The following is a 57,253-nucleotide window of genomic DNA, read 5'->3' as shown; positions in this document are numbered from 1 at the left end:
CCGTCATCGAGCAGCCCGTAGAGGCCCGTCTCGTCGCCGCCGCGCCGCGGATGCCGAGCATTCCCGCCACGCTCCACTACGACCGCAGCGACCCCTTCGCCGTCCGTATGACCTTCCCCGCCCCGGCCACGCTGGAGGGCGTCGAGGTCTGCTGGACCTTCGCCCGCGAACTGCTCGTCACCGGCATGGAGGACTCGGTCGGCTACGGGGACGTACGGGTCCGCCCGTACGGCTACGACCGGCTGGTCCTGGAGTTCCACGCCCCCGAGGGCACGGCCGTGGTGCATGTCCACGCCGACGAGGTACGCCGTTTCCTGGAGCGTTCGATGGACCTGGTGCCGCTCGGTCTGGAACACCACCAGGTCGACCTGGACCACGACCTGGCCGAGCTGATGCGCGACGCCTGCTGAGGGTGCCGGTCCAGACCCGGTTGCCGGTCGGTGATTAATTGCGTTGACACCCTTCCGGCCCCTCCGTACGTTGTTACACGGTCCTGTTGCCGTCGATTGGAGAAGGACGTTGCTCGTCTGAGGTCCTGAGACACCGCGTCACACACCCCGCCGTATCCCGGCGTCCCTGTGTGCGTAGCGTGCGACCTCGGCGTACGAGCCGTCCCTTCGGCAGCGGGCTTTCTCTTGCCCTCGTCGTGTGTCGCCCTCGCGGTGTTTCGAACGCGTCGCCCCTGGCCGCTTCCCGCACCCGCGAGGTTCCTCATGTCTACTCCCCTTTCCCTCACCTGCACCTCCCTCTCCTTCGCCTGGCCCGACGGCACCCCCGTCTTCGAGGATCTGCAGATCGCGTTCGGCCCCGGCCGGACCGGGCTCGTCGGCGTCAACGGATCAGGGAAATCAACCCTGTTGAAGCTGGTCGCCGGTGAACTGACCCCGTCCGAAGGCACCGTTCGGGTGGCGGGCGAGGTCGGCTACCTCCCGCAGAACGTCACGCTCGACACCGGCCTGCGGGTCGACGAGGCGCTCGGTATCGCCACCGCCCGCGCCGCGCTGCACGCCATCGAGGCGGGCGACGTGGCCGAGGAGCACTTCGCGGCGGTCGGCGACGACTGGGACGTCGAGGAGCGCGCCCTCGCGACCCTCGGCCAACTCGGCCTGGGCCACGTCGACCTGGACCGCACCATCGGCGAGGTCTCCGGCGGCGAGTCGGTGCTGCTGCGACTGGCGGCGCTGCTGCTGCGCCGCCCCGACGTCCTCCTCCTGGACGAGCCGACCAACAACCTCGACCTGTACGCGCGGCGTCGGCTGTACGACGCGGTCGAGGCGTGGTCCGGGGTGATGGTCGTGGTCAGCCACGACCGTGAACTCCTGGACCTGGTCGACCAGATCGCCGATCTGCACTCCGGCGAGGTCACCTGGTACGGCGGCAACTTCTCGGCGTACGAGGAGGCGCTCGCCACCGAACAGGAGGCGGCCGAACGGATGGTGCGGGTCGCCGAGTCCGATCTGAAGAAGCAGAAGCGTGAACTGGTGGACGCTCAGGTGAAGTTGGCCCGGCGCAAGCGGTTCGGGCAGAAGATGCAGGAGCAGAAGCGGGTTCCGAAGATCGTCGCGCACGCACGCAAGCGGGCCGCCCAGGAGTCCGCCGGCAAACATCGCATCCTGCACGAGGAGCGGCTCGCCGGTGCGAAGGAGCGCCTCGACGAGGCGGTGGAGGCCGTACGGGACGAGGACGAGATCCGCGTCGAGCTGCCGTACACGGCCGTGCCGCCGGGCCGCGGCGTCCTCACCCTGCTGGACCTGGAGCTGAAGTACGGCGCCCGGGTCAACGGCGGCTTCGACCTGCGTGGCCCGGAGCGCGTCGCGTTGATCGGCCGCAACGGTTCGGGCAAGACGACGCTGTTGCGGACGATCGCGGGCGAGTTGGAGCCGCTGAGCGGTGAGACGAAGGCACATGTGCCGTTGCGGTTCCTGCCGCAGCGGCTCGATGTCCTCGACGACGAGCTGACGGTCGCCGAGAACGTCGCCCGGTTCGCGCCCGACGCCACCAACAACCGGATCCGGGCGCGCCTGGCCCGCTTCCTGTTCCGGGGCGCCCGGGCCGACCAACAGGCGGCCACGCTCTCCGGCGGGGAACGCTTCCGGGCCGCCCTCGCCGCCCTGATGCTCGCCGAGCCCGCCCCGCAGCTGCTGATGCTGGACGAGCCGACGAACAACCTCGACCTGGCGAGCGTGCGGCAACTGACGACCGCCCTGGAGGGGTACGAGGGCGCGCTGATCGTGGCCAGCCACGACCTGCCGTTCCTGGAGTCGATCGGAATCACCCGCTGGCTGCTGATGGAGGAGGGAGAGCTGCGGGCGACCACCCCGGAGGAGATCGCGGCGGCCGAGTCACGACTCGCCTAGGAGCGCGCATAGGGCCGCTTTAACTCGATCGTGTGATGGTCGGCTTCCTGGCTTGCGTCGCCCTGGGCCGTCCGGGTTAACGTCATCGCGCGATCTGGGACACCGGATATGGCGCCAGCGTGCGGGGCCCCGCTCCACCAGAGAGATGGTCCGGGGCCTCCCCGTCGCCACTGGCCGTACCCACCTGGCCAGGTCGCACAGGGAACCGACCTCCCGGGATCGGACCACGCACAGGATGCGTGTCGCTGCCTCGGGGTTGAGTACGCCGGGGACCAGCTCGCCCAAGACCGTTCGGGGCGCGCGGCTGAGCCAGGCTCACTCCTGCCCAGTCTTCAGGAACGGTTTTGTCCTCGTGGGCCGGGACTGCATGATGGCGGACCGGCGTCGCTTCATCGGGCGCCGGAAAACCGTCGTTCGATTCGGAGTCACCCACGTGCCCAGCAAGAAGGCCCTCGTCCGCCGCCCCAGCCCCCGCCTGGCCGAAGGCCTCGTCACGCACGTCGAACGCACGGAGGTGGACGTCGACCTCGCGGTCGAACAGTGGGAGGCGTACGGCGAGGCCCTGCGCGACCACGGCTGGGAGACGATCGAGGTGGACCCGGCCGACGACTGCCCGGACTCGGTGTTCGTCGAGGACACCGTCGTCATGTACAAGAACGTGGCGCTGATCGCGCGCCCCGGCGCCGAGTCCCGGCGGGACGAGACCGAGGGGATCGAGGAGGCCGTGGCCGCGCTCGGCTGCTCGGTGAACTGGGTCTGGGACCCGGGCACACTGGAGGGCGGCGACGTCCTGAAGGTCGGCGACACCGTGTTCGTCGGGCGGGGCGGACGCACCAATGCGGCCGGGGTCCAGCAGCTGCGGGCCGCGTTCGAGCCGCTCGGGGCGCGGGTGGTCTCCGCGCCGGTGAGCAAGGTGCTGCATCTGAAGTCGGCGGTCACGGCGCTGCCCGACGGCACGGTCGTCGGGCACATCCCGAAGATGGACACCCCGTCGCTGTTCGGGCGCTTCCTGCCGGTGCCGGAGGAGGCCGGGGCGCATGTGGTGCTCCTCGGCGGCCACAAACTGCTGATGGCGGCGAGCGCGCCGAAGACGGCCGAGCTGTACGCCGACCTCGGCTACGAGCCCGTCGTGGTCGACATCAGCGAGTTCGAGAAGCTCGAGGGCTGTGTGACATGCCTCTCGGTGCGGCTGCGTGGACTGTACGCCTGACGGGTGATCGCTTCACCCCTTCGGCCCCGGGACCTGCGGGTCCTCGGGGCCTTCGGCATGCCCGGGGATCATGGGCGGGGACCCCGCTGATCAGGGATCTTTACAGCGCACTTAACCTACGGCATCGTAACCTACGGATTCGTAGCCTACGATGCCGTAGGTTCAGGTCGCCCGTCCGCGGCGGCGCCGCATGTCCCGTCCCCGCACGTCCCCCTGGAGCCTCTGTGTCGATCACTTCTCCCCATCTCGGCAGCCCGTCCGGCGAATGGACCGACGCGCGGCTGCTGTACGCGCTGGAGGAAGTCGTCGAGAAGGAACTCAACCGGCATCTGAAGGTCACCAAGGACTGGATGCCGCACGAGTACGTGCCGTGGAGCGACGGCCGCAACTTCCCCGGTTTCTTCGAGGACGGCGAGGCGTGGGAGAAGGGGCAGTCGAAGGTCAGCGAGGTCGGCCGGATCGCCCTCGTGGTGAACCTCCTCACCGAGGACAACCTGCCCAGCTACCACCACGAGATCGCCACCCTCTTCGGCCGTGACGGCGCCTGGGGCACCTGGGTGCACCGCTGGACCGCGGAGGAGGGCCGGCACGGCATCGTGATGCGCGACTACCTGCTCGCCTCGCGCGCGGTGGACCCGGACAAGCTCGAAGAGTTCCGTATGGCGCACATGAGCGAGGGCTTCGAGTCGGACAACCGGCACTCGATGCTCCACACGGTCGCGTACGTCGCCTTCCAGGAGCTGGCCACCCGTGTCTCGCACCGCAACACCGGCCACCACTCCGGTGACCCCGTGTGCGACCGGATGCTGGCGCGCATCGCGACCGACGAAAACCTGCACATGATCTTCTACCGGAACCTGCTGAAGGCCGCGTTCGAATTCGCCCCGGACCTCACCATGCAGGCCGTCCGGGACGTCGTCGTCGGCTTCCGTATGCCCGGCCACGGCATGCCCGGCTTCGAGCGGGCCGCCGCGCAGATGGCCATCGGCGAGGTCTACAACATGCGCATCCACCACGACGACGTCCTCGCGCCCGTCATCCGCTTCCTGAAGATCATGGAGATCGACGGCCTCGGCCCCGAGGGCATGAAGGCCCAGGAGGAACTCGGCCTCTACATGGGCGGTCTCGACGCGGAGGCCCGCAAGTTCGACGAGAAGCTCGCGGCACGCAAGGCACGAATGGCGGCGCGCGCGGGAGCGTGACGACGGCAGGTGCGTGACGACCGCGGGCGCGTGACGACCGCGGGGACCGTGACGACCGCAGGCGCGTGACGCCCACGCACGCCGGTGCGTGGGCGCCGGTGCAGTGCGGGTGCAGGTGGCGCGGGTTCCTGCGGCGCGGGGTGCCTGCGGCGCCGGGGTTCCTGCGGCGCAGGGGGGTGGGGCGGCTGGATTCGAACCAGCGTGTTCCGGTTTTGGAGACCGGCGCGTCTGCCTCTGCGCTACGCCCCACCCTTGGCCGTGAGCCTAGCCGCTGCCCTCACCACTCCGCCTCCCGGTAGTCCTTGAGGAACACGCCCGACAGCGGGTCGCCCGCCTCGCCGCGCACGATCGGGTCGTAGACGCGGGCCGCGCCGTCGATGATGTCGAGCGGGGTGCGGAACCCGGCGCCGGCCATCCGGCGCTTCTTGGGCGCGGGGTTCTCGTCGGTGATCCAGCCGGTGTCGACGGCGCACATGTGGACGCCCTGCTCGGCGAGTTCGGCGGCGCTGGTGCGGGTGAGCATGTTGAGGGCGGCCTTGGCCATGTTGGTGTGCGGATGCCCGGCCGTCTTGTTCCGCACCGCGAAACGGCCCTCGACGGCGGTCACGTTGACCACGTAGCGCCGGGGGCGCGGGGCGGCGAGCAGCAGCGGCAGCAGGCGGTCGCAGAGGAGAGCCGGGGCGAGGGAGTTGACCAGCTGGGTCTCCAGGACCTCCGCCGGGTCGAGTTCGCCGAGCCGCGCCGACCAGGAGTTCTCCGGGGAGGGGTCGGGCAGCAGCCCGGCCTCGTCGGCCTCGCGCAGCGCGACGGGCAGTGTGGCGGCCCCGGCGCCCAGCATCCGCATCGGTGTGAACCCCGGTGCCTGCCGCGCCCCTTCGGGCAGCGCGTCGTACTCTCCGGCGGCCAGCAGCGCGTACGACTCCGGCGGCCGCCGTATCGTCTGGGCCGCGTTGTTGACCAGGATGTCCAGCGGCTCGCCTTCCTGCCGCAACTGCTCGCACAGGCCCAGTACTTGGCGTGGGTCCCGCAGGTCGACGGCGACGACGGTCAGCCGGTCGAGCCACTTCGCGCTGCCCGGCTCGGCGCGGAAGCGGCGCACGGTGTCGTGCGGGAAGCGGCTGGTGACAAGCAGTTCGGCGCCGTCGCGCAGCATCATCAGCGCCAGCTGGAAACCGATCTTCACCCGGCCGCCGGTGAGCAGCACGCGGCGCCCGCTCAGATCGGTGCCGAGGGCGCGGCGTGCGGTGTTGTCGGCGGCGCAGTCCGGGCACAGCCGGTGGTAGAACGCGTCGACCTGTCGATAGAGCGACTTGCAGACGTAGCAGTGACGGGATTTCAGGAGGCGTCCCCCGCCGCCCGCCGCCCGCTCCGACAGCGGGGCGTCCTCGCGCCGGTCCAGGGCTCCGGTGGCCGTCGCGGCCAACACGGCGGCGTCCGCGGCGGACTTCCGGGCGCTGTGCGCCTTGCGGCGCCGCTTCCAGCCGTCGCGCGCGAAGGACGCGGCGACCCGCTCGGTCCGTAGCCGCACGGGGTCGTCCACGGGCAGCGCCCGCAGTCTGCCGACCGTACGGTGGAAGGCCGCCAGCTCCTCCTCGGTGATCCCAGCGCTCTCGCCCATGCCTGCCCCCCGCTCGATCCGTCGAGCACGGTTCGGACGACCGGGTGGGTACCAGCATGTGCGGCCTGGCCGAGGCGGTGCGCCTGCCTCCGCGTCGCCTCCGAACCGCGCCCCCGGATCCTATGCGACCGCTCTGGGCGGGGCCCATCGAATATCAAGAGGGGTCAGCCGTTGTCGGTGCGCCGCAGGCGCAGTCTCTCCTTCTCGGAGAGTCCGCCCCAGACGCCGAACCGTTCGTCGTTGGACAGCGCGTACTCGAGACAGGCGGTGCGCATCTCGCACATACCGCAGATGCGCTTCGCCTCACGCACCGAGCTGCCGGGCTCGGGAAAGAAGAAGTCGGCCCCCGTCTGCGCACACAGCGCCCGCTCCTGCCAGGCACGGTCGATCGGGGTGATCGTTTCGTTGAGCATGCACAGCATCGTGCCGGGCGCCGAAAAACGTTCGATCAACGCGCCATCAACACAACGCCTCGTGTGGCCCTACCGGGGAGCGGAGCCGATCGGTGATCCGCGCCCGATGGGGCACTAGTACGTCGGCTTCGTGGAGGAGGTCGGCTCCGATGTCACCGCAGCCAGCGCCCAGGCCGGCGGCGGCCTTTCGGGGAACCACGGCGAACCGTTCGCGGCGCGTCCGTCCGTTGCGTGGGCGATCGCGCGTGCGCGGTGCCAGACTCGGCGGTACGGACGACGGGCCATCTCGGACCTCCTCAGAGGAGCACAGCCATGCTCACCACCCGCTATGTCACCGGCTCCCCGAACTGGATCGACCTCGGCACTCCCGACATCGAGGGAGCCGCCTCCTTCTACCACCATCTCTTCGGCTGGCAGTTCGAGTCGGCCGGCCCCGAGATGGGCGGCTACGGCTTCTTCCGGCTCGACGGCCGTACCGCCGCGGCCGGTATGCAGAACCCCCCGGAGCAGGGCCCGCCGTCCTGGAACATCTACTTCCGGACGCCGGACGCCGACGCCACGGCGAAGGCGGTCGAGCAGGCCCACGGCACCGTGCTGATGCGGCCGATGGACGTGGCGGACGAGGGTCGGATGGCGATCCTCGCCGACCGGGCGGGGGTGCCCTTCGGCGTGTGGCAGCCCGCCCGCGTCACCGGGCTCGACGTCGTCATGGCCCCGGGCTCGCTGTGCTGGCTGGAGCTCTACACGCCGGATCTGCCCGCCGCGGCCGGGTTCTTCAACTCCGTGTTCGGCTGGGAGACTTCCGCGATCGACATCGCGGGCTCCACCTACACCTGTGTGAACCCGGCGGGCACCGAACCTCGGTCGATGTTCGCCGGCATCGTGCCCCTCGACGAAGACCCCGGCGAGGCGGACTCGGGGCCGTACTGGCTGCCGTACTTCGAGGTCCCGGACACGGACGCCGCGGTCAGCAGGGCGCTGGAGCGCGGCGGCGTCCTCCGGTCGCCAGCCACCGACCTCCCGGGGGCGGGCCGTTTCGCCAAGCTCACCGACCCGTACGGCGCCCGGTTCGCGGTGATCAGGAGCGAGCAGCCGCAGGGTTAGGGCATCTCCGCTCCCCGGCGGCATGTCGGGCGAGGTTCCATGGGGGTACAAGCGCGACCCCTCATGCGCAAGCGCGCCCCCAGCGGCGGAGCGCGCCCGCGATGTGGAAGGCCGTCGGCGGTTCCGCCGACTTCCAATCACCTCCTGAACCCATCCCAGTTCTTGAGAGCGCTCTCAGTCATAAGTCTTGACGGCTCAACTTCCCCTGGCAACAGTGGGGGAACCACAGCAGGGGCCCCGTCCGCTGTGCCTCCACTCCCCCACGTCCAGGAGGCCATCGTGATCTCCCGCCGTACGTTCCTGTCCACGGCCGCCGCCGCGGTCGGCGCCACCGCCGTCGGGGGTGCCCTCGGCGCGCCCGCCCAGGCCGCGCCCGCGACCTGCCAACTCGCCCTTCGGAACGCCTCGTTGCCGGGCACGGTCCGGGCGTACGTCACCGGGCACGAGCAGTCGACGGGTGCCTGGGTGCTGCTGCGGGCCGACGGGAGCGTGTACCGGCCGACCTCGCCCTCGGCGCCCCAGACGCCCCTGCCGGTCGACTGTGCGATCCCGCTCGGCGCGGCGGGCTCGGCGCCCAAGGTACTGACGCTGCCTCAGATGTTCGGCGCCCGTGTCTACTTCGTGCGCGACACCACTCTGGAGTTCTTCCTCAACCCGGGCCCCGCCCTGGTCGAGCCCGCGTTCGCGACACCCGCCGACGCCAACTACGGCAAGACGTGGTCGTTCTGCGAGTTCACGTTCAATCCGACGCAGCTGTTCGCCAACATCAGCTATGTCGACCTGGTGACGGCCCTGCCGATCGGGCTGACGCTGGAGGGTGACAGCACCCACACGGTCGCCCCGCTGCCGAACGGGGCGGTGGACCGGATCGCCGCGGACCTGGTGGCGCAGTCGGCGCGGGACGGCCAGCCCTGGGACCGGCTCGTCATCCGGGGCGGCGACGGCCGGGTGCTGCGGGTCATCTCACCGCAGAACCTGATGGCCCCGTACTTCGACCGGCCGGACCAGATGCCGTTCCGCGCCTACTGGAACTCCTACGTCGACCAGGTGTGGGAGAGGTACCGGTCGACGGACCTGAGGATCGACCTCCAGGGCGGCCGGGGCGTCCTCGCCGGGCGGGTGTCCGGGGACACCCTCACCTTCGCCGGCGGCCACTCCTTCGCCAAGCCGGCCTCGAAGGACATCTTCACCTGCAACCACGGCCCGTTCGCCAACAACCCGGGCGACCCCGACGACAAGAAGGCCCTCCTCGCCCGGCTCGCGGCGGGCTTCAACCGCTCGATCATGCTCACCCACCCCACACAGCCGAACGGCGCGACGGCGGCCGACTACTACCGGGGGACGGTGACGAACCACTGGTCACGCGTGGTGCACGCCAACTCGCCCATCGGATACGCCTTCCCGTACGACGACGTACGGCCCGACGGGCAGCCCGACGTGTCGGGCGCGGCCCACGACGGCAATCCGCGCCGGTTCACGGTGACGGTGGGCGCCTGAGCGCTCAGCCGGTGACGCCGCCCCTCACGGGGCACGGCCGCGGCTCCTACGCGGAGGCGCGCCGTACCAGGGTGGTCGGCAGGACCACACTGGACGGCGTGCCGACCAGACTCTGGCCGCCCCGGCCGTCCGGCTCGCCCGGCTCGCCGGGGGTCCGCCGTTCGAGGCCCCGGAGCAGGAGCCTGGCCATCAACCGGCCCATCTCCTCTATGTCCTGACGGACCGTCGTCAACGGCGGATCGGACTGCTCGGCCACCGGCAGCATGTCGTCGAAGCCCACCACGGCGACGTCCTCGGGAACCCGTCGCCCGAACTCCCGCAGCACGCGCAGCGCGCCGGACGCGGACACGTCGTTGGCGGCGAACACCGCGTCCACCTCGGGGCAGCGGCCGAGCAGTTCCCGCATCGCCCGCTCCCCACCGGCGGGGGTGAAGTCGCCCTCCACGATCAGCCGGGGGTCGGCGTCCACCATGACGTCCCGGAACCCGTCGAGCCGGTCCACGGCGGAGGTCTGGTCGAGGGGCCCGGTGATGTGGGCGATCCGGGTGCGGCCGAGACCGACGAGATGGCGTACGGCGTCCCGCGCGCCGCCCCGGTTGTCGCTGTCGACGTACACGGTGGCCGTGTCGCCGCGCGCGCCGTCGGCCCAGCCGGGACGGCCGCCGAACACGGTGGGGACGCCCGCGCCCCGGATCAGCGCGGGCAGTTGGTCGTCGAGGTGCAGCGAGAACACGAGCGCCCCGTCGACGTGTCCGCCCGCGAGATACCGTCCCACCCGGGCGTAGTCCTCGGGTCCTTCGGTGAGCAGCAGCACGAGCTGCGAGTCGTGCGTGGTCAACTCCTTGCTGATGCCCCGGAGTTGCAGGGCGAAGAAGGGATCGGCGAAGACCCTGGTCTCCGGCTCGGCGATCACCACGGCCACGGCGTCGTGCCGTCGGGTGACGAGGCTGCGGGCCGCCTGGTTGGGCACGTACCCGAGCTCCTCGACCGCCTTCCGCACCCGCTCGACCAGGGGCTCCCGCACGCCCTCGCCGCCGTTGACGACCCGCGACACCGTCGCCCTGGACACCCCGGCCCGCGCGGCCACGGCCTCCAACGTGGGACGCGACGCTGTCTCGGTCACTACGAAACACTCCTCCGGGCCGGCTCCGCCCAGGATAGCCCTGGGAAAGAGCCCGCTGAGAGCGCTCCCGACCCTCGGCCACCGGTCGTCGCCCACTACGCGGCGGATCTCCACACCGGCCGAGCGGGTGCGGCCCGGTCAGCCTTCCCCTCGGTGAGTCTCAGTGGGCGTGGGACGCCTCGGACCCCCCGGACGCCTCCGACGCCCCCGACGCCTCCGAGTCGCGGCGCTCGTGCGGCTCGTGCGGCTCGTACCCCGGGATCGTCCCGTCCGTCCTGCGCACCAGGAAGAGGCCCACCATGCCCATGTCGGAGTGGCTCTGGACGTGGCAGTGGTACATCCAGGCGCCCGCGCCCACCCCTTCGCCCGCGACGACCTGGAAGCCGAAGGAGTCGGCGGGGCCGACGATCTTGTTGTCGACGACCTGGCTGGGGTCGTCGGGGCCGGTGAGCATGCCGGTGCGGTTGTCGGCCCAGCGGTGACCGTGCAGGTGGAAGGTGTGGTAGTACTCCCCGTGCGTGAGGACGACCCACTCGACGCGATCGCCCACCGTGGCGTCGAAGTTGGGGCCGGAGTGCGCGGGTTTGTTGTTGATGAGCAGGTCGTTGAAGACGACGGTGACGGTCTTGTCGGGCAGGACGTCACCCTTGCGGCGGACGATGACGGGGCCGTAGAGGCCCTTGCGGACGCCGACCGTGCCGTGTTCGGTGCCGACGACATGGTCGTGGTAGTGCCAGTAACCGGCGCTGCCCGCACGCCAGGTGCCGTCCTTGCGGACGCCGGGGGCGTGGGTGCGCCAGGTGTAGGTGCGGGTGCCGCCGGGTTCGACGTGGCTCTTGTTCTGTCGGGTGCCGTCGCTGGAGATCTCGTAGTCCAGGCCGTGGACGTGCAGGCTCGCCGCCACGTCCATCGTGTTCTCGAACTCGATGTGCAGGGTGTCGCCCTCGTTGAGTTCGATCAGGGGGCCCGGTATCGAGGCCTTGCCCTTCTCGAAGCCGTAGCCCATCTGCCCGTCGGGCAGCTTCTCGGCGTACATCTTGAGGTGTCGGACCACACCGCCCGCCGGGGCCGTCCTCACCTGCGTGGCGGCGCTCGCGGACCCGGAGGTGCCGACGGTCTCGATGGCCACGGACAACGATGTCGCGGCGGCCGCGCCACCCAGCAGCATCCGCCGGTTGAACCCTCGTCTGTCCATCCCGTCCATGCGGAACTCCCCACGCCGATACGGATCTTGCGGAGACGCAGCTGTGATCAACCTGTGAGACGGTAGCGGCCGCGCGACTGTTTATCCACACCCAGGACAAAGTTCAGACCATTCCGGTCATAGCTATTGGCGAGTCGCGTCAAAGCGGGCTAGCTTCCTTGGCGCTGTTGCTGTGACCGAGGAGGTGCCCATGTACTTACGAGGGTTGAGCGACGCGAAGAGACGGGCCTGGGCGGCCACCCTGACCGCCTCGGTCGTCACCGCCGGACTCCTGTCGGGCCCCGCGGCCCAGGCGCGACCGGCGCCGGAACCACCGCTGACAACGATGTCGATCACGTCACCCCCGGGCGGCTCGGGCCCTCGGGTGCTGATCTTCCACGGCTCCGCCGCGGCCGGGGACGAGTCCCCCGTCGTGAACGCCGGGATCGAGGCGATCGAACGGATCGGCCTGTCGGGGCCGGCCGCCGAGCGGTTCGGGGTCGTGGCCACCGACGACGCGTCCGTCTTCACCGACGAGGCCCGGCTGAGCGGGTTCAACGCCGTCGTCTTCCTGACCGGCGGCGGTGACGTCCTGGATCCGGAGCAGGAGGCGGGCCTGGAGAGCTATATGGAGGCGGGCGGCGGTTTCGTCGGCGTCCACGACGCGGCCCGCGCCGAGCCGTACTCGGACTGGTTCACCGGACTGATCGGCGCCCGGCCGGCCCCGTCGAGCCCGACCACCGTGCAGCGGGCGACCGTCGAGGTCGGTGACCGGCGACACCCGGCCACCAAGGACCTGCCGACGCAGTGGAAGCGGCCCGACAAGTGGCTCAACTGGACGAAGAACCCGTCGGGCTCCGTGCACACCGTGGCCCGGGTGCGGGAGTCGACGTACCAGCCGGGCACCGGCGCCAACGGCTGGGACCACCCGGTGAGTTGGTGCCGGGACTACGACGGCGGACGCTCCTTCTACACGGGCATGGGCGGGACGGTCTCCGCGTACGACGAGACCGACTTCCGTACGCATCTGCGCGGCGCCCTGCTCTGGACCTCCCGCCTCGCGCAGGCCGACTGCAAGGCGACCATCACCGCCAACTACAAGGCCGAGCGGCTGACCCAGCCCAACCAGCCCGGGCAGAACGACCAGATCGGTGAACCGCACGGCCTGGTCACCGCACCCGACGGGCGAGTCCTCTACATCGGCCGGGGCGGCGCCGACTCCTCCCAGCCCGTGGTCACCGACTGGAACAACCCCGACATCGGCAAGGGCAAGGGCGAGATCCACGTCTACGACCCGAGGACGAAGAAGGTCACCCTCGCGGGCGCCCTCACCGTCTTCGGCAACAAGGGCGGCGGCGACGAGCTGATCAAGGTCGAAGAGGGCCTGCTGGGCATCGAGTTGGACCCCGCCTTCCAGCAGAACGGCTGGGTGTACCTGCACTACACGCCGCACTCGCGGATCGACCGTGACACCCGGATGGCCGAGCGCCGCGTCTCCCGCTTCACCCTCGACCTCGCGAGCAACAAGCTGAACCTGAGCAGCGAGAAGGTCCTGCTCAAGTGGCCCGTGCAGATCCACAGTTGCTGCCACTCCGGCGGCGGGATGAGCTGGGACTCGAAGGGCAACCTGTACATCGCGACCGGCGACAACAACTCCAGCGGCTTCAGCGCCGGTTACTCGGGCAACAACCCCGAGCCGAACTACAAGGGCGTCTCCTTCGCCGACGCGCGCCGCACCGCCGGGAACACCAACAACCTCAACGGCAAGATCCTCCGCATCCACCCGGAGCCCGACGGCACCTACACCCTGCCCGCGGGGAACCTCTTCACCGGCAAGGAGACCGCCGAGGGCGGGGGCAAGACACGCGGTGAGATCTATGTGATGGGGGTCAGGAACCCCGCCCGCATCTTCGTCGACCGGCAGACCGACGTCCTCTACGCCGGCTGGGTCGGCCCCGACGCGAGCGCGCCGTCGACGACCTGGGGGCCCGCCAAGTACGACACCTTCGCCGCCATCACCGAGGCGGGCAACCGGGGTTGGCCGTACTGCATGGGCAACAAGCAGCCCTACCGGGACCGCAACCTGCCGGACCCGTCGAAACCGCTCGGCTGGTACGACTGCGACCGCCCGAAGAACGAGTCCCCGAACAACGACGGGCTCGTCAACCTGCCCCCGGTGACCGGCAACAACATCTGGTACGCGCCGCAAGGCGGCGCCCCCGACTTCCCCCGGGACGCGAGCGGCATCCCCTCGTACAAGAACGAGGAGGCCACGTACCTGCTGCCGTGGCTCAAGGGCGGCGGCCAGGCGACGATGAACGGGCCGGTCTACCGGCACACCGAGTCCGTCGACAACTCCGTCCGGTGGCCCGCCTACTGGGACGGCAAGTGGTTCGTCGGCGACTTCTACGACGCCGACCAGCCGCGCCACGCGGTGGTCATGGACCCGAAGAACCAGGGCAGCGGCGGACTCCCGGTCCACGCGGAGTCCCTGAAGAAGATCGTGCCGGTCGGGGCGGACGGCATCAGGAACCTCATGGACTGGAAGTTCGGTCCGGACGGCGCGCTGTACGTCCTGGACTACGGACGCGGCTTCTTCACCTCGGACGCCAAGTCGGCGTTGTGGCGCGTGACCTACACGGGCGGCGGCCCGACACCGGCGGCCGGCGAGCTGGCGAGGAAGGCGGAGTGATGCGGGAAAGACGTCTGTGGGCGGCCCTGGTGGCGGCCCTGCTGATGGTCCTCGGGCTCACGTCGACGCCCGCCTCCGGCCGCACGGACGCGGCGCCGGAGAAGGCCGCCGCCCAGGTGCTCACCTGGACCGCCGGTGACGACATCACCAAGTACCTGACCGCGCCGCAGACCGCGGTGGCGGGCCCGACCACGCTCGTGTTCGAGAACAGCAAGGCCACGGGCAACACCATGGGCATGCCGCACACGTTGACGTTCGACGTCTCCGACCCGGAGTACAACAACGACGTGCCGCTCAACATCCTCGCCAACCCCGGCGACGACCAGGGCGGCCGCCACACCGCCGAGGTCACGCTCACCCCCGGCCGCTACCGCTACTACTGCACGATCCCCGGGCACGGCCAGATGCAGGGCATCCTCGTGGTGACCGAGGGCACCGGCGAGGACACCACCGCGCCCGAGACCTCGGCCCAGGTCGCCGGGACGCAGAACTCGGAGGGCGCGTACGTCGGTTCGGCCTCCGTGGCGGTGAGCGCGAGCGACCCGGGCGGCTCGGGTGTCGAGCGGATCGAGTACGCCGTCGGTGACACCGGAGCCTGGCTGCCGTACACCACGCCGGTGGTCGTCGACCAGGTCGGCACGCACAAGATCCGCTACCGCGCGGTCGACAAGGCGGGCAACACGGCGGCCGAGAAGAGCGTCGGCTTCACCGTCGTGGCACCGCCGACCGACGACGCGACCGCGCCGGAGACCTCGGCGACCGTGGCCGGCGAGAAGAACCCGCAGGGCGACTACGTGTCCATGGCGACGGTCACCGTCTCCGCGTCGGACACCGGGTCGGGGGTCAACACCATCGAGTACGCCCTCGGCGACTCGGGGGCCTGGCAGCCGTACACCGCGCCCGTGATGGTGCACGAGGTCGGCACGCACAAGGTGCGGTACCGGGCCACGGACAAGGCGGGCAACGTCGCCGCCGCGAAGAGCGTCGGCTTCACCGTCGTCGCCCCGCCCGCCACCGACACCACACCCCCGGTGACGGGCGTGACCGTCGAGGGCGACCGGAACTCCGCCGGGGCGTACCTGAAGAGCGCGAAGGTCACCGTGAGCGCGACCGACCACGGTGGCTCGGGCGTGGCCGCCGTCGAGTACTCGCTGGACGGCGGCCCCTATCTCGCCTACACCGCCCCCGTGGTGGTCGACCGGGCGGGCACCCACACGGTCGCGTACCGGGCGAGCGACAAGGCGGGCAACACGGCCGCCGCGCGCTCGGTCAGCTTCACCGTCGTCGCCGGCGGCGGGGTCCCCGCGCCCAACTGCGCCGAGTACGACGAGCGGTTGACGGTCTTCGTCGGCACGGTCGACTCGGGCGTGCCGAACCGGGTCACCAACAACCGTTGCCGCATCAACGAGTTGATCGAGGACGAGAAGGAGTGGACGTCCCACGCGCTGTTCCTGAAGCACGTGGACACCGTTCTCGACAAGCTGTTCCGGGAGGGGGTCGTCGACCTGCGCGAGTACACCGCCGTGAAGGAGGCGGCGGAGGAGTCCGGCATCGGCAGGCCCGGCCAGACGGAGGGCTACCGCACGATCCTGGACGGCACGGCCGAGTCGTTCGCCAAGTGGCAGCAGGTGGGCGGCGGTTCGTTCGGGCTGAACACCGACGGCTCGATCACCTCCGGCACGACGAAGGCCGGGCTCGGCATGCTGTGGTTCCCCGAACGGAAGTACGGCGACTTCTCCCTGCGCCTGCAGTGGCGGGACGACGCGCCCGGCACCGGCAACGCCAACTCCGGTGTGTTCGTGCGCTTCCCGGGCGTCCACGACCACCCGGAGGAGTCACGGCCGGAGTGGGTGGCCATCAAGTACGGCCATGAGGTGCAGGTCCTCGACCGGCCCGACGGCGACATGTACAAGACGGGGTCGGTCTACGGCTTCGACCGGGTGGGGCTCGCCGGGGCGGGCGTCACCCAGAAGGGCACCTGGAACGACTACGAGATCAGGGTGGTCGACCAGCGCTACTCGGTCTACCGCAACGGCGTCCTGATCAACGAGTTCGACAACACCGGCGGCCAGGACTTCACCCCGCCCCGCTCGGACGACCCGGGCACGGACGGGCGACGGTTCGCCTCCGGCTACATCGGACTCCAGGTCCACGGCACGACGGACGTCGTCTCCTACCGCGACATCCGGATCAAGGAACTGTAGGGAACCGAAGGTGGCCCGTGTCCCGCGAGGGGCACGGGCCGCCGTCATGTCTTCTTGGCCCTGCTCGGCTGCACCCGCTTCGGCTCCCCCGGCATCTTCGGGTACTCCGGCGGATACGGCAGGTCCCCGAGCCCGTGGTCGTGTTCGTCCCGTGCCGCCAGCTCCAGCAGCGCTTCCAACGAGAACGCGTGCTCGTCCATGTCGGCGTGGACGTCACCGACCTCGGCGAAACGCCCCGGCATCGTCCCCAGGTCGAAGTCACGCGGCACGGCGACCCCCACCTCGTCCCAGGTGAGGGGCGCCGAGACGGGGGCGTACGGGCGGGGGCGTACGGAGTAGGCGGAGGCGATGGTGCGGTCGCGGGCGGTCTGGTTGTAGTCGACGAAGATCTTCGCGCCGCGTTCCTCCTTCCACCAGGCCGTGGTCACCTGGTCCGGCATCCGGCGCTCCAGTTCCCGGGCGACGGCGATGGCCGAACGGCGTACCTGGGTGAAGGTCCAGTCGGGCCGGATCGGCACGAAGACGTGCAGACCGCGGCCGCCGGAGGTCTTGGGCCAGCCGCGCAGTCCGCCGTACTCGTGGAGGACCTCCCGCAGTTCGTGCGCGGCGCGCACCGCGTCGGCGTAGTCGGTGCCGGGCTGCGGGTCGAGGTCGATGCGGAGTTCGTCGGGCCGGTCGACGTCGTCGCGGCGGACGGGCCACGGGTGGAAGGTGAGCGTGCCGAACTGGGCGGCCCAGACGACGGCGGCGACCTCGGTCGGGCACATCTCGTCGGCGCTGCGGCCGCTGGGGAAGGTGATGTGCGCGGTGGGGATCCAGTCGGGCATGTTCTTGGGGGCGCGCTTCTGGAAGAAGTTCTCGCCCGTCACGCCCTCCGGGTAGCGCTCCAGGGTGGTGGGCCGGTTCCGCAGGGCGCGCAGGATGCCGGGGCCGACGGCGATGTAGTACTGGGCGAGGTCCAGCTTGGTGAAGCCGCGCTCCGGGAAGAAGATCCTGCCGGGGCTGGACAGCCGTACCGTCCGTCCCGCCGCCTCCAGTTCCACCGCTTCGCCCATGCGAGCCACGGTAGGCGGAACGGTCGGATGCCGCATACCGGACGAGGTTCGCCGAGCGGCGGCTCCCGCGCGGTCGCAGAATCGGAGGCATGGATCTTCCGGTGATGCCGCCCGTGAAACCGATGCTCGCCAAGTCCGTGGCGAAGATCCCGCCGGACATGCACTACGAGGCGAAGTGGGACGGGTTCCGGGCGATCGTGTTCCGCGACGGGGACGAGGTGGAACTCGGCAGCCGTACCGGGAAGACGCTGACCAGGTACTTCCCCGAGCTGGTGGCGGCCCTGCGGGAGCGGCTGCCGGCGCGTTGCGTGCTGGACGGCGAGATCGTGATCGTCCGGGACGGGCGGCGGCTGGACTTCGACGCCCTCACCGAGCGTATCCACCCCGCGGACTCCCGCGTCCGGATGCTGGGTGCGACGACCCCGGCCTCCTTCGTCGCCTTCGACATCCTCGCGCTGAACGACGAGGCGCTGCTCCACGTCCCGCTCACCGACCGGCGTGCCCTTCTGGAGCAGACCCTGTCCGGGGTGACGGCCCCGGTGCATCTCGCGCCGGCGACCACGGACCGTGAGCTGGCCGAGCAGTGGTTCGAGCAGTACGAGGGGGCGGGGCTGGACGGGGTGATCGCCAAGCCGCTCACCCTGCTCTACCGGCAGGACGAACGGGCCATGTTCAAGATCAAGCACGAGCGGACGGCGGACGTGGTGGTCGCCGGGTACCGCTTCCACAAGAGCGGACCCGTGGTCGGCTCCCTGCTGCTGGGTCTCTACGACGACGGGGGCACGCTCCAGCACATCGGCGTGTGCGCGGCCTTTCCCATGAAGCGGCGCGCGGAGCTGGTGGAGGAGCTGGAGCCGCTGCGGCTGGAGGACATCCGCGAGCACCCCTGGGCCGCCTGGTCCGAGGAGGCCGCGCACGAGACGGCACGGCTGCCGGGCGCGCCGAGCCGGTGGTCGGCGAAGAAGGACCTCTCCTGGGTGCCGCTGCGCCCCGACCATGTGGCCGAGGTGGCGTACGACCACATGGAGAACGGCGTCCGCTTCCGCCACACGGCCCGTTTCCGGCGCTGGCGCCCGGACCGCACGGCGGAGAGCTGCACCTACGCGCAGCTGGAGGAGCCGGTGACCTACGACCTGGCGGAGATCCTGGGCACCTGAACCCGGTCGCCGGGCTCAGGGCTCAGATCTGAGGCGCTCAGGGCTCCATGATCACCTTCACGGCCCCGTCCTCCTTGCGCTGGAACATCTCGTAGGCGTGCGCGGCGTCGGTGAGCGGCACCCGGTGGGTGGCGAAGTCGTCGACGCCTAGGGGGTCGTCGTCCGTGAGCAGGGGCAGGATGTCGTCGCTCCAGGTGCGGACGTTGGCCTGGCCCATGCGCAGCCGGATCTGCTTGTCGAACAGGGTGAGCAGGGGCAGCGGGTCGACCTTGCCGCCGTAGACGCCGGAGAGGGAGATCGTGCCGCCGCGTCGTACGAGGTCGATGGCGGTGTAGAGGGCGGCGAGCCGATCCACGCCGAGGCGTTCCGTGAGGCGTGAGCCGATGGCCCGGGGCAGCATCCCGGTGGCGTTCTGGGCGAGCCGGGCGGCCGCGCTGCCGTGGGCCTCGGTGCCGACGGCGTCGATCACGGAGTCGGGGCCGCGTCCGGCGGTCCGGTCCTGGATCGCGCCGACCAGCTCCTTCTCGCTGTCGAAGTCCCTGAGGTCGAAGGTCTGCACGCCCCGCTCGCGCGCCCTGCGCAGCCGCTCGGGCACCAGGTCGACCCCGAACACGTGCTCGGCACCCCGCTGCAGGGCCACCCGGCAGGCCATGTCGCCGATGGGGCCGAGGCCGAGCACGGCGACGCTGCCGCCGGGCGGGACGTGCGCGTACTCGACCGCCTGCCAGGCGGTGGGGAGCACGTCGGACAGGTAGAGGAACCGGTCGTCGGGCGGCCCCTCCGGCACCTTGATCGGCCCGAACTGGGCCTGCGGGACGCGCAGATACTCGGCCTGGGCCCCGGGGACCGCGCCGTACAGCCGGGTGTAGCCGAAGAGGGCCGCGCCCATGCCCTCGCCGGTGCACTGGGTGGTCTCGCACTGGGTGGGGAGCCCGGTGAGACACATCCAGCAGCTGCCGCAGGCGATCTGGAACGGCACGACGACCCGGTCGCCCGCCGCGAGGTCGGGCACCCCGGCGCCGACCTCCTCGACGATGCCCATGGGCTCGTGGCCCAGGATGTCGCCCGGTGTCATGAACGGGGTGAGCACCTCGTAGAGGTGCAGGTCGGAGCCGCAGAGCCCGGTGGAGGTGATTCGGATGATCGCGTCGGTCGGCTCCTTCAGCACCGGATCGGGCACGGTCTCCACGCGTACGTCCCGCTTGCCCTGCCACGTCACTGCCTTCATCGTGCCCACACTCCGTTCCCTCGCCTGATTCAGCAGGTGGCGGCCGAGTACCCGGCGCCTCACTCCCGAACCAGTCAGAAACAATCCACTATGGCCATCCATGAACGGATAAGTGCACAATCGGATGCATCATGAGCGACTTGAGTACGGTGCGCGACAGATCGCGGACGCGAGGGGCCCGGCGCGGCGCGACGACAGGGGCACTGCTCGCCGCCGCGATCGCGGCCACCCTGCTGGCGGGATGCACCTCGACCGGCACGGACAGCGACGACGGGAAAGGACAGGGCGACAGCCGCAGGGACGACCCGATCAGCGCCCCACCGGTCGGCTCCGTACTCGCGGTGAAGATCGACAACGTCTCCCCCGCCCGCCCTCAGACCGGCCTCGACGCCGCGGACATCGTCTACGCCGAGCAGGTCGAGGGCGGCCTCAGCCGACTGATGGCCGTGTACGCGACCCGGTTCCCGGAGGCGGTCGGACCGGTGCGCAGTGCCCGCGAGTCCGATCTGGAGCTGCTGCGCCAGTTCGACGAGCCGACCCTGGCGTTCTCGGGCGCGCAGGGCAAGCTCCTTCCGCTGATCGACAAGGCGCCCCTGCACGCGAAGACCCCCGAGGACGCCGACGACGCCTACTTCCGGGGCGACGAGAAGCCCGCACCGCACAACCTGTATCTGCGGCCCGCTGAACTGATGGGCTCCGCGCCCGGCGCCGACGCCCTCACCACGGGCTTCCGCCACGGCCCGGCCCCCTCCGGCGGCACCCCCGAGGACTCCCGCACCGTCCGCTACCCGGCGGCGCGCTTCACGTTCACGTGGTCCGACGACAGCCGCCGCTGGCAGGTCTCGATGGACGGGCGCCCTACGGTCACCACCGACGACGTCCGCGTCGCCCCGGCCACGGTGGTCGTCCAGTACGTGAAGATCCGCGAGTCCCGGTTCCACGACTTCCTCGGCAACAACACCCCGTACACGGAGACGGTCGGCTCGGGCCGCGCGGAGGTCCTGCGGGACGGCAGGGTCTTCGAGGCCGGCTGGGAGCGGAAGACCGCGACCGACGGCACGGACTTCACGACGACCGGCGGCGAACCGATGAACTTCGCCGAGGGCCAGGTGTGGGTGGTGTACGCCGCCGACCGCTCGTAGCGGGGTGCCCGGGCCGTGTCCGCGACGCCCGGCACCCGGCCCCGCGATGCCCGGCACCCGGCACCCGGCACCCGGCACCGCGACGCCCGGCACCCGCTAGCGGAGCGCCTCCACCGGGCTGCGCAGTTCCTCCGCCGCGTCGGCCACCCGTCGGATCAGGTCGAAGAACACGTCCTGTTCCTCCGCCGAGAGCGGGCCCAGGAACACCTGGTTCATCCGCGCCGTCCGCACCGTGAGCCTGCGGTGCGTGCGCACCCCGTCGTCCGTGAGCCGCAGCAGGAACCGTCGCCCGTCCTGCGGATCGCGCACCTTGTCGAGGAGCCCCCGGCGCCCGAGCCGGCTGATGACCTCGGACATCGTGGACCGGTCGAGCCCCACCCGCTCCCCCACCGTGCGCTGGTCGAGCCCCGGTTCGGCGACGAGGGTGTTGAGGACCGCGAACTGCGGCGAGGTGATCTCCTCGGAGACCATCACGTTCCACAGCAGGTAGTGGGCCTGCTGCAGCCGTCGGGCCAGGTGCCCGGGGTGGGTGGAGAGGTCCACCGCGGCCATGTTCGCTCCTCGGCTCGGCAATTCGTCCGTGCACTGAACGATACCCGCCGACCCTCGGGGTGTGTCCATAACGCGCACCCCGCCTTCCCACCCTTTTCGCAGCTCTTGACGACGGAGCCGACGAGTGGCAGCGTGAAAGAAACTTCACCCAAATGCTCAGTGCCCTGATTAATGGTCACCGGATGCGCGGACGAGATGGGGCCTCACGGATGGACAAGGTGGTCGCCACAGCCCTGGAGGCAGTGGCCGATGTGCCGGACGGCGCGACCCTCGCCGTCGGCGGATTCGGGCTGAGCGGTGTGCCGAACGCACTGATCCAGGCGCTCCACGAGCGCGGGGTGTCGGGCCTCGGGGTCGTCTCGAACAACTGCGGAGCCATGGAGTCCGGCCTCGCGGTCCTGCTCGCGGCCGGCCGGATCGCACGGGTGACCGGTTCGTACATCGGGGCGAACAAGGAATTCGCGCGGCAGTACCTGGCCGGTGAGCTGGAGGTCGAGATGATCCCGCAGGGCACGCTCGCCGAGCGGCTGCGCGCGGGCGGCGCGGGCATCCCGGCGTTCTACACCCCCGCCGGCGTCGGCACCCAGGTCGCCGAGGGCGGCCTCCCCTGGCGCTACGACGGCAGCGGCGGCGTCTCGCTGGCCTCGCCGCCCAAGGAGGTCCGCGAGTTCGACGGCGTCGAGTACGTGCTCGAACGCGGCATCCGCACCGACTACGCGCTCGTCCGCGCCGCCCGGGGCGACCGCCACGGCAACCTGGTCTTCAACAAGTCCGCCCGCAACTTCAACCCTCTCGCGGCGATGGCGGGCAAGGTGACGATCGCCGAGGTCGAGGAGCTGGTCGAGCCCGGCGGGATCGACCCGGACGCCGTGCATGTGCCCGGCGTCTTCGTGCAGCGCGTCATCGCCCTCACCCCCGAGCAGGCGGCCGACAAGAAGATCGAGAAGCGGACGGTCTCCGTCGCGGCACAGGGCACGGTGAGCGAGTGATGGCCTGGACCCGTGAACAGATGGCCGCCCGCGCCGCCCGCGAACTGCGCGACGGCCAGTACGTCAATCTCGGCATCGGACTGCCGACACTGATCCCGAACCACCTCCCGAACGACGTCGAGGTGATCCTGGAGTCGGAGAACGGCATCCTGGGCACCGGCCCGTACCCGACCGAGGACCAGGTCGACCCCGATCTGATCAACGCGGGCAAGGAGACCGTCACCGTCCTGCCGGGGGCCTCCTTCTTCGACTCGGCGCTGTCCTTCTCGATGATCCGCGGCGGCCACATCGACGTCGCCGTCCTCGGCGCGATGCAGGTCTCAGCCCGGGGCGACCTCGCCAACTGGGCCGTCCCGGGCAAGATGATCACTGGGATCGGCGGTGCCATGGACCTGGTCCACGGCGCGCGTACGGTCATCGTGGTCATGACCCACACCGCCAAGGACGGCTCGGCGAAGATCCTGGAGGAGTGCGCGCTGCCGCTGACCGGCAAGCGTTGCGTGAACCGGATCATCACCGACCTGGGCGTGCTCGACGTGACCGACGAGGGCCTGGTGCTCTTGGAGACCGCGCCCGGAGTCACCGTCGAGGAGATCGTCGCCCAGACCGCCGCGAAGGTGCGCGTCCCCGAGGAGGGCCAGTGATGAGCAACGGCACGAAGGACGTCTACATCGTCGACGCGGTCCGCACCCCGATCGGCCGCTACAACGGCGGCCTCGCGGCTGTGCGCCCTGACGACCTCGCCGCGCACGCCGTCCGTGAACTGCTCGCCCGTACGCCGGACCTGGACCCGGCACGGATCGAGGACGTGTACTTCGGCAACGCCAACGGCGCGGGCGAGGAGAACCGCAACGTCGGCCGCATGGCCGCCCTGCTGGCCGGGCTGCCCACCTCCGTGCCGGGCGTCACCGTCAACCGGCTGTGCGCCTCGGGTCTGGAAGCCGTGATCCAGGCGGCGCGCGCCATCGCGCTGGGTGACGCGTCGATTGCCGTCGCCGGCGGTGTCGAGTCCATGACCCGCGCCCCGTACGTCCTGCAGAAGAACGACCGGCCCTTCCCCGCCGGGCACACCGAGCTGTACTCGACCACGCTGGGCTGGCGCATGGTCAACCCGCGGATGGACCCGCAGTGGACGATCCCGCTGGGCGAGTCGGCCGAACTCATCGCCGACAAGCACAAGATCAGCCGGGAGCAGCAGGACGAGTTCGCCCTCTCCTCCCACCGCAAGGCGGCCGCGGCGCGGGCGGCCGGGGCCTTCGACGACGAGATCGCGCCCGTCGCCCTCCCCCAGCGCAAGGGCGACCCGGTCGTCTTCGGCGCCGACGAGTGCGTACGGGCCGACGCGTCCCTGGCCGCCATGGCCAGGCTCAAGCCGTCCTTCCGTCCGGACGGGGGCACGGTCACGGCCGGCAACGCCTCGCCGCTCAACGACGGGGCCGCCGCGCTGCTGCTGGTGGACGAGGAGGGGCTCGCGGCCACCGGGCGTGAGCCGCTCGCGCGCGTCTCGGCGACCGGGGTGAACGCCGTCGACCCCGACTACTTCGGGCTCGCTCCCGTCGAAGCGGTCACGCGTGCGCTGGCCAAGGCGGGGAAATCGTTCGACGACCTGGACGTCCTGGAGCTGAACGAGGCGTTCGCCGCGCAGGTGCTCGGCTGTGTCGCCGAGTGGCCCGAGTTCGACCCGGCGATCCTCAATCCGCAGGGCGGGGCGATCGCCCTCGGCCATCCGCTGGGCGCGTCCGGCGCGCGACTCGCCGGGACGGTCGCGCACCAGCTGGCGCGCAGGGGCTCGGGCGTCGGCGTGGCCACGCTGTGCATCGGGGTCGGGCAAGGACTCGCCCTCGTCCTGGAGCGTTGACGCTCCGCTGTAAGCGCCGTTCGCCGACTGCGGGCCGTACGTGGCTGGCCGCGCAGTTCCCCGCGCCCCTGACGGGGCGCGATCCAGCCGCCGACTTCGACGAGACCGACAAGACCTCAGGAACCTCCATGACTCTCACCCAAGCCGACATCGATCGGGAGATCGCGGCCGAACACGCCGCCTACGAGAAGCGGCTCGCCGAGGGCGCGCCCGTCGAGCACCAGCCCCGCCGGGACTACGCGCCCTACCGGTCCTCGGTGCTGCGGCACCCCAAGCAGCCGCCGATCTCCATCGACGTCACCAAGGATCCCGAGCTGGTGGAGCTGTCCTCCCCCGCCTTCGGGGAGCGGGACATCACCGAGATCGACAACGACCTGACCCGGCAGCACGACGGCGAGCCCATCGGTGAGCGGATCACCGTCTCCGGGCGGCTCCTCGACCGCGACGGACGCCCGCTGCGCGGCCAGCTGGTCGAGATCTGGCAGTCCAACTCGGCCGGCCGCTACGCCCACCAGCGCGAACAGCACGACGCGCCCCTGGACCCGAACTTCACGGGCGTCGGCCGCACGCTCACCGACGACGACGGCCACTACCACTTCACGACGATCCAGCCGGGCCCGTACCCGTGGCGCCAGCACGTCAACGCCTGGCGGCCGGCCCACATCCACTTCTCGCTCTTTGGCTCGGCGTTCACCCAGCGGCTCGTGACGCAGATGTACTTCCCGAACGACCCGCTCTTCCCGTACGACCCGATCATCCAGTCGGTGACGGACGACGCGGCCCGGCAGCGGCTGGTCGCGACGTACGACCACAGCCTGTCCGTGCCGGAGTTCTCGATGGGCTACGTCTGGGACATCGTGCTCGACGGCCCGAAGGCCACCTGGATCGAAGAAGGACGCTGACCTGCCATGACGAAGATCGACACCAGCCGCCCGGAGACGGTGCTGCCGACCCCGTCGCACACGGTCGGCCCCTTCTACGGCCACGCCCTGCCCTTCCCCGGCGGCGGCGACATCGCTCCCCTCGGCCACCCCGACACCATCTCCCTCCAGGGCCACATCCTCGACGGCGAGGGCAACCCGCTGCCGGACGCCTTCCTGGAGCTGTGGGGCCCGGACCCGGACGGCAACGTCTCCCGGGTCGACGGTTCCATGCGCCGCGACTCCGCGAGCGGCGGCTTCCTGGGCCGCAACGGGGTGGAGTTCACCGGCTGGGGCCGAGTCCAGACCGACGCCAGCGGGCACTGGACCGCGCGTACGCTGCGCCCCGGCGCACGCGGGCGGAACGCGCCGTACCTCAGCGTGTGCGTCTTCGCGCGGGGCCTGCTGGTCCACCTGTACACCCGGATCTACCTGCCGGGCGACGACGCCGCACTGGCCGCCGACCCGCTGCTCTCCCGGGTGGACGAGGCGCGCCGGGGCACGCTGATCGCCGAGGACCAGGGTCACGGCACCTACCGTTTCGACATCCGCCTTCAGGGCGAAGGCGAAACGGTCTTCCTGGAGTTCCAGTGACATCTGCCGACGCCGACACCGGTCTGCTCGCCCCCGGGTGGGCCGGTTCCCCGGCCGCGGCCGCGACGAGCGACACCGCCTATCTGCGGGCGCTGCTCGACGCGGAGGCCGCGCTGACCCGCGCCCAGGCCGCGCTGGGGCTGGTCCCCGCCGCGGCCGGCTCCGCGGTGACCTCGGCGGCGGACGCCGCCGTCCTGGACGTACGCTCCCTCGCGGAACGCGCGCGCGGCGGCGGCAACCCGGTGATCCCGCTGGTCGCGGACCTCACCGAGGCGGTCGGCACGGAGTACGGCCGGTACGTCCACCGGGGCGCGACCAGTCAGGACATCCTGGACACGGCGACGATGCTGGTCGCCGCGCGCACCCTCGATCTGGTCCTGGCCGACCTCGGCGGTACGGAGGCCGCGCTGGCGGCGCTCGCCGCCGCGCACCGGGACACCGCGATGCCCGGCCGCACCCTCACCCAGCACGCCGTGCCGACGACCTTCGGGCTGAAGGCCGCCGGCTGGCGCTCCCTGCTCCTGAACGCCCGGGACCGGCTGGCCGTCGTACGGGCGACGCTGCCGGCCCAACTCGGGGGCGCGGCAGGCACCTTGGCGGCGTTCACCGTCTTCGGGGCGACCGACACCGCCGCCCTGAGCACCGCCTACGCCCGTGAACTCGGCCTCCACGCACCCGAGTTGCCCTGGCACACCCTGCGTACCCCGATCGCGGACCTGGCCGGAGCGCTGGCGTTCACCGCCGGCGCCCTGGGGAAGATCGCGGTGGATGTGCTCACCCTGGCCCGTACCGAGATCGCGGAGGTCGCCGAGGGCAGCGGGGGCGGATCGTCGGCGATGCCGCACAAGGCGAACCCGGTACGGTCGACGCTGATCGCGGCGGCGGCCCGGCGCGCGCCCCACCTGGCGGCGACCCTGTACGGGTCGCTGGCGGCCGAGGACGAACGGCCGGCCGGGGCGTGGCACGCGGAGTGGGAGCCGCTGCGCGAGCTGCTCCGGCTGGTCGGGGGTGCCGCCCGGGACGCGGTCGAGCTCACGCGGGGGCTCCGCGTGGACACCGACGCGATGCGCCGGCACCTGGACCTCACCCACGGGCTGATCGTCTCGGAGCGGCTGGCCGCCGAGCTCGCGCCGGTGCTGGGCAGGGCCCGCGCCAAGGAGCTGCTGACCCGGACGGCCGAGCGCGTCTACGCCGAAGGCCGTCCGCTGGGCGAGCTGCTCGCCGAGGAACCGGAGTTGAAGGACCTCGACCTCGCGGACCTCACGGACCCCACCCGCTACACGGGCTCCGCCGGAGCCCTCACCGACCGCGCCCTGGAGCGACGTTGACCGACCAACTGCTCAACCACCGTGCGGAGGGCGCCCCTTCCGCTCCCCCCCTCCTGCTCGGCCCCTCCCTCGGTACCTCCACCCGGCTGTGGGACAAGGTGGCGCCCGAGTTGTCGATCACGCACCGGGTGATCCGCTGGGACCTGCCCGGGCACGGCGGCTCCTCCGCCGGGCTGATCGCGCCGGGGGCGACGGTCGGTGACCTGGCGGCCCTGGTGCTGCGCCTGGCGGACGCGCTGAGCGTCGAACGGTTCGCGTACGCCGGGGTGTCGCTGGGCGGCGCGGTCGGTCTGTGGCTGGCCGCGCACCACCCGGAGCGGGTCTCGTCCCTGGCGGTGCTCTGTTCCTCGGCCCACTTCAACGGCTCCAAGCCATGGGAGGAACGGGCGGAACGGGTGCGCCGGGAGGGACGGGAAGCGTTGGCCGGGCTCGCGGAGACGGCCGACGCGCGGTGGTTCACGCCCGGTTTCACCGTACCGGAGCTGGTGGAGGACCACCGCCGCGCCGACCCCGAGGCGTACGCCGCCTGCTGCGACGCGCTCGCCGCGTTCGACATCCGCGCGGAGCTGCCCGGGATCACCGTGCCCACGCTCCTCGTCGCCGGCCGCGAGGACCCGGCGACGCCGCCCGCGCATCTGCGGGAGATCGCGGACGCGGTGCCCGGGGCGACGCTCACCGAGATCCCGGGGGCGTCGCACCTCGCCCCCGCGGAGCGGCCGGAGGCCGTACTGGCGGCACTGCGCGGGCATGTCGACGGATACCCGAAGCGCGGGATGGAGGTACGGCGCCAGGTGCTCGGCGACGCGCACGTGGACCGCGCCCAGTCCCGGCAGACGCCCTTCACGGCCCGCTTCCAGGACTTCATCTCCCGCTACGCGTGGGGCGAGATCTGGACCGACCCGACGCTGTCCCGCCGTGAGCGCAGCATGATCACACTGACCGCGCTGATCGCCCACGGCCACTACGACGAACTGGCCATGCACATCCGCGCGGCCCGCCGCAACGGCCTCACCCCGGACGACATCGGCGCCGTCCTCCTCCAATCAGCGGTCTACTGCGGCGTACCGGCCGCGAACTCGGCGTTCGCCGCTGCGCAGAGGGTGTTGGCGGAGGAGGAGGGGCAGGCCTGAGCTACACCAACCGGTCCAGGGCCTCCCTCGCCCGCCTGACCAGCCCGTCCGCTCCACAGGACTCCGCCAGGGTCAGACCCCGGTTGAGTTCGGAGGCCGAACGGATCGCGATGCCGTAGTCGACACGCGCCGCCGCGTGTTCGTAGGCGGAGGGCGAGGCCGCCAGGTAGGTGACCGCCTTGGCGTACAGGGAGGAGGCCTGTTTGCCGGTGGCGAGGTAGGCCTCCAGCCGCAGGGCCTCACCGATGGCGGTGTCCGTGCCGAGGCGTTCGGCACGGCGACGGACGTTCAGGGCCAACTCGGCGGCACGGCGCGGGTCCTCGGTGGCGAGGGCCCGGGCGAGGTCCCCGCCCCAGGGGGCGATGACCGTGTTGTGATGCCCGCGGGAGGCGGCTGCCTTCTCCGCGGCCTCCAACTCGTTGATGCCGTCCTCGGTTCGGCCGACGGCGAGCAGCAACCGCCCGCGGACGGAACGGGGGTCGGGCAGCACCACGGTGGACGGGTACGGTGGCGCGAAGCCGTGTTCCTCGGCGACGTCCCACGCCTCCTGCACATGACCGCGGGCGAGCAGCGTGTCGACGAGGTTGCAGGTCGACGACCAGTGCAGCGGCAGCCCGCGGCCGACCCTCTCGGCGAAGGCCAGTGACTTGCGCAGCGACTCCTCCGCCTGCTTGAGGCGGCCCCGCATGCGATGCCCGTGTCCGACATAGGCATGGGCCAGAGCGAGATGACCACCGCTCCACCCGGCCGTCTCATAGGTGCGCAGAGCCTCTGTGTAGAGGCTCTCCGCCCGGTCGAGCCGGTCCGCGTAGGCGTACGCGATGGCCAGCATCAGCGGCAGTTCGATGTCCCATTCGCTGTCGGTCCAGCCGAGGCCGGGCGCCAGTCGGCCGTTGACGAGGGCGCGGTCGCAGAACTCGACGACCTCTTCGGCGTTCTCGCCCCGGACCACCGCCTCGAAGCCTCGCAGGATGAGCAGCGCGCGCTCGGAGTTGTCCTTCCCCGTGCAGGTCGCGGCGAGGGCCGAGAGCTCCTGGGAGTGGGTGGGCGAGAGCTCCACGTCGGCGTGGATGACCTCCCACATGTAGTGGGCGGCCTGGAGTCGCATCCGGGCCGGCCCCGGTTCCAGCCGGGCGGCCTCGGCGTCGACCGTGCGGACGGCCTCCTCCAACTGGTCGTTGTGGAGCAGCGCCTGGGACAGCCTGAAGACCGCGTCCACGCGTTCGTCGTCGTCGAGCCCCGGTTCGGCGAGCGCCGAGCGGAGGTACTCGACGGTGGTGGCGGGCGAGGTGAGCAGAGTGGCACAGCCCAGCTCGTACAGCACGCGGGCACGGACGTCCGGCTCCGGCGGCTCCTTCAGCGCCCGCTCCAGACAACGACGGGCGGCGTCCGGGGCGCCCACGGCGAGGTGCTCGCGCGCGGCGGCGCGCAGCTGCTCGACCAGTTCGGGGTCACCGTCGGCGTGCACTTCGACGAGGTGGCGCGATGCCGCCGCGGCTCCGCGACCGGACTCGCTGACGACGGTCGCGGCCACGCCGTGGAACGCGGTCCTGATGCCCGGCGGGATCGACTTGTAGACCGCTGTGGCGATCAGAGGATGCACGAACTCGAGATCGCCGTCCTCCGCCCGGCGGTTCACCGGACTCGGTTCCGTAAGAATGCGCGCGTCGGTCAGCAGGCGGGCGCACTCGGCCGCCGTCTCCCTGCTCAACGAGGCGAGCCGGGCGACGATGTCCACAGAGATACCGGTGTGCAGGATGGCCGCGGCCCAGGCGAAGCGAGTGGCGTCGACACCGAGCGTCTCCAGCCGGGCCACAAGGCCCCGGCCGCGTGCCGAGCGGTTCAGATCGCGCAGTTCGGCGGCGGATCCCTCGACCGGTTCGAGAGGGCTGTCCTGCACCTTGGCGAGCAGTTCGACGGTCTCGTACGGGTTGCCGCCGGTGACGGCCCAGACCTCGCGACAGAACGGATCGTCGGCGTGCTCACCGACCGTGGCACGGGTGAGTCCGGCGGTGGCGTCGGGGGTGAGCGAGCTGAGCGGGGCCAGCGGGCGGGCCTTCGAGGCGATCCGGGCGAGGTGGCGGGTGCCTTCACCGGTGGCCTCACCAGGGCGGCGGGCCACCACGACGAGGACACACATCTCCGTCAGACGGTCGACGACTGCGGACAGCCAGTGCAGCGTCTCCTGGTCGGCCCAGTGGGCGTCGTCGATGAGCAGCACGAGCGGCCAGGTACGTCGGGAGAGCCGGTTCACCGCGGCGACCAGCCCGTCGCACACGGCCTGCGGGTCGGCGGTGCCCGCGCCCGGCTCCGTGAGCCCCAGCGCCGGTCCGGCCATGTCGTACCAGTCGCCCAGGTACTCGCGGATCTCCTCTTCCAACAGCCCGATCAACGCGGGCTGCAGCAACTGCCGTACGACATTGAAGGGGACGGAGGCGACGGTCTCGCCGCCGCGTGCGTACCACACCGTGCAGCCCCGTGCCTCGGCGAGCCGGCGGGCCTCGGTCAGGAGGGCGGTCTTGCCGATGCCCGCCTCACCGCTGAACACCAGAACACTGCCCGGGGATGCCTTGTCGACCCGGAGTTCGTCGATCGCCTGTGCGACGGCGGCGATCTCCGTGTCGCGCTCCCACAGGGGAGCCGAGGCGGCCTCGTCGGGCCGTCCCTCCGTCATCCCGTTACCTCCCCAGCGTCGCCCGAACGACGTACAGGTCATTGAGCGTAGCCCTCCGACCGCCCAAGTGGAGGCTGGTCCGGGCACCTATTGCCGTGTCGGGTGACGACGGAAGGCTCCGGGACGACGCATCCCGGCGCCCACCTGGCGCGTTGGTCGTGACGGGTAGTCAACTTGCCGTGATCGAAAGATGATTTGCCGGACTTCCGGTGGTGGCGGGTCCCCACACTTCGCCACGATCATCGCCGCGCGCTTCGTCACCCCGGAGGGCGGCGGCGAGGCGGAGGCACTCGTGCGACGTACGCCTCGTTCGCGCTGGCGTCTTCTTCCGGCCGGTGGGCACCGCCCCGTCGAGCACGGGCGCCTGCCGTCCCAGCGTGCTGGGATCGGTGACGCCGGGGGCACCGGGGCCTCCTCCTCGTGAGTCACGGGGGCGGGCTGCGGTGGAAGCCGCCGGGTATCGGGGCGGCTCGGGGGCGAATCTCCGCCCCTCTCATCCGGTTTTCACTCCGGCCTCATACGGTTGCCCCATGACGCAGGTGACTCCTCCCGGCTGGTACCCCGACCCGGGGCAGACAAGTGACGCGCCCGCCACCGAACGCTGGTGGGACGGCAAGGCGTGGACGGACCAGGTCCGCCCCGTCGGCTCGGCCGCCGCGGGGTTCGGTCCGCCGGCCTACCCGCCGGGGGCCGGCCCCTATCCGCAGGGGCCCGGCGGCCACCCCGGATACCCCGGGTACCCCGGATACCCGGCCCCGGCTCCCACCCCCAAGCGCGGCCTGCGCGTCGGGATAGCCGTCGCCGTGGCCGCCGCGGTGCTGGCCAGCATCGGGGTGGGCGTGTACGCGCTGACCAGCAACGACGGTGGCAGCGAGGGCAGTACGACCTCCCAGGGGCCCGGCGGGCAGAACGGCGGGCCCGGTGACGACGGCGGCCAGGGCGGCAACTCCGGTGGCCAGGGCGGCCCCGGCGGCTCGGGTGGTTCCGGTGGTCGGACGCCCGGGCCGGACGGGTCGGGGCAGCCGCCGCAGGAGGACGGGTACGCCACCGACACGACCAGCGGCATCAGCATCCCCGTGCCCGAGGGCTGGGTCACCTCACCGCTGCAGGTCGGCGCCCAGGTGACGACCGAGGCGTCGTACGACTGCCCGGCCGACCCCTCCAAGACCTGCACGCGCGGCGGCGCGTACTCCACACCCGCCGAGTTGCTCAAGCTCAAGGCAACGACAGCCGAGGCGGCCGCCAAGGAGGACATCGCCCAGAACGCCGAGGACGCCTACGGCAGCGAGGGCTACGGGAAGATCACCTCGCACGAGGAGCTGGCCTCCAAGGCGGTGACCGTGGCCGGCGAGAAGGGGTACTACGTCCGCTGGAAGGTGGTCACGGGCAAGGGCGACGACGGCTATGTCGAGTCCCTCGCCTTCCCCTCCCCGGCCGACTCCTCGCGGCTCGTCGTGGTCCGCTTCGGCATCGACGTGAGCGACAAGGCGCCCAAGCAGTCGGTCATCGACGAGATCACCAAGGGCATCAAGAAGGCGTCGATCAGCGGGGGCGGCAGCGGCCAGGAGGTGTGAGGCGGGGTGCGGCCGCGGGGCGGTGGCGGGGCGGCGTGCGGCCTCGGGGCGGCGGCAGCCGTAGGCGGTGGCGGCCGTGAGGCCAGCCGCGCCCGCCCGCATGAACCGTCGGCCGTCGACGCGATCGGCCGGCACTGGATCCGCCAGCACTGCGACGCGATCCGCCCGCACTGCGACGTGATCGGCCCGCACAAAAGGTCGGTCAGACAAGTCGGCCGGGTGGGGTTCCTCTCCGCTCCAGAGGAATCCCACCCGGCCGGGGTTACGCGCCGCCCCCGTCCCCACGGTGCGGCGCGATCAGGTCGTCGTCCGGTCGACTCACGGACGGCGGCCTGAGCCTTATGAGAGGCCGAGCGTCGGCAGCACGGCCGCCTCCATGAACTTGGTGATGTACGTCTCGTCCGCGTCCTGGCCCTCCAGGACCGGCCGGGCCCGCAGGACGCCGAAGATCTGCGCCGGGACGAACTCCAGCGCCGGGTGGTCCGCGGGGACCTCGCCGCGCGCCACCCCACGGGCGATCATCGCCCGCAGCGCGTCGATCTCCGGCTCCACCAGCGCGTCACGCAGGGCCGCCTTCAACTCCTCGTCCTGCACGACGGCATGGCCGAGGGCCTGGAACAGCCGCCCCTCAAGAACGTAGCCCTCTCCCGCCTGCCTGGCCACCTCGCGCAGGTCGCCGGCGAGAGTGCCGGTGTCGATCCCCGCGAAGCGGACACTGCGGCGCGCGCGCAGCGCGGCCGCCACGAACTGCGGCTTCGTCCGCCACTGCCGGTAGAGCGTCGACTTGCTGCACCGCGTGCTCGCGGCGACGCCCTCCATGGTCACCGAGTCGTAACCGCACTCACGGATCTGTTCGAGCACAGCGTCGAAGAACTCCAGCTCGCGCTCGGGCGTGAGCTTGGAGCGGCGCGAGGCGGCGGCCGTCTCCGGCCCCTCCGCTGCCTGCGACGTCATGACTCGTGTCTCCTTCGGTCGTCCCCATGCCGAAAGGCCTGTCGAAACGCCACTGTACCGGAACGGCTCCGTATCGGTACAGTGGCGTATCGATACCCCCTCGTTTCGGTACGGGAACGTATCGGTACACTCTCGTATCGGTACCAGCACGTATCGGTACTACGGCGTGTCGATCGTCGTGGGGATCGTCGTGTCGATCTTTGTGCCGCCAAGGGAACCAGCGCCACCAGCGCCGTCAGTGAAAGGGCCGGGGATGGAATGCCGCACCGCGCCTGCGCGAGAGCCGGCCGCCGCGATACCGCGGCCGCCCCTCGTCCGTGAGTTCCTGCTCGTCGCAGGGCTCTTCCTCGTCTACAAGTTCGGCCGGCTGCTGGCCAACGGGCACACCGCCGAGGCCTTCCGCAACGCCCACGACGTGTGGAGCTGGGAGCGCGCCCTCGGCCTGCCGGGCGAGGGTTCCGTGCAGGCCGCGCTGCTGCACGGCGACACGCTGATCCACGTCGCGAACGTCTACTACGCCACCGTCCACTTCCCCGCCACCGCGGCCTTCCTGGTCTGGCTGTACCTGCGGCGCCCCGGGCACTACGTCTGGGCGCGGCGGGTCCTCGCCGCGCTCACCGCCGCCGCGCTGCTGCTGCACCTCGCGTTCCCGCTGGCCCCGCCGCGGATGCTGGACGGCGCGCACCTCCTCGACACCGGGCAGGTGTACGGGCCGTCGGTGTATTCGGCGGCGCCGGCGACCGACTCGCTGGCGAACCAGTTCGCGGCGATGCCCTCGCTGCACTTCGGCTGGGCCCTGATGGTCGCGGTCGGCCTGATCGCCGCGACCCGCTCCCGTTGGCGCCTGCTGTGGCTGCTGCACCCGCTGGTGACCCTGGTGGTGATCGTCGGCACCGCGAACCACTACTGGCTGGACGCGATCGTGGCGGGCGCGCTGCTGGCCGTCGTCCTCGCCGTGGTCCCGCTCCCGCACCGGACGGCCACGGCCGCCGGGCAAAACTCCGCAACCCTCGTTCCGGTCGAGGAACCCGTCCTGGTGGGAGCGGCCCGATGAACGCCACCCTCGTCGCCGTCGCCCTGTCGCTGGTCTCCGCCGTGGCCTACGCGGCCGCCGCCGTGGCCCAGGAGCGGCTCGCCTCGCGCAGCGCCGGCTCGGGCGTGGGGCGGATGCTCGCCAGCGGCGCCTGGTGGAGTTCGGTCGCGCTCAACGCGGGCGCCGCGCTGCTGCACGTCGTCGCCCTCAAGTACGGCCCCCTCACGGTCGTGCAGCCGCTGGGCGCGCTCACGCTGGTGGCCGCGGTGCCGCTCGGGGCGCGGGTGGCGGGGCGCCGGGTCACCTCGACGGAGTGGCGGGGCACCGCGCTCACGCTGGCCGGTCTCGCCGCGATCCTGGTCGTCGCGTCCGGGTCCGCGCCGGACGACGTACTGAGTCTTCCGGAGGCCGTCGCCGTGGCCGGCGCGACCGTCGCCCTGGTCGGACTGCTGTCGCGGCCCGGCGCCAAGCCCGGGCTGCGCCACGCGGGTGCCTCGGGCATGACCTCGGGTGTCGCCTCCGCGCTCACCCAGACCGTCACGGTCGCGGCGACGGACCGATCGGGGTCGCTCCTCGACGTGGAGGTCGTCGTGGTGGCCCTGCTGGTGGCCGCGTTCGCCGTGGGCGGGCTGCTGCTCTCCCAGACGGCGTACCAAGGGGGCCTCGGCGCCCCCCTCGCGGTCGTGACCCTGGCGAACCCGCTGACCGCCGCCGTGATCGGCCTCTCCCTCCTCGGGGAGGGCCTGCGGGGTGGGGTGGCGGGGGCGCTGCTCGCGGGGGCGGGGGCCGTGGTGGCGGCGCGGGGTGTGGTGCTGCTGACCCGGGTGACCCCCGAGGCCGTGATCCGGCCCACGGACCCCGACCGGCCGGTGAGTCCCGCCCCCGTGCCCGAGGACCACCCCGTGGCGGCGGTCCTGGCCCTGGAGCCCCACCACGCCCCGACAGAACCGTCCTTGCTACCGCGCCACCCGCGCACCCCGACACCGGGGCACCTCACCGCCCTCTGAACCAAGACGGCAAGGCACGCCCCAGCACTCACAGGCCACCGCGCGCCCACACCGGGGTTGGCCCGGCCCTGCGGGCCTGAAAAGCACGGGGCGCAGCCCCTGCTTTTCAGGGGCGCGGGGAACTGCGCGATCAGCCACATCCGGCCGCTCGCCGCCCGCTCACAGCCCCCACCGAGCTCTCAGGCGCCCCAAGCCTCAGGCACGCCGAGCCCCCACGCGCCCTACCTGACCCCCAGCGCCGGATCGCTCACCCCGGCCCGTCCGTTCTCCACGTGTCCGGCGAACCTCCGGAGGAAGCCCTTCTCGCCGGTCACCGTCAGGTCGTACCAGCGGCGGCTGGACCGGAGTTCCACGACCTGCCGGACGGTCGCCCCGGCCCGCACCCGGACCGTACGGGCCCGGCCGCCGTACGCGCTCGCGACCTTCAGGCTGACCGCGGCGGAACCCTTGTTGGTGAAGGTGAGTTCCACGTCGTCGCCGACGTGGCGCGCGGTGACCTCGGGCCCGCCCCCGACCGTCCGCCCCGGCCCCGCGAAGACCCGTAGGAAACCGTTCGGCCCGTGGACCGTCAGGTCGTACGAGCCGCCGGAGACCGCGGAGTCCCAGGTGTCCGACACGGTCCGGCCCGCCTCGGTGGTGTACGTCCACGGCCCGTCCGTACGGTTGCCGGACGTGACGAGGAACGCCGCGCCGGCCTTGCCGCCGGAGGCGAACGTCAGGGTGAGGGTCCCGGCCTTCGGATCGGCCGAACCGTCCACCCGGGGCGCGTACTTCAGCGGCCGGGCGGGCCGCAGCCCCCGTTCCTGCCGGGGCATGCTCGGGTCCGCCGGCACGGTCGGCCGGTAGTCGGGGTGCCGCTCTCGGTCCGGCGGCTCGTACGCGTCGGTGTCCGGCAGCGCCGCGGGCCGGGTGTCCTTGCGGGAGAAGTCGAACGCGGAGGTCAGGTCACCGCAGACGGCCCGCCGCCACGGCGAGATGTTGGGCTCGCGCACCCCGAACCGCCGCTCCATGAACTGCAGGATCGAGGTGTGGTCGAGGGTCTCCGAGCAGACGTAACCGCCCTTGCTCCAGGGGGAGACGACCAGCATCGGCACGCGCGGGCCGAGGCCGTAGGGCCCGGCGACCCGGTTGGCGTCGCCCTTGTAGAGGTCGAGGGACACGTCTACGGTCGACTTGCCGTGGGCCGCGCCGCGCGGCGGCAGCGGCGGCACGAGGTGGTCGAAGAAGCCGTCGTTCTCGTCGTAGGTGATGAAGAGGGCTGTCTTCGCCCAGACCGCCGGGTTGGACGTCAGCGCGTCGAGGACCTGGGAGATGTACCAGGCGCCGTAGTTCGAGGGCCAGTTGGAGTGCTCGGAGAAGGCCTCGGGCGCGGCGATCCAGGAGATCTGCGGCAGCTTCCCCGCCTTGACGTCGGCCTTCAGCAGGTCGAAGTAGCCGTCGCCGGCCTTGGCGTTCGTACCGGTGCGCGCCTTGTCGTACCAGGGGTCGCCCGGCTTGGCGTTGCGGTACTTGTTGAAGTAGAGCAGCGAGTTGTCGCCGTAGTTGCCCCGGTAGGCGTCGGCTATCCAGCCCCAGGAGCCGGCCGCGTCCAGGCCGTCGCCGATGTCCTGGTAGATCTTCCAGGAGATCCCGGCGGCTTCGAGGCGTTCGGGGTAGGTGGTCCAGTCGTAGCCCAGCTCGTCGTTGCCGAGGACGGGGCCGCCGCCCTTGCCGTCGTTGCCCGTGTACCCCGTCCACATGTAGTAGCGGTTGGGGTCGGTCGAGCCGATGAACGAGCAGTGGTAGGCGTCGCAGACGGTGAAGGTGTCGGCGAGGGCGTAGTGGAACGGGATGTCCTCACGCGTCAGGTACGCCATCGTCGTGGTGCCCTTGGCCGGCACCCACTTGTCGTACTTGCCGCCGTTGTAGGCGGCGTGCCCGTCCGGCCAGCCGTGCGGCAGGCCCTCCAGGAACTGCATGCCGAGATCGTCGGCCTCGGGGTGGAACGGCAGCACGTCCTTCGTGCCGTCCGACTGGTGCCACACGCTCCTGCCGTTGTCCAGCGTCACCGGATGCGGGTCGCCGAAGCCCCGTACGCCTCTCAGCGAGCCGAAGTAGTGGTCGAAGGACCGGTTCTCCTGCATGAGGACGACGATGTGCTCAACGTCCTCGATGGTGCCGGAACCATGGTGCGCGGGCAGCGCCGCGGCCCGCTCGATACTGGCCGACAGTGCGCTGAACGCCGTCGTGGCGCCCGCGACTTGGAGGAATCGCCGCCGGTTGACTTCAGGCATGGGTGAAAGACCTCTTGTCCTGACGTGGTGCGTCGGATGTGACCTGCGCGCAAGGAATGGTCCAAGAGGAACGAACGCCGGGGAAGGGTCCGTGGCGCGGGTGTGACGCGCCGGGGGCCGCCGCGCGAACAGCGCCGGGCGGGCGTGCCACGGCCGGGCAAAGCCGTACGCGGCGGCCCTTCCGTCTGACGGAAGCGGTCTTGCCCGGGTCCTGGCCCGCTCAGGAATGTGGTGGCACGCGGGGTGACGTGGCCCCGCTCACAGGGTTCTCAGGGTTCTCAGGGACGGGATCGCCATGCCTCACATGACCGCCTTCGCCAGGAATCAGTGGTACGTCGCCGCCTACGCCGAAGAGGTCGGGCGGGAGCTGCTGGGTCGGACGATCCTCGGTGAGCCGCTCGTGTTCTACCGGACGGAGGAGGAGGGGACGCCGGTCGCGCTGCACGACCGGTGTGTGCACCGCCGGTACCCGCTGTCGAAGAGCGGGCTGGACGGGGATCGGATCGTGTGCGGCTACCACGGCTTCACGTACGACACGACCGGCGCCTGCGTGTACGTGCCGGGGCAGAAGCGGATCCCCCGGACGGCTCGGGTCGCCTCCTACCCGGTGGTCGAGCAGGACTCGCTGATCTGGGTGTGGATAGGCGACCCGGCGCTCGCCGACCCGCAGACCATCCCGCGCGCCAAGCACCTGGCCGCCCCCGGCTGGACGACCGTGCGCGGCATGGAGCCGATCGACGCCGACTACGGCCTCCTCGTCGACAACCTGCTCGACCTGTCCCACGAGACGTATCTGCACGGCGGCTACATCGGCACCCCCGAGGTCGCCGAGACGCCGATCACCACCGAGGTCGACGAGGGCGCGGGCGTGGTGCGGGTGAGTCGGCACATGGACGACGCGGAGTGCCCCCCGTTCTACGCGAAGTCGACCGGCATCGAGGGCCGCATCACCCGCTGGCAGGACATCGAGTACTTCGCGCCCTGCCTGTATCTGCTGCACAGCCGGATCGCGCCCGTGGGCGTGCTCCCCGAGGCGGACGGCAGCGACCCGAACGGCTTCCACACCGAGATCACCTACGCGATCACCCCGTCCACGGACGGCAAGGTCTACGACTTCTGGATGGTCTCCCGGGACTGGGCGACCGACGACGACGAGGTCACCGAGTTCCTCAAGGGCAACAACCACACGGTCGTCATGCAGGACGTCGTCGCGCTGAACCTGCTCCAGGAGACGCTGGGCTCCGAGCGCACCGGCTACCAGGAGCTGAGCATCAACATCGACACCGGTGGTCTGGCCGCCCGCCGCATCCTCGCCCGGCTGGTCGAGCAGGGCGAGAAGCCGGTGGAGAAGGTCCAGTGACCACGTCGCCCGGGTTCCGGACCGGGGAGGTCTACCGCATCGCCTGGCTGCCGGGCACGGACATCCTGCACGGCACCTGTCACTGCGGGCGCGAGCACACCGCGCAGGACCCCATCGAGATGTGGGAGTGGATGCTCGCCCACCCGCAAGGACACGAGCCGCAAGGAAACAGCACATGACCTCGTCCTCCACCGCATCCTCCACCTCGTCCGTCTACGAGGCCGAACTCGTCGTCGACAGCCGGGAGTTCGCCGCCGACGGCGTTCTCGCCCTCACCCTGCGGCATCCGCTGGGCGAGGAGCTCCCGGTGTGGGAGCCGGGCGCGCACATCGATGTGCTGCTCGGTCCCGAGCTGGAGCGGCAGTACTCCCTGTGCGGCGACCCGGCGGACCGGCACACCTGGCGGATCGGGGTGCTGCGGGAGCCCGACGGGCGCGGCGGATCGGCGTACGTGCACACGGAGTTGGCGCGGGGCGACAAGGTCCGGGTGCGCGGGCCGCGGAACAACTTCGCGCTGGAGCCGGTGCCCCGCTACCGCTTCGTGGCCGGCGGCATCGGCATCACGCCCATCCTGCCGATGCTGGCCGCCGCCGAGGCGGCCGGCGCGGAGTGGTCACTGCTGTACGGCGGACGCAGCCGTGCGTCCATGGCGTTCCGGGAGGAGTTGGCCGCGTACGGGGACCGGGTGACGGTCGCCCCGCAGGACGAGACCGGGCTGCTCGACCTCGGGTCCGTGCTGGACGGGCTGCCCGAGGACACCCTCGTCTACTGCTGCGGTCCCGGCGCGTTGCTCGACGCCGTCGAGGAGCGGTGCCCGGGGACGTCGCTCCGGGTCGAGCGGTTCCGGCCGAAGGAGCAGGAGACCGGCCCGGACGGCGAGTTCGAGGTCGTGCTGGAGCGGTCGGGGAAGACCGTCACGGTTCCCGTCGGGGTCTCCGTGCTCGACACCGTGCGGGCCGCCGGGGTCGAGGTGCTGTACTCCTGCGCCGAGGGCACGTGCGGCACCTGCGAGACGGACGTCCTGGAGGGCACCCCGGACCACCGTGACTCGGTGCTCAGCGAGGACGAGCGCGCGGCCGGGGAGACCATGCTCATCTGTGTGTCCCGCTGCCAGGGGTCACGGCTGGTGCTCGACCTGTAGTGGCGGTGGCGCGGGCCGGGCGCGAGCCGTGACCCCCGGCGTCGGCCCGGCCCGGCCGGGGCACCCCGGCTCAGGCCTCACAAAGTGCGGTCGCCGGCCGCGCCGCACCGCTCGGGATCGAGCAGCGACTGTCAACCGCCGTGCGCAGCACGGCCATTGACCCGCAACCGACGGCGTTCTACCTTCCCGCTGAGCACTTCTGTGCGGTGTGCGCACAGCATGTCGAGGTAACCCGTCGAAGCGCGGTTCCATCAGGGGGAGTCATGCGTCGTCTGCTCATCGGCCTCGCGGCCGGGATCTTATGCACCGCCGCGACCGGCTGCGGTTCGTCCGACTCCGGCTCGTCGGACTCCGGTTCGGACGGCGGAGGTTCGGCGTCCGGCGGCACCACCACCCTCAAGCTCGGTGTCATCCCCATCATCGACGTCGCTCCCCTGTACCTGGGTGAGAAGAAGGGCTTCTACGGCGAGCGCGGGCTGAAGCTGGAGCCCACGCTCGCCCAGGGCGGGGCGGCGATCGTGCCCGGTGTCGTCTCCGGCCAGTTCGACTTCGGCTTCAGCAACATGACCTCCCTGCTGGTCGCCCGGTCCAAGAACATGCCGGTCGAGGCCGTGGTGAACGGGGTCGCCTCCACCGGGAAGGCGGGCGCCGACTTCGCGGAGATCGCCGTCCCGAAGGGCAGCCCCCTGAAGTCCGCCAAGGACCTGGAGGGGAAGAAGGTCGCGGCGAACACCCTCGGCAACATCTGCGACACCTCGGTCAACGAGTCGGTCCGCAAGGACGGCGGCGACCCGTCGAAGGTCGAGTACGTGGAGATGCCCTTCGACCAGATGCCGGCGGCCCTGTCCAAAGGGCAGGTCGACGCGGCCTGTGTGGTGGAGCCCGCGCTCGCCACCATCAAGTCCCAGGGCGGCACGGTCCTCGCGTCGAACTTCGTCGACGTGTCCCCCGACCTCACCGTGGCCATGTACTTCACCTCCCAGGAGTACGCGCGGAAGAACCCGGAGTTGGTGAAGAAGTTCCAGGAGGCCACGGCCGAGTCGCTGGCGTACGCCGACGAACACCCCGACGAGGTACGGGAGATCATCACCACGTACACGAAGATTCCCGAGAGCCTGCTGGAGACGGTCGTCCTGCCCCGCTGGCCCGCCGAGCCGGACCGGGCGTCGATCGAGCGGCTGGCCGAACTGGGGCAGCGCGACGGCCTGTTCGAGAAGTCCCCGGACCTGGACGAGCTGCTGCCGTGAGGGGTTCCCACGCCGTCCTCGGCGCGGCGGGCCTCGCCGGATTCCTCGCCCTGTGGGAGGCGGTCCCGCGGCTCGGCGTCGTCGAGGACGACTTCCTGCCGCCGGTCAGCCGGGTCGCGGGCGCGCTCGGCACCGAGTTCGCCGACGGAACTTTCTGGACGGCGCTCGGCGACACCCTCACCGGCTGGGCGGTGGGGCTGCTGATCGCCGTCACGGCCGGGATCGCGGTGGGGGTCGTCATCGCCGTCGTGCCGTATCTGCGCGAGGCGACGTCCTCCACGATCGAGTTCCTGCGCCCGATCCCCTCGGTCGCCCTGATCCCCCTCGCGGTCCTGCTGTACGGCACCGAGCTGCGGTCGGTGCTGCTGCTGGTGGTCTACGCGTCCTTCTGGCAGATCCTCATCCAGACGCTGTACGGCGTCCAGGACGTCGACCCGGTCGCGGAGGAGACCGCCCGCTCCTACGGCCTCGGCACCTGGGCGCGGATCCGCCATGTGCTGTGGCCCACCGCCCTGCCGTACGTCATGACGGGCGTCCGGCTGGCCGCCGCCGTGGCCCTCATCCTCGCCGTGACCGCCGAACTGGTCATCGGCGCACCGGGGTTGGGGCAGCGCATCGCGGTCGCGCAGACCTCGCAGGCGGTGCCGGAGATGTACGCCCTGGTGGTGGTCACCGGACTGCTGGGGCTGCTGATCAACGTGGGGGCGCGGACGGTGGAGCGGCGGGCGCTGGCCTGGCACCAGTCGGTGCGCGGGGAGGTGGCGGTGTGAGCCGTGTCCTGCTCCGGCTGCTGTTCGTCGTCGCCCTCCCCCTCGTCCTGGTCGCCGTGTGGTGGCTCGCGTCGGACGACAGCACCGATGTGTACTGGCCGCCGCTGCGCACGATCCTCGACACCTTCCCGGACGTCTGGACGGCCGAGCGGCTGCGCGCCGACGTCCTGCCGAGCCTGCTGCGGCTGACCGCCGGTTACGCCCTGGCGGCGGTCGTCGGTGTGGCGCTCGGCACGGTCATCGGCTCCTACCGGCGGGTGCGGGCGGTCTGCGAACCGGTCCTGGAGTTCCTGCGGGCGGTGCCGCCGCCGGTGCTCGTCCCGGTCATCATGCTGTTCGCGGGCATCGGCGACACGATGAAGATCGCCGTGATCGCGAGCGGCTGCGTCTGGCCGGTCCTGCTCAACACGGTCGAGGGCGTGCGCGCGGTGGACTCGGTGATGGCGGAGACGGCCCGGTCGTACGGCATCACGGGCGCGGCGCGGCTGCGGCACGTCGTGCTGCGTTCGGCGAGCCCGCAGATCTTCGCGGGGCTGCGCCAGGCGCTGTCCGTCGGCATCATCCTGATGGTCATCAGCGAGATGACCGCGTCCAGCAACGGACTGGGCCACACCATCGTCCAGTTCCAGCGCGGTTTCGCGATCCCCGACATGTGGACCGGCATCCTCGTCCTCGGTCTGCTGGGGTTCATGCTGTCCGTCGTCTTCCGGCTGGTCGAGCGGCGCGTGCTCGGCTGGTACCACGGTCTGCGCGCGTCCTCCCGGCGGTCGTAGTGGAACTCGAGAAGGGGCGGCAGGCGATGCACGCCTTGCTTGACGTGGCGGGCCTGAAGAAGGTCTACGAGGGTGCGGGGCGACGGGTGGAGGCGGTGCGGGACCTCACCTTCACCGTCGACCGGGGTGAACTGGTCTGTCTGGTGGGCCCGTCGGGCTGCGGCAAGACGACCCTGCTGAAGTGCGTGGCCGGGCTGCTGCGGCCGACGGCGGGTGAAGTCCGTCTGGGGGGACGGCCGGTGGAGGGGCCACCGCCGGGCATGGCGGTCGTCTTCCAGGAGTACGGGCGCAGTCTCTTCCCCTGGATGCGGGTCCGCGACAACGTCGAACTGCCGCTCAAGCAGAAGAGGTTCGGCAGGGAGCGGCGGCGCGGGCTGGTGGACGACGCGCTCGCCTCGGTCGGTCTGTCCGACGCCGCGGGCGCGTACCCGTGGCAGTTGTCCGGGGGCATGCAGCAGCGCGTGGCCATCGCCCGCGCGCTGGCGTACGAGCCGGAGATCCTGCTGATGGACGAGCCGTTCGCGGCGGTCGACGCCCAGACCCGTGCCGAGCTGGAGGACCTGGTACGGGTGCTGTGGCGGGAGCGGGGGATCACGATCCTCTTCGTCACCCACGACATCGACGAAGCCGTCTACCTGGGCGAGCGTGTCCTGGTGCTTTCCGCCCCCCCCCACGGTCGTCCAGGAGCGGCTGACGATCGATCTCCCGGCGGAGCGCGACCAGTTGCACACGCGGGTGGCACCGCGCTTCGCGGAACTGCGCACCCAGGTGTACGAGCAGATCCAGGCGGCCAAACGGGGGGTCGTCGTGGACAAGGGTTGACCTCCGGCGCCGTCGGCGACCTGAACGCCGGCGGCGCCGGAGGGGGTGTCCCTCACCTCTCGGGGGAGGGCACCACGCTCAGGTGGGTCGATGCGGCGCGGCGGGGCCGGCGGGCCCTGCGGGCGGGGTCGGTCGGGCGGCCCACTTCGCGCAGGACGAGGGTCATCCGGTGGTAGCCGAGGTCGTGGAGGGCGTCGGGGCTCTCGCCGACGACCCGGCAGAGGGTGGCGCCCCAGCGCGGATCGGGGTGGACCACGGGGCGCACGGCGCCGTCGTGCCGGCCGGCGCCGGGGCCGACGGTGCGCAGCCAGTGCGGCAGTCCGTGGCGGTAGGCGGCGTCCATGATGGGGTCCTGGGCGATCTCGCGGCGGATGGACTGCAGGCCCCGGTCCTGGGGGTGGCGTTCCACGGCGGCGGCGAAGTGGGCGAGCATCGGCAGGCACCAGCTGGACTCGTGGTCACCGAGGACGGTGGCGGCGTCCGGGTGGAAGAGCACGAAGCGGAGGAAGTTGTCGTCCGGCATGGCCGTCGGGTGGGGTCCCACGCCGGTGAAGAGCGCCCGGAACGCGGCGTTGCTCAGGACGACGTCCCAGCGGTGGTCGAGGACGACGGACGGGAACAGGACGGAATCCAGCAGTACGGCGTAGTCCTGGAGGTATGCCTGTGCTTCCTGGGCTTCGAGAGTGTCGGGGACGGGCCGCGGTACCGACCGCTGCCCTCCTGCCTGATATGCCATCGGGAGGTCACCCCTCTTGCCTATGCGGCCTTCACGCGGCTCCTTGATCCTCCTGCCCTGGACGGAGGCGTGTCAACTATCGTGGCATTCGGCGACGGTTGACGGCTGAATCTCGCCACAGTTGTGGCGAGACCTGGATGTGAGTTCGACCGAACCGCTAGTCTCCCCGCAGTTCACGGTGTACTTGCCGGGACCAGGGTCTCGCGCCAGGCTTGGATCCACGGATTCCGCAGTACCGCGAAATTGGCCTGAGAGAGACGTAGGAGATCTGTCGGTGACGGATGGCTTCGAGGTTCCGGACGCCGCGGCGACGGTTCTGCTGCCGGCCGTCGTGGCCCGTGTCACCGCGCTGGCGGACAAGTTGCGCGTGGGGCACGCGGAGGTCTTCGACACCCGGCGGCTCTCGGTGGCGTCGGGTGTGCCGGAGCCGGTCGTGAAGGCCCTGCTGAGCGGCCGGCGCGCCGGTGAGCCGGACGTCCAGGCCCGCTTTCTGCAACGCCTCGACCTGCTGCGACGCACCCGGCTCAAGCCCAACGGCCGCAAGTACACCCAGCAGGAGATCGCCGACGGCGCGGGCATGTCGCGCCAGCAGGCGGGTGCCCTGATCAACGGGGACCGGCGTCCCACGATGGAGCACTGCGACGCCATCCAGCGCTTCTTCAGAGTGCACGCCGGTTTCCTCACCGCCGAGGATCCCGAGGCGCTGGCGAGCGCCCTGATGCGGACCGAGCAGGAGCTCCTCCAGCAGCTCGCCGACCGCGAGCGGGCGGCGGCCGAGGCCGCGGACGACCCTCTGCAGCGGCTGCTCCAGAACCACGGTGTGCGTTCCATCGCCTGGCGGGCGGCGCAGCTGCCCACCGACCAGCACCGCGACAAGGTCGCGGAGTGGTTGGACATGCTGCTGGAGAGCGTCAAGCGGCCCGAGTCCTGACCGGGGGAGATCTGTGGGCATCGGAAAGGAAATGCGCCGCCTGTGCGGCGAGTTGGTCGGCGAACTCACCCTGCCGGCACCGGCGGACCCCGCCGACCTCTACAGCGCCCTGTGCGACGCCATGAGCAGACGCCGCGGCCGCCCCGTCCACTACCGCACCGCCGCCTTCCCGCCCGGTACGGCCAGTGGGCTGTGGCTGGACATGGCCGAACAGGACCTGGTCGTCATCGAGGAACGCACCGCACCCGACCACCAGTTGGTGATCCTCGGCCACGAGCTGTGGCACATGCAGGCGGGGCACTGCGGTCAGCACGTGGACGGTGCCGCCGTCGCCGCGCGCTTATTGAGCCAGGACGCCGATCTGCGGGAGACCGTGCTGCGAGTCGCCGCCCGGACCCGCTTCGACCTGTCCGACGAACAGGACGCCGAGAGCTTCGGACTGCTGCTGGCCAGCAAGTGCCGTACCTGGCTGGCCGGTTCGGCGCTGCGCGGGCCGGTGCGCCGCGATCACCTGGCGGGCCGTATCGGCGCCTCGCTCGGCTACCGCGGGCCGCAGGGCTGAGCGGCCCCGGAACGCCGAGACGCCGAGACCGAGAACACCGAAGCCATGGACGGGTCCAGCTACTACATTCCGGCCGTCGCGATGACGATCGCGCTCGCCCTCAAGACGCCCGCGCTGCTGCGGAACTGGGGCGATCCGCTGATCAGATCCGTGTGCGCGCTGATGACGCTGGCCGCCCTGGTCTTCTGCTTCGCCGCGCCGCCGACGATCGTCGAGCTCAACCGCGTCACCGGCGTCACCAACGTCTCGGCCGCCGTGGTCTATCTGCTGCTGAGCGCGTTCAGCGGCTCCTGTCTGGTGCTGATCACCAACTGGCGGGGCGGCCCGGCCGAGACGACCCGTCGCCTCTCGCGCCGCTGGATCGCCGGGTACGGCGCGGTGTGCGCGGCGATCGTGACGCTGTTCGTGCTCGGCGACGCCCCCGTGGAGCGGGTGCGGGACTTCGACACGTACTACGCCAACTCCCCGTTCCTGCGCGAGATGATCGTGCTGTACCTGACCGGGTTCATGGTCGCGGGCCTCGCCATGAACGTGATGTGCTGGCGGTGGGCGCTCCAGGTGCGCGGCTGGCTGCGCGCCGGGCTGCTGATCATCGCGTTCGGCTTCCTGCTCAACGTCCCGTTCGCGGGGGTCAAGCTGATCGCCGTGGTGGCCCGCTGGCAGGGCGGCGACCTGGACTATCTGAGCACGTACGTGGCGCCCGTGCTGTCGTCGGTCGGCGCGCAGGTCTGCGCGGTCGGCTTCTGTCTGCCGCTGGCCGGCGAGCGCCTCGGCGACTCCTGGACCATCTGGTCCATGTACCGCCGGCTCGGCCCGCTCTGGCGGGAACTGCGCCCCGTCTGGGCCCAGGCCAGCCACGAGGTGCGGATCTCCTGGTGGGCGCCGGCCCGGCTGCAGATGACCCAGCGCGAGTCCGACATCCACGACGGCATGCTCAGCCTGTACCCGTACTTCGACTCCGCGGTGCGGGCCAAGGCCTACGACGCGGCCGTCGCGTCGGGCTCCGAGCCCGTCCAGGCGCGGGCCGAGGCCGACGCGGCGATGGTGACGGCGGCGGTGCGGGCGAAGGCGGACGACCCGGAGGGCCGGGTCATCAGCTCGGCCCCGGCCGACGCCCCCGCCCCGCCGGCCGAGAACCCCCGTGATCTCGTACGGATGTCCATCGCCCTGCGTCAGTCACCCGTCGTAGCGGCCGCCCGCGAATGGGCCGCCGCGACCAGGTCAGGAAGCGACTTCCATGAGAGAACCCGTTAGCGGCCCGCACGACAGCGCGAGCACGACTCCCCGGCGTGCCGTCGTCGTCGGCGCGGGCCTGGCCGGCCTGCTGGCCGCCGCCGCGCTGCGCGACCACGCCGAGGTCACCGTCGTCGAACGCGACGCGCTGCCCGAGGGGCCGGAGCCCCGCAAGGGCGTGCCGCAGGCCCGGCACGCCCATCTGCTGTGGTCCGGCGGGGCCCGGGCGATGGAGGAGTTGCTGCCGGGTGTCACCGACGCCTGGGTGGCCGCCGGCGCCCGGCGCATCCCGTTGCCGACCGGGCTGGTGTCCCTGTCGCCGCAGGGCTGGCTGCGCCGCTGGCCGGAGATGGAGTTCATGATCGCGTGCAGTCGCGATCTGCTGGAGTCGGTCGTCCGTGACCGGCTCGTCGCCGACGACCGCGTCACCGTGCTGGACCGCACCGAGATCCTGGGCCTGGCGGGCGACGCCTCCCGGGTGACGGGGATCCGGGTCTCCTCCGCCGACGGTGAGGAACGGGTGCTCACGGCCGATCTCGTGGTGGACGCCGCCGGGCGCGGTTCGCGGGGCACGGCCTGGCTCGACGCGCTCGGGGTGGCGCCCGCGCCGATGGAGGAGGTCGACTCCGGGCTCGTGTACGCGAGCCGGATCTTCCGTGCGCCGGCGGGCACCGAGGAGTTCCCGGTGGTCAATGTGCAGCCGGACGGGTCGCAGCCGGTGCCGGGGCGCAGCGCGACGCTCGTGCCCATCGAGGACGGGCGGTGGCTGGTGACGCTGTCGGGCACCCGAGGGGGGCAACCGACCGCCCGTGCCGAGGAGTTCGAGCCGTTCGCCCGGGACGACGTCCGGCATCCCGTCGTGGGCGAGCTGATCTCCCGCGCCGAGCCCCTGACGGACGTCGTGGTCACCCGCAGCACGATCAACCGGCGGCGCTTCTTCGAGAAGGTGTCCGGCTGGCCCGACGGCTTCGTCGCGATCGGCGACTCGGTCGCCACGTACAACCCGATCTACGGCCACGGCATGTCGGTCGCCGCGCAGAGCGCCCTCGCGCTGCGGGAACGGGTCGCGGCGCTCGGCCTCACGGCGCCGGGGCTGGCGCGCCGGGTGCAGAGGGCCGTGGCGAAGCCGGTGTCCCTGGCCTGGGAGCTGGCCACCGGCACGGACATCCGGTACCCGGAGGCCATCGGCAAGCGGCCGAACGCGGCCCAGAGGCTCTTCGGACGCTATGTGGAGCGGCTGATGCGGACCGCGCTCGGCCGGCCCCTGGCCTTCAGGCCGTACCTCGGCGTGGTCACCCTCACCGCGCCGATCAGCGCCCTCGTCCGGCCGGAGGTCGTCCTCGCCGTGCTGCGCGGTCCGCTCAAACCCCCTTTGACGGAACCGCCCCTGACGGACGATGAACGCAGGGCGGTGCTGGGAGCGGGCTCCTAGGGCGACTTGCGCGCGCGGGAGAGCGGGATTGTCAGTGGTGGACGGCAAGCTGGGAGGGTGCCACCCCTCTGCCGGGGCGGGCACGGAGTTTCGCCGATCCGACCAGGGGAGAGCCGTTCGATGCCGACCGCCGTACTGACCGACCGCGAACGCGCCGCCGTACAGGCCTATCTGCGGCTGCTGGGCACCGTACGAGCAGCGTTCGACGGGCCGCCGGAGTCCCGCCGACCACCCGTGGTGCCGCCCGCCGCGCTCGCCGAGGCGGAGCGGGCGCTGGCGGCGGCGGGCCTCTCGGGCAACGAGCAGGAGTTCTTCGAACTGCTGCGGAGCTGGTGCCCGGAAGTCTGAGCGCGCGGGTGGTGACGGTCCGCCGGGTGTTCCTCCGGCGGGCCGCCGCCGGTTCCGGACCAGGGCCGCCGCCGGTCCCGGTCCAGGGCCGCCGCCGGTTCCGGACCAGGCCGTCGCCGGTTCCGGTCTAGGGCCGGCTCTCGGTCAGGTACATCCCGGCGGCCTGGTCGACCAGTTGTCGCAGGGCCGGGAGGTAGGTCTCGTCGCCGCCCAGTGCGTCGAGGACGCGGTGCGCGTCGTCGCGGAACGCCGCGAGGTCCTTCTCGAACCGCCGCAGCACGGCGGGAGCGAGCAGCAGGGCGCGCAGGCGCGCACGGGCCTGTTCGGAGTCGCGCGCGGCGCGTCCGAGTTCCGCGATGCGGTCCCCGGCGCCGGGGGACGCCTCCTCCAGGGCGCAGGCGAGGAGGTAGGTGACCGTGCCGTTGCGCAGGTCCTCGTCACGGCCGGAGAGCAGGTCCTCCTGGTCGTTGAAGAGCTGCCAGAGGATGCCGAACACGTCGCCGAACTCCCGCCACAGTTCGGTGCGTTCGGTTGAGGCACCGGAGAGGATCGCGGCCATCGCCGTGATCATGCCGAAGGGGGCGCCGGACTTCCCGCGATAGGCGGCCACGACCGCGTCGCGGGAGGCGTTCGCCAGGTCGCCGCGCAGGTCCCGCAGTTGGCCCTCGACGGCGTCGATCCAGCAGTCGACGATCTCGCGGGTGAGGGCGTTGCGCACCGCGTCCGGCACCGACTGGGCCTGCACGACCCTGATGGGCAGGGCCTGTCCGCTGAGGACGGACGCCAGCAGCGCCTCGTCCGTGCCGAGTCCGGCGGGGGTGTGCGCGCCGTGGCCGTCGGCGAGGTCGTCGAGGTAGCAGGCGGAGGTCCACCACAGGACGTGCACGGCCGACAGGGGGACGGCCGGTCCCGGGGCCCCGGTCTCGGAGCCGTGCACCAGGAGCGGGAGCACGGACAGCGGGTATTTCATCTGCTGGTGGTCCAACAGCCCGGATATGGATCTTCGGACCGACGCGGCCGACGGGCCGAGGCCTTCCAGGGCGCCGGCGATCTCCGCGTCGATGTCCGACGCGACCTGTCTGTGCAGCTCCGCATAGGAAAGCGTGTTCATCTGGCGTCCTCGTCGTCCGTCGGAAAGGGAACCGAAACCGCCGTCGCCACCAGCCCCCGCCGGACGGTCCAGCGTCCGTCGAGAACACCGACACGACGGCCGTCCACCACCGGTCCTGGCACGAGGAGTTCGGCGCGCAGCCCGCCGGAGCGGCCGTCGGGGTCGACGGTCAGCTCGATGTCGGCCTCCGAGAAGTCCAGCCACCGCCGGGTGAGCGGGAACCACGCCTTGTAGACGGACTCCTTGGCGCTGAAGAGCAGCCGGTCCCAGTGGACCGAGGGGTGGTCGGCGGTCAGACGGCGCAGTCGCGTCTCCTCGGCGGGGAGGGCGATCGCCGTCAGGACGCCCTCGGGCAGGGCGTCGTGGGGCTCGGCGTCGATGCCGAGGGAGGCGAGATCGACGGCGCGGACCAGGGCGGCGGCGGCGTACCCCTCGCAGTGGGTCATGCTGCCGGCCAGACCGTCCGGCCAGCCGGGAGCACCGCGCTCGCCCGGCACTATCGCCCGCGGGGCGACCCCGAGCTTCTCCATGGCCCGCCGGGCGCAGGCACGGACGAGGGTGAACTCACGGCGCCGCTTCGGCACCGCCCGGGCGATGACCGCCTCCTCCTCGGGGTACAGCTCGACCCCCTCGACGGCGGCGGCCGCTTCATGGGCGTGCGCCTCCACGACCACGACCGCTCCCGGGAGCAGTTCCTCGATCACCGGCTCCGACCTCCATCGGCAGAATGCGGCGCAGCCTGCCCGGGGGTTCCGGACGCGGTCGCCACTCGCGGGGGTATCCCACGGACACCTCTTCGAAGCGGACCCCGTCCAGCCAGGTGGTCCGCGGGATGTGCAGATGGCCGTAGACCATGACCTCGACGTTGAACCGCCGGTGCCAGTCGGCGGTCAGCTCGGTGCCGCACCACATGGCGAACTCGGGGTACCACAGGACGTCCGTCGGGTGCCGGTCGAGGGGGTAGTGGTTGACCAGCACCTTCGGCAGGTCGGCCGGCAGTTCGGCGAGCCTGCGTTCGGTCTCGGCGACGCGGGCGCGGCACCAGTCCTCGCGGCTCGGGTAGGGGTCGGGGTACAGCACGTGCTCGTCGGTGCAGACCACTCCGGTGCCGTGCGCGTACTCCAGGCCCTCCGCCTTGGTGGCGCAGCCCTCGGGCAGGAACGAGTAGTCGTACAGCAGGAACAGCGGCGCGATCACCACCGGGCCGCCGGGGCCCTCCCAGAGGGGGTAGGGGTCCTCGGGGGTGACGACGCCCAGCTCCCGGCAGAGGGCGACGAGGTGGTCGTACCGTTCGACGCCCTTGTACGGGACGGTCTCGCTGGGGTGGGTCCACAGTTCGTGGTTGCCGGGGACCCAGACGACCTTGGCGAAGCGGTCGGCGAGGGTGCGGAGCGCCCAGCGGATGTCGGCGACCTTCTCGGAGACGTCGCCGGCCACGAGCAGCCAGTCGTCGTCGCTCTCCGGGCGCATCCGCTCGACCAGCGCGCGGTTCTCGGGATAGCCGATGTGCAGATCACTCACGGCCAGCAGATTTCCGTGACGGCCGACCCTCGACTCCACCCGCGCTCCCTTCCGGACACCGAACATCAACACGAGAACACAGGTGCGCACCCGTGGACAAGCCCGACCTGCCGTGCCACCGCCCCGTCTCTCCGGGGAGGCCGTCGGCACGTACGGGAGCGCCGTCGGCCCGTACGGGAGCGCCGTCGCCCCGCCCGAAACGCCGTCGCACGAGGATTAACACGCGCGTGACAGAAACCTGGGCCCCGGTGGCCGTATGATCCGTCCTACACCACCGCCACGCCCGTCCTTCGCGTACGGCGGTTCGGCGTACCTCCATCCCCCCTGGCCGGGCACGGCCTGCTTCGCCCTGCCCGCGAACCTTGGAAAGGCGGCCTGCATGGTCTCTCGCGTACGCGTCTGGCTCAACCGCACGTACGCGGAGAATGTCTTCTTCATGGATCAGCTGCGGCATAATCCGCACGCTCGTCCGGTGGACATCCATGCCACGCACGGCGACGCCGACTCCCCCGTACTCGCCGCCGCCGACACCGCCGACCTGGAGCCCGAAGGCCTCTCCCCCGCCGCGTACGTGGAGTACGCGCTGGACCAGTGCGCCAAGCGCGGCATCGACGTGTTCGTGCCCCGGCTGCACCAGGCCGCCCTCGCCGCGCACCGCGAGGAGTTCGCGGCCGTCGGTACGGCCCTGCTGGCGCCGAGCGCCGGGGCCATCGAGGTCTTCGAGGACAAGGTGACCGCGTACGAGGCGGTCCAGGAGCACGGGGTGCCGGTCCCGCCGTGGTTCCGCGTCACGAACGCCGATGAACTCGTGGCCGCGGTCGAGGAGTTGGAGGCCGGGGGGCACAAGGCGTGCTTCAAGCCGGCGTCCGGGGCGGGCGGTGTCGGCTTCCGCGTCGTCACGCGCGCCCCCTTCTCGCTCGATCACCTCAGCGGTTTCCCGAGCCCGTACGTGCAGCTCGACATGGTCGTGGAGGCGGTGCGGGCGGCCGAGGAGCCGGTCGACTGGATGGTGATGCCGCGGCTGGAGCAGCCTGAGGTGTCCGTCGACTGCCTCACCGGCCCCGACGGGCGGGTCCGGATGGCCGTGGGCCGCACCAAGAACGGCCGTCGGCGCGGGTTCACGCTCCATCCCGCGTGGATCGAGCCGGCGCGGCGGATCGCGGAGCGGTTCGGGCTGCACTACCTGACGAACATCCAGTTCCGGATGTACGGCGACGAGCCGGTCCTGATGGACGTCAACACGCGTCCGGCGGGTGGGCTGCACCAGCTCGCGCTGTGCGGGATCAACGCGCCGTGGGCGGCTGTGCGGTTGGCGCTCGGCGAGGAGCCGGGGGAGGTGCTGCCGGCGCGGTTGGGGCAGGACTACACGGTGGTGTCGGGGCCGCGGCCGGTGCGGCCGGTGTCGTTGCCGCATCAGGTGGCGGAGGTGCCTGTGGCCGAGGTGCCGGTCGCCGAGGTGGCCGTCGCGGTGGATGCGCGGCCGGTGGCTGTGGCGCCGCCGGTGGCCTGCAAGCCGACCGCCGCGGACCGGCCACTCGCCGTCTGAGCCTTCTCGCCCCCGCCGCCCCTACCCGTCCCATCCTGAAGGGGCTGCGCCCCTTCGACCCCCAGCCGTCCGCCCGGTGGGGCTTCTCGCGCAGTTCCCCGCGCCCCTTTCAGGGGCGCGGGGAACTGCGCGAACGGGGTCCGGGGCGGAGCCCCGAGTCTTTGACGCGGGGGGCGAAGGGGCGCGCGGCCCCTGGGGATGGGACGGGTAGGGGCGGCGGGGGCGAGGAAGGTCAGGGGGTGTAGCCCCAGGCTTCGGCCAGTTTCTGGAGGCGGGGTGGGAGTTCCGCTGTCGGGTCCGCGGGGCGGGCCGGTTGGATGCGGCCGGACTTGATCGTGGTGGACCAGTCACCGAGTTGGGGACGGAAGGCGCCATGGTCCTGGCTGCCGTAGTCGAGCATCCCCGCCTCCCACTCCACCCCCAGGTACTCACAGATGCCCCGCGTGACCTTCTCCGGCTCCGCCGTCAGCTCCTCGTACCGGATCACGTGCACGGGAAGGTTCGACCGGGCCTCCTCCAGCTTCTCGCTGTAGGCGAGGACCTCCGCGCGGATCGCCTCGTGGTCGGGGTCGGTGCGACGGCTCGTGAGGGACTGCACCACCGCCCCGGGGTGACGCAGCAGCAGCAGATAGCGGGCGTTCGGCCAACATCGGTGCAGCCGTGGCCAGATCAGCGTGTTGGGCGGGGTCTTGTCGACGATGACCTGCTTGCCGCTGCGGGTGAGCTCGTGGTGGAGGATGCGGTCCCACAGGACGTGCTCCAGCTCGGTCTTGTCGAGTTCGAGCGCCTTCATCGCGTCCCCGGTGAAGTCCCGGGAGAGATGGACGTGGACGGTCCGCAGGTGCATCTCGTGCGGCGCGCGGATCTGACTGTGGCTGTTGAGGATCACCCGCAGCAGCGTCGAGCCGGAGCGCACCGAGGACAGGACGAAGACCGGGGCGTCCACCAGCCGGGTCGCGCGCGGGGCGACGTACGGCGCCTCGGCGGGCGCGCTGTCGGTCCGGGGCGCGGGCACGGCGTTCAGCGGCTTGCGCGGCGGGCTCACCGCCTCGGCGATCAGCCTGCCACGGCGCCTGAGCCCCTTGCCGATCACGGACATGCGCGGATCTCGCACGATGACACCTCACAACTTTCTTCGCACTGTCGCGTTGCCCCGTATCACAGGGGCAGTGGGCGAATTCCAGGTGTCGTGGAGGGAACGCGCAGTGGTCGCGGCGGGCGGTGCACCCGCCGCGACCAGCCGATTTACCGGTTCCTTAATTCTTCGTGGGAAGAACCGCCAGCCGCAGCGTCTGCACCTCGAACGGGCGCAGTGTCACCGGGACGCCGTCGCCGTCCGTGGCCGCCTCCGACAGGGGGCGTTCCAGCAGGTCGGTGAGCTGGGCCCCGGCGAGCGGGAAGCCGGTGCGCAGGACGCCCCGGGCCCGGCCGCCGCTCGACTCGTAGACGCGGACCACGACGTCGCCGGAGGCGTCGTCGGCGAGCTTGACCGCCTCGACGGTGACGCCCTCGCCGTCCACGGACACGACCGGTGCGGGGGCGCCCGCCGCGTCCGCGACGCGCAGCGGCAGGTTGAGGGCGTAGCCCTCGGCGACCGCGTCCTCGATGCTCGCGCCGGGGAGGAGCGAGTACGTGAGGCGGTGCCTGCCCTGGTCGGCCTCGGGGTCCGGGATGCGCGGGGCGCGGACCAGGCTGAGGCGGACCGTGGTGGTCGTACCGCCGTCCTCGCGGACGGTGCGGGAGACGTCGTGGCCGTACGTCGAGTCGTTGATGACCGCGACGCCGTAGCCGGGTTCGCCGACGTGCACCCAGCGGTGGCCGGAGACCTCGAAGCGGGCCGCCTCCCAGCTGGTGTTGGTGTGGGTGGGGCGCTGGATGTGGCCGAACTGGATCTCGGCGGAGGAGTGGGCGGCGCGGACGTCGATGGGGAAGCCGGCCTTGAGGAACTTCTCGGCCTCGTGCCAGTCGATGTCCGTCTCGAAGTCGATCCGGGGGCTGCCGGCGCGCAGGGTGATCGTCTGGGTGATGCGGGAGCCCTTGCCGAACGCGCGCTCGACGCGGATGGCCCCGAGGAGGGGGTCCTCCTCGACCACGGTGATCGAATCGGCGTCCAGCAGGTCCGTGTAGCGGTTCCTGTAGTGCTTGTCGACGTCCCAGGCGTCCCAGTAGTTGGGGAGGTCGGTGTGCAGGCGCAGCAGGTTGCCCTTGTCGCCGAGGACCTCGCGGTCGGCGACCAGGTCGCGGACCGAGGCGAGGGTGCCGTCCTCGGCGATCTCGACCCGGACCAGGCCGTTGTCGAGGACGCGGCCGGAGACGGTGACGGGGTGCGGGGGTTCGGCGGGGGTGAGGGGGCGCTGCCGTTCGCGGGAACCGTGACGTACACGGGCGCGCCCCCGGCCGTGCGGACGACCTCGGCACGGTCGCGCGGGCTGGTGTTGAACACACGCGGGTCACCGCCGCCGAGCGCCGCGACGGCCTCCCGCGTCAGCTCCTCCAGCTCCTTCGCCACCCGTGCGTACTCCGCCTCCGCCTCGCGGTGCACCCAGGCGATCGAGGAGCCCGGCAGGATGTCGTGGAACTGGTGGAGGAGGACCGTCTTCCAGAGGCGGTCGAGCTTCTCGTACGGGTAGTCGTAGTCCGGCGCGTGGAGCGCGGCCGTCGTCGCCCACAGCTCGGCCTCGCGGAGCCGGTGCTCGCTGCGGCGGTTGCCCTGCTTGGTGCGGGCCTGGGAGGTGTAGGTGGCGCGGTGGAGTTCGAGGTACAGCTCGCCGTTCCAGACGGGGGCGTCCTCGTACTCGGCGCGGGCCTTGGCGAAGAACTCGTCGGGGTGTTCGACGACGACCTTCGGGGAGCCTTCGAGGTCGGCGAGGCGGCGGGCGCGTTCCATGATCTCGCGGGTGGGGCCGCCGCCGCCGTCGCCCCAGCCGAAGGGGGCCAGGGAGCGCGTACCGGCGCCCTTCTCCTGGTAGTTGCGGACCGCGCGGTCCATCTCCTCGCCGCTGAAGCGGGCGTTGTAGGTGTCGACCGGCGGGAAGTGGGTGAAGATGCGGGTGCCGTCGATGCCCTCCCACCAGAAGGTGTGGTGGGGGAAGCGGTTGGTCTGGTTCCAGGAGATCTTCTGGGTGAGGAACCAGTCGTTGCCGGCGAGCTTGGCGAGCTGCGGGTAGGAGGCGTTGTAGCCGAAGGAGTCCGGCAGCCAGACGCCCTTGGTCTCGATGCCGAAGTGCTCGATGAAGAACCGCTTGCCGTGGACGAGCTGGCGGGCGATGGCCTCGCCGCCGGGCAGGTTGCCGTCGGACTCGACCCACATGCCGCCGACCGGGACCCACTGGCCCTTGTCGACGGCCTTCTTGATCCGCTCCCACACCTGCGGGTAGTTGTCGCGCACCCACTCGTACTGCACGGCCTGGGAGCAGGCGAAGATGAAGTCCTCGTACTCGTCGGCCAGCGCGGTGACGTTGGAGAAGGTGCGGGAGGTCTTGCGCTTGGTCTCGCGGATCGGCCAGAGCCAGGCGGAGTCGATGTGGGCGTGGCCGACACCGGAGATGGTGTGGGCGCTGGCGTGGGCGGGCTTGGCGAGGACCGGGGCGAGGATCTCGCGGACGGCCGTGGCGCTGCCGGAGACGTCGTCGAGGTCGACGGCGTCCAT

Annotated in this window: 47 protein-coding genes, 1 tRNA gene and 2 pseudogenes (2 of these 50 cut by a window edge); 33 read left to right on the top strand and 17 right to left on the bottom strand. The window is 71.5% G+C overall.

The features are described from left to right. The 4 genes from ssgD to L3078_RS38800 all read left to right on the top strand — a co-directional run. Nucleotides 1-410: the 3' portion of a spore wall synthesis regulator SsgD gene (gene ssgD / locus L3078_RS38815; protein ID WP_239758858.1), read on the top strand. It extends 7 nt beyond the left edge of the window; 410 of the gene's 417 nt are visible here — the last part of the coding sequence; its start codon lies off the left edge, out of view; its stop codon occupies nt 408-410. 303 nt (nt 411-713) lie between these two features. After that, complete coding sequence (locus L3078_RS38810) at nt 714-2,357, top strand: ABC-F family ATP-binding cassette domain-containing protein (protein ID WP_239758857.1); 1,644 nt, start codon at nt 714-716, stop codon at nt 2,355-2,357. A 433-nt stretch (nt 2,358-2,790) separates the two neighbouring features. After that, on the top strand, nt 2,791-3,567 hold the full coding sequence (gene ddaH / locus L3078_RS38805; RefSeq protein WP_239758855.1) for a dimethylargininase: 777 nt from the start codon (nt 2,791-2,793) through the stop codon (nt 3,565-3,567). A gap of 224 nt (nt 3,568-3,791) precedes the next feature. Beyond that, nucleotides 3,792-4,769 (top strand): acyl-ACP desaturase, encoded by a 978-nt coding sequence (locus L3078_RS38800; RefSeq protein ID WP_239758853.1) that lies wholly within the window; start codon nt 3,792-3,794, stop codon nt 4,767-4,769. A gap of 176 nt (nt 4,770-4,945) precedes the next feature. Here L3078_RS38800 and L3078_RS38795 read toward each other — a convergent pair. The 3 genes from L3078_RS38795 to L3078_RS38785 form a co-directional block, all read right to left on the bottom strand. Continuing rightward, nucleotides 4,946-5,018, bottom strand: a tRNA-Trp gene (locus L3078_RS38795). A gap of 28 nt (nt 5,019-5,046) precedes the next feature. After that, on the bottom strand, nt 5,047-6,387 hold the full coding sequence (locus L3078_RS38790) for an SDR family NAD(P)-dependent oxidoreductase (RefSeq protein WP_239758851.1): 1,341 nt from the start codon (nt 6,385-6,387) through the stop codon (nt 5,047-5,049). Nucleotides 6,388-6,551: 164 nt separating this feature from the next. Continuing rightward, nucleotides 6,552-6,800: a WhiB family transcriptional regulator gene (locus tag L3078_RS38785; protein WP_239758850.1), complete on the bottom strand. Its 249-nt coding sequence runs from the start codon at nt 6,798-6,800 to the stop codon at nt 6,552-6,554. Nucleotides 6,801-7,112: 312 nt separating this feature from the next. Here L3078_RS38785 and L3078_RS38780 point away from each other — a divergent pair, with 312 nt between their 5' ends. Both L3078_RS38780 and L3078_RS38775 read left to right on the top strand, forming a co-directional pair. Next, nucleotides 7,113-7,904, top strand: a complete 792-nt coding sequence (locus L3078_RS38780; RefSeq protein ID WP_239758848.1) for a VOC family protein — start codon at nt 7,113-7,115, stop codon at nt 7,902-7,904. 279 nt (nt 7,905-8,183) lie between these two features. After that, nucleotides 8,184-9,401: a glycoside hydrolase family 64 protein gene (locus tag L3078_RS38775; RefSeq protein ID WP_239760653.1), complete on the top strand. Its 1,218-nt coding sequence runs from the start codon at nt 8,184-8,186 to the stop codon at nt 9,399-9,401. Between the two features lie 46 nt (nt 9,402-9,447). On the opposite strand, the gene L3078_RS38770 is transcribed toward L3078_RS38775, so the two are convergent. Continuing rightward, a complete protein-coding gene (locus L3078_RS38770; RefSeq protein ID WP_239758846.1) occupies nt 9,448-10,524 on the bottom strand; it encodes a LacI family DNA-binding transcriptional regulator in 1,077 nt (358 codons plus the stop codon). A gap of 160 nt (nt 10,525-10,684) precedes the next feature. Next, complete coding sequence (locus tag L3078_RS38765) at nt 10,685-11,719, bottom strand: multicopper oxidase domain-containing protein (RefSeq protein ID WP_239760652.1); 1,035 nt, start codon at nt 11,717-11,719, stop codon at nt 10,685-10,687. A gap of 199 nt (nt 11,720-11,918) precedes the next feature. On the opposite strand from L3078_RS38765, the gene L3078_RS38760 reads away from it, so the two are divergent. Together L3078_RS38760 and L3078_RS38755 are read left to right on the top strand one after the other, a co-directional pair. Further along, nucleotides 11,919-14,399: a ThuA domain-containing protein gene (locus L3078_RS38760; protein WP_239758844.1), complete on the top strand. Its 2,481-nt coding sequence runs from the start codon at nt 11,919-11,921 to the stop codon at nt 14,397-14,399. Further along, on the top strand, nt 14,399-16,603 hold the full coding sequence (locus L3078_RS38755; protein ID WP_239758843.1) for an OmpL47-type beta-barrel domain-containing protein: 2,205 nt from the start codon (nt 14,399-14,401) through the stop codon (nt 16,601-16,603). The genes L3078_RS38760 and L3078_RS38755 overlap by 1 nt, the downstream gene beginning before the upstream one ends. A 44-nt stretch (nt 16,604-16,647) precedes the next feature. On the opposite strand, the gene ligD is transcribed toward L3078_RS38755, so the two are convergent. Further along, nucleotides 16,648-17,658 (bottom strand): non-homologous end-joining DNA ligase, encoded by a 1,011-nt coding sequence (gene ligD / locus L3078_RS38750; protein WP_239758841.1) that lies wholly within the window; start codon nt 17,656-17,658, stop codon nt 16,648-16,650. Nucleotides 17,659-17,747: 89 nt separating this feature from the next. On the opposite strand from ligD, the gene L3078_RS38745 reads away from it, so the two are divergent. Further along, complete coding sequence (locus L3078_RS38745) at nt 17,748-18,815, top strand: ATP-dependent DNA ligase (RefSeq protein WP_239758839.1); 1,068 nt, start codon at nt 17,748-17,750, stop codon at nt 18,813-18,815. A gap of 37 nt (nt 18,816-18,852) precedes the next feature. Here the strand turns inward: L3078_RS38745 and L3078_RS38740 are convergent, their stop codons facing one another. After that, nucleotides 18,853-20,043, bottom strand: a complete 1,191-nt coding sequence (locus L3078_RS38740; RefSeq protein ID WP_239758837.1) for a zinc-dependent alcohol dehydrogenase — start codon at nt 20,041-20,043, stop codon at nt 18,853-18,855. Nucleotides 20,044-20,174: 131 nt separating this feature from the next. On the opposite strand from L3078_RS38740, the gene L3078_RS38735 reads away from it, so the two are divergent. Beyond that, on the top strand, nt 20,175-21,185 hold the full coding sequence (locus tag L3078_RS38735) for a DUF3048 domain-containing protein (protein ID WP_239758836.1): 1,011 nt from the start codon (nt 20,175-20,177) through the stop codon (nt 21,183-21,185). 96 nt (nt 21,186-21,281) lie between these two features. On the opposite strand, the gene L3078_RS38730 is transcribed toward L3078_RS38735, so the two are convergent. Next, the gene (locus L3078_RS38730; protein WP_239758835.1) at nt 21,282-21,737 is read right to left on the bottom strand and encodes a MarR family winged helix-turn-helix transcriptional regulator; all 456 of its coding nucleotides are present in this window, start codon (nt 21,735-21,737) and stop codon (nt 21,282-21,284) included. A gap of 209 nt (nt 21,738-21,946) precedes the next feature. Here L3078_RS38730 and L3078_RS38725 point away from each other — a divergent pair, with 209 nt between their 5' ends. From L3078_RS38725 to pcaDC, 7 genes are all read left to right on the top strand, one after another. Continuing rightward, entirely contained in the window at nt 21,947-22,726 is a 780-nt protein-coding gene (locus L3078_RS38725; protein WP_239760651.1) for a CoA transferase subunit A, read from the top strand. Further along, nucleotides 22,726-23,370: a CoA transferase subunit B gene (locus L3078_RS38720; protein WP_239758833.1), complete on the top strand. Its 645-nt coding sequence runs from the start codon at nt 22,726-22,728 to the stop codon at nt 23,368-23,370. The genes L3078_RS38725 and L3078_RS38720 overlap by 1 nt, the downstream gene beginning before the upstream one ends. After that, the gene (locus L3078_RS38715) at nt 23,370-24,584 is read left to right on the top strand and encodes a thiolase family protein (protein ID WP_239758832.1); all 1,215 of its coding nucleotides are present in this window, start codon (nt 23,370-23,372) and stop codon (nt 24,582-24,584) included. The genes L3078_RS38720 and L3078_RS38715 overlap by 1 nt, the downstream gene beginning before the upstream one ends. A 128-nt stretch (nt 24,585-24,712) precedes the next feature. Then, complete coding sequence (gene pcaH, locus L3078_RS38710; RefSeq protein ID WP_239758830.1) at nt 24,713-25,486, top strand: protocatechuate 3,4-dioxygenase subunit beta; 774 nt, start codon at nt 24,713-24,715, stop codon at nt 25,484-25,486. 6 nt (nt 25,487-25,492) lie between these two features. Next, nucleotides 25,493-26,098, top strand: coding sequence for a protocatechuate 3,4-dioxygenase subunit alpha (gene pcaG / locus L3078_RS38705; RefSeq protein WP_239758828.1), 606 nt, complete (start codon nt 25,493-25,495; stop codon nt 26,096-26,098). After that, nucleotides 26,095-27,426: a 3-carboxy-cis,cis-muconate cycloisomerase gene (gene pcaB / locus L3078_RS38700; protein ID WP_239758827.1), complete on the top strand. Its 1,332-nt coding sequence runs from the start codon at nt 26,095-26,097 to the stop codon at nt 27,424-27,426. The genes pcaG and pcaB overlap by 4 nt, the downstream gene beginning before the upstream one ends. Continuing rightward, nucleotides 27,423-28,556 (top strand): bifunctional 3-oxoadipate enol-lactonase/4-carboxymuconolactone decarboxylase PcaDC, encoded by a 1,134-nt coding sequence (pcaDC, locus tag L3078_RS38695; protein ID WP_239758825.1) that lies wholly within the window; start codon nt 27,423-27,425, stop codon nt 28,554-28,556. Before pcaB ends, pcaDC begins: the two co-directional genes overlap by 4 nt. Before the next feature lies 1 nt (nt 28,557). On the opposite strand, the gene L3078_RS38690 is transcribed toward pcaDC, so the two are convergent. Then, complete coding sequence (locus L3078_RS38690; RefSeq protein WP_239758823.1) at nt 28,558-31,230, bottom strand: ATP-binding protein; 2,673 nt, start codon at nt 31,228-31,230, stop codon at nt 28,558-28,560. 530 nt (nt 31,231-31,760) lie between these two features. Here L3078_RS38690 and L3078_RS38685 point away from each other — a divergent pair. Then, nucleotides 31,761-32,804, top strand: a complete 1,044-nt coding sequence (locus L3078_RS38685) for a DUF2510 domain-containing protein (RefSeq protein WP_239758821.1) — start codon at nt 31,761-31,763, stop codon at nt 32,802-32,804. 339 nt (nt 32,805-33,143) lie between these two features. On the opposite strand, the gene L3078_RS38680 is transcribed toward L3078_RS38685, so the two are convergent. Beyond that, on the bottom strand, nt 33,144-33,758 hold the full coding sequence (locus tag L3078_RS38680; RefSeq protein WP_239758819.1) for a TetR/AcrR family transcriptional regulator: 615 nt from the start codon (nt 33,756-33,758) through the stop codon (nt 33,144-33,146). Between the two features lie 253 nt (nt 33,759-34,011). Here L3078_RS38680 and L3078_RS38675 point away from each other — a divergent pair, with 253 nt between their 5' ends. Continuing rightward, nucleotides 34,012-34,812, top strand: coding sequence for a phosphatase PAP2 family protein (locus L3078_RS38675; RefSeq protein WP_239758817.1), 801 nt, complete (start codon nt 34,012-34,014; stop codon nt 34,810-34,812). Beyond that, on the top strand, nt 34,809-35,798 hold the full coding sequence (locus L3078_RS38670; protein ID WP_239758816.1) for a DMT family protein: 990 nt from the start codon (nt 34,809-34,811) through the stop codon (nt 35,796-35,798). Before L3078_RS38675 ends, L3078_RS38670 begins: the two co-directional genes overlap by 4 nt. Before the next feature lie 221 nt (nt 35,799-36,019). Here the strand turns inward: L3078_RS38670 and L3078_RS38665 are convergent, their stop codons facing one another. Next, on the bottom strand, nt 36,020-38,071 hold the full coding sequence (locus tag L3078_RS38665; protein ID WP_239758814.1) for a phosphocholine-specific phospholipase C: 2,052 nt from the start codon (nt 38,069-38,071) through the stop codon (nt 36,020-36,022). A 295-nt stretch (nt 38,072-38,366) separates the two neighbouring features. Between L3078_RS38665 and L3078_RS38660 the strand changes: the two genes are divergently transcribed. The 7 genes and pseudogenes from L3078_RS38660 to L3078_RS38630 all read left to right on the top strand — a co-directional run bounded on the left by L3078_RS38660 (nt 38,367) and on the right by L3078_RS38630 (nt 44,184). After that, complete coding sequence (locus L3078_RS38660; RefSeq protein WP_239758812.1) at nt 38,367-39,431, top strand: aromatic ring-hydroxylating oxygenase subunit alpha; 1,065 nt, start codon at nt 38,367-38,369, stop codon at nt 39,429-39,431. Further along, complete coding sequence (locus L3078_RS38655) at nt 39,428-39,610, top strand: hypothetical protein (protein ID WP_239758810.1); 183 nt, start codon at nt 39,428-39,430, stop codon at nt 39,608-39,610. The genes L3078_RS38660 and L3078_RS38655 overlap by 4 nt, the downstream gene beginning before the upstream one ends. Then, nucleotides 39,607-40,572, top strand: coding sequence for a PDR/VanB family oxidoreductase (locus tag L3078_RS38650; protein WP_239758809.1), 966 nt, complete (start codon nt 39,607-39,609; stop codon nt 40,570-40,572). The genes L3078_RS38655 and L3078_RS38650 overlap by 4 nt, the downstream gene beginning before the upstream one ends. 263 nt (nt 40,573-40,835) lie before the next feature. Further along, the gene (locus tag L3078_RS38645; RefSeq protein WP_239758808.1) at nt 40,836-41,819 is read left to right on the top strand and encodes an ABC transporter substrate-binding protein; all 984 of its coding nucleotides are present in this window, start codon (nt 40,836-40,838) and stop codon (nt 41,817-41,819) included. Further along, nucleotides 41,816-42,589, top strand: coding sequence for an ABC transporter permease (locus L3078_RS38640; RefSeq protein WP_239758807.1), 774 nt, complete (start codon nt 41,816-41,818; stop codon nt 42,587-42,589). Before L3078_RS38645 ends, L3078_RS38640 begins: the two co-directional genes overlap by 4 nt. After that, the gene (locus L3078_RS38635; RefSeq protein WP_239758805.1) at nt 42,586-43,362 is read left to right on the top strand and encodes an ABC transporter permease; all 777 of its coding nucleotides are present in this window, start codon (nt 42,586-42,588) and stop codon (nt 43,360-43,362) included. Before L3078_RS38640 ends, L3078_RS38635 begins: the two co-directional genes overlap by 4 nt. A 26-nt stretch (nt 43,363-43,388) precedes the next feature. Continuing rightward, nucleotides 43,389-44,184, top strand: a pseudogene (locus tag L3078_RS38630) (ABC transporter ATP-binding protein). 52 nt (nt 44,185-44,236) lie between these two features. Here the strand turns inward: L3078_RS38630 and L3078_RS38625 are convergent. Further along, a complete protein-coding gene (locus L3078_RS38625; RefSeq protein WP_239758803.1) occupies nt 44,237-44,920 on the bottom strand; it encodes an MmyB family transcriptional regulator in 684 nt (227 codons plus the stop codon). 274 nt (nt 44,921-45,194) lie between these two features. Between L3078_RS38625 and L3078_RS38620 the strand changes: the two genes are divergently transcribed. From L3078_RS38620 to L3078_RS38600, 5 genes are all read left to right on the top strand, one after another. Next, complete coding sequence (locus tag L3078_RS38620; RefSeq protein WP_239758801.1) at nt 45,195-45,851, top strand: helix-turn-helix domain-containing protein; 657 nt, start codon at nt 45,195-45,197, stop codon at nt 45,849-45,851. A 31-nt stretch (nt 45,852-45,882) separates the two neighbouring features. Further along, nucleotides 45,883-46,413 carry a toxin-antitoxin system, toxin component gene (locus L3078_RS38615; RefSeq protein ID WP_239758799.1) on the top strand — a complete coding sequence of 177 codons (531 nt, stop codon included), beginning with the start codon at nt 45,883-45,885 and terminating at the stop codon, nt 46,411-46,413. Between the two features lie 45 nt (nt 46,414-46,458). Then, nucleotides 46,459-47,667 carry an MAB_1171c family putative transporter gene (locus L3078_RS38610; RefSeq protein WP_239758797.1) on the top strand — a complete coding sequence of 403 codons (1,209 nt, stop codon included), beginning with the start codon at nt 46,459-46,461 and terminating at the stop codon, nt 47,665-47,667. Beyond that, nucleotides 47,651-49,078: an FAD-dependent monooxygenase gene (locus tag L3078_RS38605; protein ID WP_239758795.1), complete on the top strand. Its 1,428-nt coding sequence runs from the start codon at nt 47,651-47,653 to the stop codon at nt 49,076-49,078. The genes L3078_RS38610 and L3078_RS38605 overlap by 17 nt, the downstream gene beginning before the upstream one ends. Before the next feature lie 120 nt (nt 49,079-49,198). Then, nucleotides 49,199-49,426: a hypothetical protein gene (locus tag L3078_RS38600; RefSeq protein ID WP_239758793.1), complete on the top strand. Its 228-nt coding sequence runs from the start codon at nt 49,199-49,201 to the stop codon at nt 49,424-49,426. 127 nt (nt 49,427-49,553) lie between these two features. Here L3078_RS38600 and L3078_RS38595 read toward each other — a convergent pair whose 3' ends face one another. The 3 genes from L3078_RS38595 to L3078_RS38585 are packed head-to-tail and all read right to left on the bottom strand — an operon-like array spanning nt 49,554 to nt 52,124. Beyond that, nucleotides 49,554-50,537 carry a polyprenyl synthetase family protein gene (locus L3078_RS38595; RefSeq protein ID WP_239758792.1) on the bottom strand — a complete coding sequence of 328 codons (984 nt, stop codon included), beginning with the start codon at nt 50,535-50,537 and terminating at the stop codon, nt 49,554-49,556. Beyond that, complete coding sequence (locus L3078_RS38590) at nt 50,534-51,241, bottom strand: 4'-phosphopantetheinyl transferase family protein (protein WP_239758790.1); 708 nt, start codon at nt 51,239-51,241, stop codon at nt 50,534-50,536. Before L3078_RS38590 ends, L3078_RS38595 begins: the two co-directional genes overlap by 4 nt. Beyond that, nucleotides 51,186-52,124: a metallophosphoesterase family protein gene (locus L3078_RS38585; RefSeq protein WP_392314128.1), complete on the bottom strand. Its 939-nt coding sequence runs from the start codon at nt 52,122-52,124 to the stop codon at nt 51,186-51,188. The genes L3078_RS38590 and L3078_RS38585 overlap by 56 nt, the downstream gene beginning before the upstream one ends. A 313-nt stretch (nt 52,125-52,437) precedes the next feature. Between L3078_RS38585 and L3078_RS38580 the strand changes: the two genes are divergently transcribed. Continuing rightward, nucleotides 52,438-53,604: an ATP-grasp domain-containing protein gene (locus L3078_RS38580; protein WP_239758786.1), complete on the top strand. Its 1,167-nt coding sequence runs from the start codon at nt 52,438-52,440 to the stop codon at nt 53,602-53,604. 232 nt (nt 53,605-53,836) lie between these two features. Here the strand turns inward: L3078_RS38580 and L3078_RS38575 are convergent, their stop codons facing one another. Both L3078_RS38575 and L3078_RS38570 read right to left on the bottom strand, forming a co-directional pair. Further along, nucleotides 53,837-54,718 (bottom strand): sulfotransferase family protein, encoded by an 882-nt coding sequence (locus L3078_RS38575; RefSeq protein ID WP_239758785.1) that lies wholly within the window; start codon nt 54,716-54,718, stop codon nt 53,837-53,839. A 142-nt stretch (nt 54,719-54,860) separates the two neighbouring features. Beyond that, a pseudogene (locus L3078_RS38570) lies at nt 54,861-57,253 on the bottom strand (alpha-mannosidase); it runs 660 nt beyond the window's last position.

This window comes from Streptomyces deccanensis, assembly GCF_022385335.1.
Lineage (GTDB): Bacteria > Actinomycetota > Actinomycetes > Streptomycetales > Streptomycetaceae > Streptomyces > Streptomyces deccanensis.
Note: the sequence above shows the minus strand (reverse complement) of the source record. Positions and strands in the feature narration are given on the sequence as shown.

What these genes read in the sequence shown, in the direction of transcription:
- L3078_RS38645 (WP_239758808.1), top strand. Translation starts at nt 40,836, where the DNA reads ATGCGTCGTCTGCTCATCGGCCTCGCGGCCGGGATCTTATGCACCGCC.
- L3078_RS38780 (WP_239758848.1), top strand. Translation starts at nt 7,113, where the DNA reads ATGCTCACCACCCGCTATGTCACCGGCTCCCCGAACTGGATCGACCTC.
- L3078_RS38615 (WP_239758799.1), top strand. Translation starts at nt 45,883, where the DNA reads ATGCGCCGCCTGTGCGGCGAGTTGGTCGGCGAACTCACCCTGCCGGCA.
- L3078_RS38660 (WP_239758812.1), top strand. Translation starts at nt 38,367, where the DNA reads ATGCCTCACATGACCGCCTTCGCCAGGAATCAGTGGTACGTCGCCGCC.
- L3078_RS38745 (WP_239758839.1), top strand. Translation starts at nt 17,748, where the DNA reads ATGGATCTTCCGGTGATGCCGCCCGTGAAACCGATGCTCGCCAAGTCC.
- L3078_RS38690 (WP_239758823.1), bottom strand. Translation starts at nt 31,230, where the DNA reads ATGACGGAGGGACGGCCCGACGAGGCCGCCTCGGCTCCCCTGTGGGAG.
- L3078_RS38600 (WP_239758793.1), top strand. Translation starts at nt 49,199, where the DNA reads ATGCCGACCGCCGTACTGACCGACCGCGAACGCGCCGCCGTACAGGCC.
- L3078_RS38585 (WP_392314128.1), bottom strand. Translation starts at nt 52,124, where the DNA reads ATGTTCGGTGTCCGGAAGGGAGCGCGGGTGGAGTCGAGGGTCGGCCGT.
- L3078_RS38580 (WP_239758786.1), top strand. Translation starts at nt 52,438, where the DNA reads ATGGTCTCTCGCGTACGCGTCTGGCTCAACCGCACGTACGCGGAGAAT.
- L3078_RS38765 (WP_239760652.1), bottom strand. Translation starts at nt 11,719, where the DNA reads ATGGACAGACGAGGGTTCAACCGGCGGATGCTGCTGGGTGGCGCGGCC.
- L3078_RS38735 (WP_239758836.1), top strand. Translation starts at nt 20,175, where the DNA reads ATGAGCGACTTGAGTACGGTGCGCGACAGATCGCGGACGCGAGGGGCC.
- L3078_RS38670 (WP_239758816.1), top strand. Translation starts at nt 34,809, where the DNA reads ATGAACGCCACCCTCGTCGCCGTCGCCCTGTCGCTGGTCTCCGCCGTG.
- L3078_RS38810 (WP_239758857.1), top strand. Translation starts at nt 714, where the DNA reads ATGTCTACTCCCCTTTCCCTCACCTGCACCTCCCTCTCCTTCGCCTGG.
- L3078_RS38730 (WP_239758835.1), bottom strand. Translation starts at nt 21,737, where the DNA reads ATGGCCGCGGTGGACCTCTCCACCCACCCCGGGCACCTGGCCCGACGG.
- L3078_RS38760 (WP_239758844.1), top strand. Translation starts at nt 11,919, where the DNA reads ATGTACTTACGAGGGTTGAGCGACGCGAAGAGACGGGCCTGGGCGGCC.
- L3078_RS38790 (WP_239758851.1), bottom strand. Translation starts at nt 6,387, where the DNA reads ATGGGCGAGAGCGCTGGGATCACCGAGGAGGAGCTGGCGGCCTTCCAC.
- L3078_RS38755 (WP_239758843.1), top strand. Translation starts at nt 14,399, where the DNA reads ATGCGGGAAAGACGTCTGTGGGCGGCCCTGGTGGCGGCCCTGCTGATG.
- L3078_RS38625 (WP_239758803.1), bottom strand. Translation starts at nt 44,920, where the DNA reads ATGGCATATCAGGCAGGAGGGCAGCGGTCGGTACCGCGGCCCGTCCCC.
- L3078_RS38685 (WP_239758821.1), top strand. Translation starts at nt 31,761, where the DNA reads ATGACGCAGGTGACTCCTCCCGGCTGGTACCCCGACCCGGGGCAGACA.
- ligD (WP_239758841.1), bottom strand. Translation starts at nt 17,658, where the DNA reads ATGGGCGAAGCGGTGGAACTGGAGGCGGCGGGACGGACGGTACGGCTG.
- L3078_RS38680 (WP_239758819.1), bottom strand. Translation starts at nt 33,758, where the DNA reads ATGACGTCGCAGGCAGCGGAGGGGCCGGAGACGGCCGCCGCCTCGCGC.
- L3078_RS38675 (WP_239758817.1), top strand. Translation starts at nt 34,012, where the DNA reads ATGGAATGCCGCACCGCGCCTGCGCGAGAGCCGGCCGCCGCGATACCG.
- L3078_RS38610 (WP_239758797.1), top strand. Translation starts at nt 46,459, where the DNA reads ATGGACGGGTCCAGCTACTACATTCCGGCCGTCGCGATGACGATCGCG.
- L3078_RS38720 (WP_239758833.1), top strand. Translation starts at nt 22,726, where the DNA reads ATGGCCTGGACCCGTGAACAGATGGCCGCCCGCGCCGCCCGCGAACTG.
- L3078_RS38605 (WP_239758795.1), top strand. Translation starts at nt 47,651, where the DNA reads ATGAGAGAACCCGTTAGCGGCCCGCACGACAGCGCGAGCACGACTCCC.
- L3078_RS38595 (WP_239758792.1), bottom strand. Translation starts at nt 50,537, where the DNA reads ATGAACACGCTTTCCTATGCGGAGCTGCACAGACAGGTCGCGTCGGAC.
- L3078_RS38650 (WP_239758809.1), top strand. Translation starts at nt 39,607, where the DNA reads ATGACCTCGTCCTCCACCGCATCCTCCACCTCGTCCGTCTACGAGGCC.
- pcaH (WP_239758830.1), top strand. Translation starts at nt 24,713, where the DNA reads ATGACTCTCACCCAAGCCGACATCGATCGGGAGATCGCGGCCGAACAC.
- pcaG (WP_239758828.1), top strand. Translation starts at nt 25,493, where the DNA reads ATGACGAAGATCGACACCAGCCGCCCGGAGACGGTGCTGCCGACCCCG.
- L3078_RS38665 (WP_239758814.1), bottom strand. Translation starts at nt 38,071, where the DNA reads ATGCCTGAAGTCAACCGGCGGCGATTCCTCCAAGTCGCGGGCGCCACG.
- L3078_RS38725 (WP_239760651.1), top strand. Translation starts at nt 21,947, where the DNA reads ATGGACAAGGTGGTCGCCACAGCCCTGGAGGCAGTGGCCGATGTGCCG.
- L3078_RS38715 (WP_239758832.1), top strand. Translation starts at nt 23,370, where the DNA reads ATGAGCAACGGCACGAAGGACGTCTACATCGTCGACGCGGTCCGCACC.
- L3078_RS38740 (WP_239758837.1), bottom strand. Translation starts at nt 20,043, where the DNA reads ATGAAGGCAGTGACGTGGCAGGGCAAGCGGGACGTACGCGTGGAGACC.
- L3078_RS38785 (WP_239758850.1), bottom strand. Translation starts at nt 6,800, where the DNA reads ATGCTCAACGAAACGATCACCCCGATCGACCGTGCCTGGCAGGAGCGG.